Source organism: Streptomyces sp. NPDC056883 (assembly GCF_042788835.1).
In the GTDB taxonomy this organism is placed as follows: Bacteria; Actinomycetota; Actinomycetes; order Streptomycetales; family Streptomycetaceae; genus Streptomyces; species Streptomyces stoeckheimensis.
Genome location: NZ_JBHUBS010000017.1, coordinates 1 through 56740 on the forward strand (window position 1 = coordinate 1; position 56740 = coordinate 56740).

The following is a 56740-nucleotide window of genomic DNA, read 5'->3' on the forward strand; positions in this document are numbered from 1 at the left end:
CCCCGGGCTCCGCCCGGACCCGTACGTGCGCTGCGCGCCCGTGCCCTCAAACGCCGGGCGGGCTGGAGTTTGCCGCGCAGCGGCAAATCCAGCCCGCCCGGCGTTTGAGGCGCGGGGTCCGGGGCGGAGCCCCAGGGGGTCCGGGGCGCAGCCCCGGGGAACGGGCGAAGGGCGGGTAGGGGACATGCCCCGCGCAGCGGGTCGTGTCGGGGCAGCCCCCCGGCTGATCGGCGCGGCCCCCTGTCGAGCGGGGGTGGGGCGCGGGAGGATCGGGGGTATGGACCATGACTCCGATCCCTTCACGGCCGCCGACTACGCCGCCCGGATGGCCGCCGCCGCGCAGGCCGCCGCCGATGCGGGGCTGGCCGGCCTGCTGGTCGCCCCCGGGCCCGACCTGGCCCACCTCACCGGGTACCGGCCCGTGGACACCGAGCGGCTGACCCTGCTCGTGCTCGCCGCCGGGCAGGACCCCGTCCTCGTCGTCCCCTCCCTGGAAGCCCCGGATGCCGAGAAGGCCCCCGGAGCGGGCGCGCTGACCCTGCGGGACTGGGCCGACGGGAAGAACCCGTACGCCGTGGCCTCGCCGCTGCTGGACGTGACAGGCCGCTTCGGGGTCAGCGACAACACCTGGGCCCTGCACCTGCTGGGCCTGCAGCGGGAGTTGCCGAGCACCTCGTACGTCTCGCTGACCGATGCGCTGCCGATGCTGCGCGCGGTCAAGGACGAGCGCGAGCTGGCCCGGCTCGCGGCGGCCGGCGAGGCGGCCGACGCCGCGTACGCGCAGATCCTCCACGTCCCCTTCGCCGGGCGCCGGGAGAGCGACGTCGCCGCCGACCTGGACGCACTGCTGCGCGTGCACGGCCACTCCCAGGTGGACTTCACCGTCGTCGGCTCCGGCCCGAACGGTGCCAACCCGCACCACGAAGCAGGCGACCGGGTCATCCGGCACGGGGACATGGTGGTCCTCGACTTCGGCGGCCTCAAGCACGGGTACGGCTCCGACATCTCCCGCACCGTCCACGTCGGCGAGCCCACGGAGGAGGAGCAGCGCGTCCACGACATCGTCCGCGAGGCCCAGTTGGCGGGCGTGGCGGCGGCCCGGCCGGGGGCCGCCTGTCAGGACGTGGACCGGGCGGCCCGCGCGGTGATCACCGAGTTCGGCTACGGCGAGCAGTTCATCCACCGCACGGGCCACGGCATCGGAGTCACCACGCACGAGCCGCCGTACATGGTGGAAGGGGAGGAGCAGCCCCTCGTCCCCGGCATGTGCTTCTCCGTGGAGCCGGGGATCTACCTCCCGGGGCGGTTCGGGGTCCGGATCGAGGACATCATCACGGTCACCGAGAACGGCTGCCGCAGCTTCAACAACGCTTCCCGCGAGCTGGCGCTCGTGCAGTAGGCACGGCAGCGGAGGGTCGCCACCTCGCCGGGGCTCAGGACCCGGCGAGGACCAGGCGGTAGCCGTAGTCGACGCTCTCCCGCTCCAGCAGGTCGGCGTGGCGGCGCTGCCACGCCCCCGAGCGCAGGTCCTCGCGCAGCCGCGCGATCGCGGGCTCCACGACGGAGGCCGGCAGGCTCGCCAGGGTGGAGCTGGCGGCGCGTACGACCGGGTCGAGGTAGGACTCGGGCCGGCGCCAGAAGGCGGCCCGGAACCCGTCGGTGAAATCGTGCGGGACGGGGAAGGGCAGCACGGTGTGCGCGTCCAGCGCCCCCGTCACCACGGACAGCGGGGTGAAGGCGGAGCGGTCCCGCGCGCCGGCCTCCGGAAGGTACTCCTCGAAGAGCCACAGCTCCGTGCTGTGGTCCGGATCCCAGGTGAAGACGGCCTGGCGCCGGGAAACCCGCCGCAGTTCGGCGAGCCCGCGTGCCGCGTCCGGCCAGTGATGCACGGTCATCACGGCCATCGCCGCATCGAACGCCCCGTCAGGGAAAGGGAGTTGCTCCGCTCCGGCCTTGACCTTGCGGGTCCCCGGGTGCTGGTCGAGCATGACCCGGGACGGGTCCACGGCCGTCACCTCGCGGTCCTGCGGCTCGTACGAACCGGCGCCCGCGCCGACGTTGACCACGGTGCGGGCGTCCCCCAAAGCGCCCGCGATCAGCGAGGCCAGCCGCGGGTCGGGCCGCCGGATCTGCCGGTAACCCACCCCGATCCGGTCGTACTTGGCCGGATGCCCGCCGTCTGCGGAAGACGTGTCAGATTCGATCTCCATCGGCCGATCCCATCAGACGGCCCCGCACCCCCGCGACGGAGTTTCACGGGCCGGACAGGACCGCCGCCCCCTCCCGCCCTAAGGGCCCAGCACCACCGCCGACTCGGCCGGTACGTGGACCCGCCCGTCGGCGTCGGGATGCTCGACGGGCAGCCAGGCGGCCAGCACCCGGACCCCGTTGCGGCCGAGCGCGACGGTGACCGGCTCCCGGGAGAGGTTCACCACCACGCGGACGTCGCCCCGGCGGAACGTCAGCCAGCGGCGCTCCTCGTCATGGGCGATCCGCAGCGCCGCCAGATCGGGATCGCGCAGGTCGGAGTGGGTCCGGCGGAGCCTGATCAGGGAGCGGTGCCAGTCCAGCAGACGGGCGTGGGATTCCCGCCCCGGCTCGGCCCAGTCCAGGCAGGAGCGGTCCCGGGTCGCCCGATCCTGGGGATCCGGGATCTCCTCCGCCTTCCAGCCGTGCTCCGCGAACTCCCGCCGCCGGCCCGCCCGTACGGCCTCGGCGAGCTCCTCGTCGGGATGGTCGGTGAAGTACTGCCACGGCGTGCCGGCGCCCCACTCCTCGCCCATGAACAGCATCGGCACGAACGGCCCGGTCAGCACCACCGTCGCCGCGCACGCCAGCAGCCCGGGGGACAGGGAGGCCGCGAGCCGGTCGCCCAGCGCGCGGTTGCCGATCTGGTCGTGGGTCTGGGCGTAGCCGAGGAAGCGGTGCGCCGGGGTGCGGCCGCGGTCCACCGCGCGGCCGTGGTGGCGGCCCCGGAAGGAGGACCAGGTCCCGTCGTGGAAGAAGGCCCTGGTCATGGTCTTGGCGAGGGCCCCGATCGGGGCCTCGGCGAAGTCCGCGTAGTAGGCCTGGGACTCACCGGTCAGCGTGCAGTGCAGGGCGTGGTGGAAATCGTCGTTCCACTGCGCGTGCAGGCCCAGGCCCCCGGCGGCGCGCGGGTTCGTGGTGCGCGGATCGCAGCGGTCGGACTCCGCGATCAGGAACAGCGGCCGGCCGGTCTCGGCGGCCAGGTCGTCCACCGCCGCGGACAGCTCCTCCAGGAAGGTCAGCGCCCGCCCGTCGGCGAGCGCGTGCACCGCGTCCAGCCGCAGCCCGTCGATCCGGTAGTCGCGCAGCCAGGCCAGCGCGCTGCCCAGGAAGTACGCGCGCACCTCGTCGGAGCCGGGCGCGTCCAGGTTCACCGCCGCTCCCCAGGGGGTGTGGTGGCTCTCGGTGAAGTACGGGCCGAAGACGGGGAGGTGGTTGCCGGAGGGGCCCAGGTGGTTGTGGACCACGTCGAGCACCACGCCGAGCCCGGCGGTGTGCGCGGCCTCCACGAACCGGACCAGCCCGGCCGGGCCCCCGTACGGCTCGTGCACCGCCCAGGGCGCGACCCCGTCGTACCCCCAGCCGTGCCGGCCCGGGAACGGGCAGACCGGCATCAGCTCGACGTGGGTGACGCCGAGGGCCGTGAGGTGCCCCAGGCGGGCCGCCGCCGAGTCGAAGGTGCCCTCGGGGGTGAAGGTGCCGATGTGCAGCTCGTACAGGACGGCGTCCTGGAGCGGCACCCGGGGGGAAGGGGCCGGCTCGGCGGGGGTGAGGGAGGCGAAGTCGACCACGGCCGAGTGCCCGTCGGGGCCGTCCGGCAGGCGCCGCCCGCGCGGATCCGGCCGTACGGGGTGTTCGGAGACGGCCGGCCGGCCGGCGGCCGCGAGCTCCGCGAGGTCTGCGTGCTGCCCGAGGTGCCCGGGGTGGACCGGGTCGCGCGGATCGTCCTCGGGGTGTACCCGGTCACCCGGATCGTCCCCGGGCCCGGGAGGGGCGGGAGTCTCCGGGGCGCCGCCCAGCTGGAACCCGTACCGGGAGCCGTCGGCGGCCGGAGCCTCCACGACCCACCAGCCGGCGCGCTCCGGATCGGGCGCCATCGCGTACGCGGCCCCGTCGAGCCGCAGTGCGACCCGGTCTGTCAGCGGTGCCCACACCTCGAACTGCACGGACGGTCCCCTCGTCTGGCGGCGGTACCCCAACCTGCGTGTCCGGGCCATCATCCCCGGCTCGTCGCGGGAGTTCTGGACACTCTGCCCCCGACAGGCCGACAATCACCTGGTGACGTCGAGTTTCGAGTTCCCCGCCTTCCCCGCCCCGCGGCTCTCCGATGCCGAGCGCGACCGCGCCCTGGGCCAGCTCAGGGAGGGCGCCGCCGTCGGCAAGCTGTCGCACGACACCTTCCTGCGCCGCATGGAACTCGCCCTCGTCGCCCGCCGCTCCGAGGACCTCGCCGCGCTCACCGCGGACCTGGAGGGCCGGGAGGCCGGGGAGAGCCCGTGGACCCGCCGGCTGTTCGGCTGGGTGGGGCGGGTCTCGGCCGTGTCCGTGGGAGTACGGCGGGCCTGGGCCGCGGAGAAGCTGCCCGCGCTGCTCCTCCCGCACCCGGGCGCCGGACCGCTGCGCATCGGCCGCGACCCGGGCAACGGACTGCGCCTGAGCCACGAGACGGTCTCGCGGGCCCACGCGGAACTGAGCGTCCGGGACGGGGTCTGGGTGGTGCGGGACCTCGGCTCGACGAACGGGACCACGGTGAACGGGCGCCGGGTGACGGGCTCGGCGGTGGTGCGGGACGGGGACCAGATCGGCTTCGGCCGGATGACCTTCAGGCTCTCGGGCGGCTGAGTCCGGGACCCGGCCGACGGGTGGATGCGGGCCGCGCGGAGGATGGCACCCATGGAACACACGTCTGCCGCCCCCGTCGTACGGCCCGCGCGCCCCGAGGACCTGCCCCGGCTGGTCGAGCTCATGCGCGAGCACATGGTCTACGAGAGGTCCGCGCCCCGCACGGACGGTCTCGCCGGCCGGCTCGGCGCGCAGCTGTTCGCCGACGGGGCCCGGCTGTGGGTGCTGCTGGCCGAGACCCCGCGGGGCGAGGTCGCCGGGTACGCCGCCTGCTCGGCCGAGTTCTCCTTCTGGGAGGCCCGCGACTACCTCCACATGGACTGCCTCTACCTGGCCGAGGAGGCCCGGGGGCACGGCCTCGGGGCCGCCCTGATGGACGGGGTGGCCGCGCTGGCCCGCACGCTGGGCCTCGGCCACGTCGAGTGGCAGACGCCCGAGTGGAACGAGGGCGCGATCCGCTTCTACGACCGGCTCGGAGCCACCGGCAAGCCGAAGCTCCGGTACGCCCTGCCGGTGGAGTAGGCCGGAGGCCGCGCTCGGTCCCCCCGGCCCTACCGGCCCGCCGCCACGAGCCGGTCGTAGGCGGCCAGGACCACCCGGGACTGGTGCTCCACCTGGGTGGCCACCGGGACCCAGCGTGCCTGGAAGCGGTCCGCGAACTCCTCGCACCACCCCGTGACGAGCCGGTCCAGGGCCGGCGCCGTCGGCTGCCCCTGGGCGCGCAGCACCCGGAGCAGCATCGCCGCGGCGCGCAGCGAGAGCCGTCGGCCGAAGGCGTCGATGCTCCCGATGTACGCGGCGGTCGCCTCGGCGGGAGCTCCGGGGCCCGTCCACTCGGCGGTGATCCGGGGGATCAGCGCGAGCGTCCAGTCCACCGCGCGCAGCAGGGCCGCGGCGCCCGGATCCGTAGCGCCCGGATCCGTAGCGCCCGGCTCCGCGGCGCCGCCCGCGCCCTCCCGCAGGGCCGCCACCCGCGCGGCGTCGGCGGTGAGCCGGCCGGCCAGGCCGCGCAGGGCGGCCCGGGGGTCGGGGTGCGGGGCCGGGTCGTCCACCAGGTCCGAGGCCCACATGGGGACTTCGACGATCGCGGTGGTGCCGGCGTGGCGGTGGGCGTGGTACCAGGTGCTGAGCCGGGTGTCCTCGGGATGGAACGGCCCGTCGTCCGTGGTCCCGGGCTCGGGCATCACGAAGATCCCCGCCCCCGGCGAGGGCCAGCCCGAGGCGTCGGAGGCGCTGGTCTCGACGGGAATGTGCAGCTCGGCGGCCGATTTGCCGAACGGTTCGGCGAGCCCGGGTATGTCGCGGGTCAGCTGCACCCAGGAGCCGCCGAGATCGGTGCCGTGCAGGGAGACCTGGAGGGCGGGCCGGAGCTCGTCGATGAGCCGGGTCAGGGCGAGGGTCTCGGGCGGCAGACGGTCCGGGGGCAGTAAAGACGGCGCCCACTCCGGCTGTTCGGGTCCGGGCGGCCGGAAGAAGTTCCGGTGGTAGTCGAGCAGGGAGTACGGGCGCGGCGTGCGGTGCAGGGCCGCGCCGTCGGGGTCGGCACAGAGGAGGAAGTGCCAGGCCGTTCCGGCGGCGGGTACGCGGATCAGGTGCCGGGCGAGCGCGAGGGCGGTCGCACCGCCCACGGGCTCGTTGGCATGGGCCCCGGCGACGACGAGCACGTTCGCCGCGCCCGGGGCGGCGGCCCCGGCCGTCGCCGTGGAGCCCACGGAGAGCAGCCAGAGGGGCTCCCCGGCCCGGGACGCTCCGATCTGGCGGAGCCGGGCCAGGGCGGGGTGTTCATCTGCCAGGGCCCGCGCGGCCAGAGCGAGTTCGTGCGGGGTGGGGTAGCACATGTCACGGATCAGGGTCACAGACGGTCCCATTCCCGCCCTGCGCCCGCCCTAGTGCTGTGACCGGGAAGTTTGCCGATCGGCGCGGGGTCGGCCCGTGACCTCGACGCGGCCCAGCGAGGGGTCGGGAGGGTCATGCCGGGTCCGCGGCCTCCCTGAGCAGGACCGCGACCGGCCAGGCGCCGCCGAGGAGCGCGGCCAGAGGCGCCTCGCCCTCGTACGGGGCTGCGTGCCCGCCCTCCGCGGGCTCCAGGAGCGGCAGCCGCCGCCAGCGCCCGGGCGGCAGGGGCAGGGTCGTGTCGCGCCAGCCGCCGGACCCGGCCAGCCGGTGCGACAGGCGGGTGGCCACCGCGACCAGGCCGGCCGAGCGGGCGAAGGCCACGCAGTGCTCCGCCGCCAGGCCCCGGGCGGGCAGTGGTGCGTAGCCGTCGAACAGCCCGGGGCGGTCGCGCCGCAGCCGCAGCAGGGCGGCGGTGAGGGCGAGCTTCTCCTCGGCCGTGCCGGACGGCGCGGCGCCCGCGTCCAGGCGGGCCAGGGCCTCCCGGGGGAAGACGGCGGGCCGCCGGTTGTCCGGGTCGACCAGGGCCCGGTACTCCGTCTCCGCGCCCTGGTAGACCTCCGGGACCCCGGGCATGGCCAGGTGCAGCAGCGCCGCGCCGAGCAGGTTGGCGCGGGCCGCCGCCGCCAGGGGGCCGGACGGCTCGACCGCGGCCGCCGGGAGGTACCCCGGGAGCGTGGCCTCGTACGCGGTGTCCTGCTCCGTCCACGTGGTGTGCAGGGCGGCTTCGCGGACGGCCTTCAGCAGGGCCTGCCCGAGGCGGTCGCGGCGCACCACGGGGTTGTCGCCGCCGCCGAGGCCGAACGCCGTCTGCCAGGCCACCCAGGCGAGTTGGGGATCAGCCCCGGCCGGCGCCGGCACGGACTCCGGGTCCTGCGAGAGCACCGAGATCCGCGCCCGGACGTCCGCGCTGCGCTTCGTGTCGTGCGTGGTCAGCACGGTCCCGGAGCGGGGCCACAGCCTCGCCTGCTCGGCGCAGTACGCGTGGAACTCCGCCACCGTGACCGCCGGAGCCCCCGGATCCCCGCCCACCTCCGTGGCCGACAGCAGCGGGGCGTACCGGTAGAAGGCCCTGTCCTCCAGGGACTTGGCGCGCAGCGCGGCCGAGGTCTGGGCGAAGCGGGCCGCGAAGGCCGGGTCCCGCAGCAGGAGTGCGCGTACGCCCGCCACCGGGGCCGGTCCGGCCTCGGCTGCGGCCCGCTCCAGGGCCCCGGGCGCGAGGTCCGGATCGCCGGGGTAGGGCCGGTAGACGGGGTAGGCGATCAGCAACTCGCGTACGGCCGAGGCCAGTTCCGGTCCGGCCAGCCGTTCCAGTGCGGCCAGCTCGGCGGCCAGGTCCCCGGTCAGGACCTCCCGGGCGCCCGCCGCGGCGGTTCGCTCCCACCGGGGCTGTCCGGTCGCCTCGCGGAACCGGGCGTCGAGCCGCGCGGCCCCGGCCGGGTCGGTCAGCACCCCGTCCACCCGGTACAGCGCGTCGTACCCGGTGGTCCCGGCCACCGGCCAGGCGGGAGCCAGCCGTTCCTCGCGGGCCAGGATCTTCTCGACCACCACCCAGCAGTGCCCGCCGACGGCGTCCCGCAGCCGGCGCAGGTATCCCGCGGGGTCGGCCAGGCCGTCCACGTGGTCGATCCGCAGCCCCTCGGCGACCCCGTCCCGGACCAGCTCCAGCACCTTGGCGTGCGTGACGGCGAAGACCTCCGGGTCCTCGACGCGCACCCCGATCAGCTCCGAAATGGTGAAGAAGCGCCGGTAGTTGAGGCCGGTCCTGGCCTCCCGCCAGCATGCGGGCCGGTACCACTGGGCGGCGAGCAGGGCCGCCGGCTCCAGCCCGGCCGTGCCCTCCCGGAGCGGGAACTCCAGCTCCCCGATCCGCAGGACGGCCCGATCCCCCCGACCGCCGGCCCCGCCGGAGACCTTTACGGCTCCCGGATCCAGCGGCTCCGCGAGCACGGGCAGCAGCAGCTGCCCCCCGCCCGCCTCCCAGTCGATGTCGAACCAGCGCGCGTACGGCGACCCGGGACCCTCCCTGGCCACCTCCCACAGGGGCCGGTTGAGGCGGAGCGGCGCGGGCAGCGCCATGTGGTTCGGCACGATGTCGAGCACCAGTGCGAGCCCGTGCGCACGGGCCTCGGCGGCCAGGGCCCGCAGTCCGTCCTCCCCGCCCAGCTCCACCCGGACCCGGGTGTGGTCGGTGACGTCGTACCCGTGCGAGGAACCGGGCACGGCCTCCAGTACGGGGGACAGGTGCAGGTGCGACACCCCGAGCGAGGCGAGGTACGGTACGACGGCCCGCGCGTGCCCGAAGGTGAACTCGGGGCGCAGCTGGAGGCGGTAGGTCGACGCCGGGGTGACGGCCGGTGGTCCATCGGGTTCCGGCCGGTTGAACTCGGGACTCGGGCGACCGGTGCGCGGGGGCAGGCTCATGAGAACGTACGTACCCAGGATGCGGGATTCCGTGCCATTACCCAATGCATCCGGGTGACTGCACCGGGTTAACGTTGCTCAAGTGTTTGGAACCGTCAACACCTATCGAAGAGTCATCGCCCTGACCGGGCCCCTACTTCCGCTCATCTCCTTCCTCGCCCGACTGCCCGTCGCGATGTCGCAGTTCGGCAGCGTCCTGCTGGTCGCCGAGACCAGCGGATCCCTCGCCACCGCGGGCATAGTCGGCGGCACCCTCTCCGCCGGACAGGTGGTCTTCGGGCCGGTCCTGGGCCGGCTCGCCGACCGTCACGGGCAGCGTTCCGTCGTCCTGACCGCCGCCGTGGTCAACGCGGTGGCGACCGCCGCCCTGGTGACCGGGGCGCTCGCCGACCTCGCCACCGTCCCGCTCGCCGCGATCGGCTTCGTCACCGGGGCCTCCGTCCCGTTGATCGGGCCGCTCGCCCGTACCCGCTCCGTGGCCCTGGCGCACCGTGCCAAGTCCGACGAGAGCGTCGTGGGCGCCATCCACTCCCTCGAGGGCACCCTGGACGAGGTCTCCTTCGTCTTCGGCCCCGCCCTCGTGGGCCTGGCCACCCTCGCCCTGCACCCAGCCGTCGCCCTCGGCGGCGCGGCCGCCCTCGTCGCCGTCTTCGGCACCCTCTACGCACTGCACCCGACCGCCGCCGTCACGGCCGGGGTGCCCGCGGGAGTCCGCCGGGAGAAGGACCGCTCCCGGGTCCGCCCGCCGCGCGTGGTCTTCGCGGTACGCGGCTCCCTCGCCCTCCAGGGCGCCATGTTCGGCGCCTGCCAGGCCGGAATCGCCGCCCTCACCGCACAGTTGGGCGTCCCCGGCCAGGCCGGCATCGTGTACGCGGCCATGGGCGTCGTCAGCGCCGCCGTCGGGCTCTCGCTCGGCGCGCTGCCCGCCCGCTTCGGACTGCGGCTGCGCTGGCGCTGGGCCACGGCCGCCGCGCTCGTGCTCTCCGTACCGCTGCTCTTCACGGAGACCCTGTGGCCGCTGTACGTGGTCGTCACCGTGCTCGGAGCCGCCTACGCCCCGCACCTGATCACCGCCTTCGCCATCACCGAGCGGGCGGTGAGCCCGAGCCGGCTCGCCGAGTCGATGGCCTTCGCGGCCAGCTCCCTCGTCGCAGGCCAGGCCGCCTCGCTCGCCGTCTCCGGGCGGCTCGCGGAGGCGTACGGGCCCCCCGCCGCCTTCGCGGTGGCCGTGGGGGCGGCCGCCCTGTGCCTGGTCCTGGCCCTGGTCACCCGGGTGCCGTCGGCCCGGACGCACACCCCGGTGGTGGCCGGCGGGGGCGCCCGTCCGGACGCCCTCCTGGAAGGCGCCGCCTACGCCGGTCACTGAAGCGGCGCCTATGCCGGGCGCTGCAGCACCACCAGACACCGTCCTGTCAGTGTCACCCGGTCCCCGGCCGCGTACTGCGGCCCGGTACCGGGTGCCAGCACCTCCGGCCGCGCCGTGTCCACGACCAGGCGCCACTGCGCCCCGTGCCCGGCCGGGACCGTGAAGTCCTGCGCCTCGGCGCCCGCGTTGAACATCAGCAGGAACGAATCGTCGGTGATCCGCTCCCCGCGGGTGCCGGGCTCCGAGATGGCCTCCCCGTTCAGGAACACCGCCAGCGCCCGCGCGTGCTGCGCCTGCCAGTCGCGAGCCCTCATCTCCTCGCCGTGCGGGGTGAACCAGGCGATGTCCGAGAGCTCGTCGTGCGTCCCCTCCACCGGCCGGCCGTGGAAGAAGCGGCGCCGCCGGAACACCGGATGCTCCCGCCGCAGCCACACCATCCGCCGGGTGAACTCCAGCAGGGCGGGAGCCGGTTTGCCGGGCTCCGGCCAGTTCACCCACGACAGCTCGTTGTCCTGGCAGTAGGCGTTGTTGTTGCCGCCCTGGGTGCGGGCGAACTCGTCGCCGTGACTGATCATCGGCACGCCCTGCGACAGCATCAGCGTGGCGATGAAATTGCGCATCTGCCGCTCGCGCAGCTCCCCGATCTCCGGGTCCTCCGTCGGCCCCTCCACCCCGCAGTTCCAGGAGCGGTTGTGGGTCTCGCCGTCCCGATTGCCCTCGCGGTTGGCCTCGTTGTGCTTCTCGTTGTACGAGACCAGGTCGTTCAGGGTGAAACCGTCGTGGCAGGTGGTGAAGTTGATCGATGCCAGCGGCCGTCGGCCGTCGTCCTGGTAGAGGTCGGAGGAGCCCGTCAGCCGGCCCGCGAACTCCGCGAGCGTACGCGGCTGCCCGCGCCACAGGTCCCGTACGGTGTCCCGGTACTTGCCGTTCCATTCGGTCCACAGCGGCGGGAAGTTGCCCACCTGGTAGCCGCCTTCGCCCAGGTCCCACGGCTCCGCGATCAGCTTGACCTGGCTGACCACCGGGTCCTGCTGGACCAGGTCGAAGAACGAGGACAGCCGGTCCACCTCGTGGAACTGGCGGGCCAGCGTGGCCGCCAGGTCGAAGCGGAAGCCGTCCACGTGCATCTCGGTGACCCAGTAGCGCAGTGAGTCCATGATCAGCTGGAGCACGTGCGGGGAGCGCATCAGCAGCGAGTTCCCGGTGCCCGTGGTGTCCATGTAGTGCCGGGGATCGTCCGCGAGACGGTAGTACGAGGCGTTGTCCAGGCCCCGGAAGGACAGCGTCGGCCCCAGGTGGTTGCCCTCGGCGGTGTGGTTGTAGACCACGTCGAGGATCACCTCGATGCCGGCCTCGTGCAGGGCCCGAACGGCCGACTTGAACTCCAGCACCTGCTGGCCGCGGTCGCCCGAGGCGTAGCCGTTGTGCGGGGCGAAGAAGCCGATGGTGTTGTAGCCCCAGTAGTTGCTGAGCCCGTCGTCCACGAGGCGGTGGTCGTTGACGAACTGATGGACCGGCATCAACTCCAGTGCCGTCACCCCGAGCTTGGTCAGGTGCCCGATGACCGCGGGGTGCGCGAGGGCGCCGTAGGTGCCGCGCAGCTCCTCGGGGAGGTCGGGGTGGCGCATGGTCAGGCCCTTCACGTGGGCCTCGTAGAGCACGGTGTGGTGGTACTCGTGGCGCGGCGGCCGGTCGTTGGCCCAGTCGAAGTACGGGTTGACCACGACCGAACTCATGCTCTTGGGCGCGGAGTCCAGATCGTTGCGGGAGTCGGGACGGCCGAAGTGGTAGCCGTACACCTCCTCGCCCCAGTCGACGCTCCCCGCGACGGCCCGCGCGTACGGGTCCAGGAGCAGCTTCGCCGCGTTGCAGCGCCGGCCGCGCTCGGGCTCGTACGGCCCGTGCACCCGGAAGCCGTAGCGCTGACCGGGCATGATGCCCGGCAGGTAGGCGTGCCGGACGAACGCGTCGGTCTCGCGCAGTTCGATCGCGGTCTCCGAACCGTCGTCGTGCAGCAGGCACAGTTCGATGCGTCGGGCGGCCTCCGAATAGACCGCGAAATTGGTGCCGGCGCCGTCATACGTGGCACCGAGCGGATACGCCTGTCCCGGCCAGACCTGCATAGAAAACGACTCTTCCCCTCTGTGTCGGGCTGATCCGGCGTGGACCACGTCACTGCCAGATCTTCCCCGAAAGAGGGCTTCCACGCGGGGACTTGGGAGGGTCCTACCGGGTGACCCGGAGAGCTGATAAGAGGTTCGCCGGACCGTGGGAAGATCCGATCGTCGGCAGAGCGGATAATGGGCCAACGGACGGACCGGGTACGGACCGTGAGCCCGCGTCGGGCCGCAGGGGCGCGCATCGGGCTGCAGGGGGCCGCACGCGCGGAGTACCCTTCCGTGATCACTGGAGACGGGCGTCCAGACGCAGGAGGCGGTGCACGGGTGAGCTCGGGAGGTCTGGAGCTGCCCCCTGGTGACGGTGGTCACGAGGGCGGCCCGGCGGACGCCGCGGGCGGTGCGGCCGGCGGGATCCCCGCCGGAGCCGTGTCGCTGGCCCCGCCGGAAGCCGGCGGGACCGGGAAGGCGCAGGCGGGAGCCGGCGCCGAGCTGGACTGGGGCGCGGACGCCTGGAGCGAGGTCCGGACCCGGGCCCAGCGCGCCGGCCGTGCGTACATCTGGCTGAACCTGATCGAACAGCGGCTGCGCTCCGTGGTCGGAGCGGTGCTCCGGCCCGTCTACGAGCCCGTGCACGGCGGGGACGACTGGGTGGTGGCGGCCGCGGGTCCCGCCGGCCAGGAGTGGGTGCAGCGCGCGGTCGCCGTACGCGAGGTCAGCCGCCGCAAGGGCTACCTGCTGGACTCCGCCGACGACAACGTGCTCAGCTTCCTCACCCTGCCGCAGCTGCGCGAACTGATGGTCCAGCACTGGCCCTGCTTCGAGCCCTACTTCGACGACCGGCGCGAGATCGAACAGGCGCTGGACGAGCTGGAGGTCACGCGCAACGTCGTCTCGCGCAACCGGGCCCTGTCCCGGGCGGTCCTGGAACAGGCCGAGCGGGCGTCGGCGCGGCTGCTGGAGGTACTGGGCGGCGGCGCGGGCTCGCCGGCGGCGGACCGGCTGCCCATCGACGCCGTCGAGGACCTGGTCGGCGACCGGTACGCGGACGTCATCTCCGTCCACCCGGACCGGGTGCGGCTGCAGCGCCAGCTCCCGGCGGAGGACCTCTTCGGCGGCGCGCGGCGGCTCGACGCCATCGGCATCGGGCTCAACCTGCTGGTCCAGAACTTCTCGGGCCGAAGACTCGTACGCCTCGCGGAGGCCGGCTGCCGGGTGCGGCTGCTGTTCCTGAACCCGGCGAGCAGCGCGGTCAAGCGGCGCGAGCGGGAGCTCGGCCTGCGCAAGGGCGAGCTGAGCCGCTCGGTGGAGATGAACATCCTGCACGTGCGGCGGGTGCGGGCGGGCCTGCGCGACCCCTCGCGCTTCGAGATCCACGTCTTCGACGAGACCCCGCGCTTCACCGCGTACCTGGTGGAGGGCGAGTCCTCGGGCATCGCGGTGGTCCAGTCGTACCTGCGCCGGGCCCGGGGCATGGAGGCACCGGTCCTGGTCCTGCGTGGGGGCGGGCGGGCTTCGCAGGTGCGGCCCGATCAGGAGCACGGGCTGTTCCCGACCTACCGGGAGGAATTCGAGACGATCTGGCAGGACTCCCGCCCGGTGTCGTGAGCGGGGGCGGCCCCGGCTCCGGGGTTGTCAGTGGCCCGTGTCAGGCTGAAAGCCGTTGACGTAGCGGTACGGGTACGGGGGGCACGTGATGGGGGACAGGGCGGGGGACCGGATGGGGGACTGGCACGGCGGGCCGATGGTGGCCTTCGATCTGGAGACCACGGGCACCGACACGGAGTCCGACCGGATCGTGACGGCGGCCGTCGTGACGGTCGGGCCGGACGGGCAGGTGGCGCGGGAGCGGACGTGGCTGGTCGACCCGGGCGTGCCCATCCCGGAGCAGGCCTCGGCCATCCACGGCATCTCCACGGACCACGCCCGCTCGCAGGGGATGGCGGCGGCCCCGGCGATCGAGGAGATCACCCGGACGCTGGTGGAGGCGCTGAGCTCGGGAACCCCGCTGGTGGTGATGAACGCGCGGTACGACCTGACCCTGCTGGACCGGGAGTGCCGCCGCCACGGGATCCGTCCGCTGGGCGAGCGCTGGCCCGGGACGGCCGCGCCGCCCGTCATCGACCCCCTGGTCCTGGACAAGCACGCGGACCGGTACCGCAAGGGAAGGCGGACCCTCCAGGCGCTCTGCGAGCACTACGGGGTGAGCCTGGAAGCGGCGCACGACGCGGGCGCGGACGCGCTGGCGGCGGCCCGCGCCGCGCGGCGGATGGGGGCCGTGCACGCGGCGATAGGGACGGTCGCCCTGGCGGACCTGCACGAGCTGCAGATCCGCGCGGCGGCCGAGCAGGCGGCCTCGCTGCAGAGCTACCTGCGGCGGACCTCGGACCCCGAGGCGATAGTCGAGCGGGCCTGGCCCGTCGTGCCGTACCGGGTCTGAGGCCCGGCGCCGCTCACCGCAGCAGCCAGTCCCGGGTCAGTTCCATGACCTCGGCCCGGCTGCGGGGGCCGTGGTCGGCCGCGAGGAAGTAGTTGCCGATCCGCATGGAGTAGAACACCGTGCAGCGCACCTCGACGTCGTCCTCGTCGGTGCAGAACGCGCCGAACAGCGAACGCAGGTAGTCCATGCGGCGGTTGTCGACGCGCCGCAGCCGCTCCGCGACGGATGCGTCGCGCCGGGCCCAGTCGCGGATCGCGAGTTCGGCCGTCACGCCCTTCGCCGGGCCGTCGGCGGCCGCGGCGATCGCGAACAGCCGCTTCAGCTTGGTCCTGGGGTCCCCGCCGGTGCTCTCGACCTGCTCGATGACCGCCTCGGCGCCCTCGCGCTCCCAGGTGTCGAGCATCTCGCCGAGCAGCGCGTCCCGGTTGCCGAAGTACCCGTAGAACCCGCCCTTGCTGACGCCGAGCGTCTGCGCGAGGGACTCGATCCGGACGGCGTCCGGGCCTCCGGTGGCGAGGGCGCGCAGCCCCTCCTCGATCCAGCTGCCGCGTGGCGTGCGGGTCGCGCCCATGATGTGTCTCCCCTCACACGGACTCGATCTATACGGTGCCGTATAGATCGGTGCTAGCCTTCTTCTATACGGCATCGTATAGATAGGGGCTTGGCTCATGAGACTCCCCAGAACCGCGCACACCGACCGTCCCTGGCGGATCCACGCGATCGCCGGCGACTTCCGTGTCGAGGACGTGTGGGACCTTCCGACCCCGGGCGGACCGGACGACCTCGCACTGCTCGTGGAGCAGTTCGAGAAGGGCTGGGGGCAGCACGACACCTCCCCGGTGGTGCGCGCGCTCTTCGCGGTCCGCTGGAAGCTGGGGGCACTGCTCGGCTGGGACAAGCCCGCCGACGGCCTCGGCGGCCGGGTGCCGAGCCTGCGGGACCGGCTGCCCGAGGACCTCCGGGGCAGCGCGCGGGGGCCGGGAACCGGCGCGTCCTCGTTCAGCACCGTCTACCGGACGCACGACGAATGGGTCCTGGAGACCGCCAACCGGACCGTGCACGGGATCCTGCACCTCGGCTGGGTCCCGGACGAGGACGGAGCGGGCGGCTATCACGGCCGGATGGCCGTCCTGGTCAAGCCGAACGGGCTCCTCGGCGCCGTCTACATGGTGGGCATCAAGCCCTTCCGGTACCTCGGGGTGTACCCGGCGATGCTGCGCGCCATCGGGCGCGCATGGGAGGCCCGCCGCGCGGGCTCCGGTGCGGTCTGATCCGCGCGACGGCCCCTCAGGGTTCCGGCCACCGGTCGCGGTAGACGATGTGGAGCCCGGCGCCCGTGCTGAAGAGGTTGTCGTAGGCGCCCAGGGTCGTGCAGTAGTGCCGATGGCCGGGGTGGGCGAAGACGTAGCCGGAGCCCTGGTGGGCGACGTCGGCGAAGAACCACGCCGTGTCGGCGAACAGTTTGGCGCTGCCCGTCATGAACAGCGTCCCGGCGTGGACGTGCTGGTGGAACCGGTCCCGGTTCTCCCGGTAGTGCCGCTGCGGCCACTGGTCGGGCGCGGGGTCGGTGGAGGCCGGTCCGGGAAGGTCCGCGGTCCGCGGCCGCCCCGGGCCCAGCCGGGCCCGCAGCTCCTTCCAGCGCGAGGGGGCGAACTGGAGCGAGTGGTGCAGGAGGACGAGGTCGAGGCCCGGTCCCCCCGTTTCGGGATCGGTGCGCCGCAGCGGTACGTGGACCAGTGAGCGCGGGGACGTGGCGGCGAGCGACCACAGTCCGGCGAGGAGTTGTGCCGCCTGCTGGTCGACCTGGGCGTCCAGGTACCAGTAGCCGGCCGACAGCGCCGCGCGCGCCGGCGGCCGGGCCGGGCGGATCACCTTGAACTCCGCAGGGCCGAGCCGGGCCCGGTGGATGGTGAGGGGCAGTTTCATATGCGGGAATTGATACGCCGGTCTTAGAACGGGTGCCAGCGGATTTCCTGGTCGCCCTCGCGCAGGGAGGCCACCCGGCGGCGGAACTCCGCCAGGGCCTTGGGGTTGGCCGGGGCGTGCTGGGAGACCCAGGCGCAGCTGGCCGTTTCGCGGGCGCCGAGCAGGACCGCGCAGCCCTCCCAGTCGCGCACGTCCCAGCCGTACGCCGCCGTGAACTCCTCGTACGCCGCGCCGGGCAGGCCGTACCGGTCCCGGGAGAGGGCCATCACCACCAGGTCGTGTTCGCGCAGGTCGGCGGAGACCGTCTCCAGGTCGACGAGGACCGGCCCGGCCGGGCCCACGTGGACGTTGCGGGGCAGTGCGTCGCCGTGGATCGGGCCCGGCGCGAGGTGCGGGGTGAGGGCGGCGACCTGGGCGGCGTACCCGTCGCGGCGGGCCCGCAGGTACGCCGCGTCCGCCGGATCGATCGCCCCGCCCGCCAGCCGGAGCCAGCGCTCCACCCCGCCCAGCAGGTCGCGCGGGGGCAGGGTGAAGGGGGGCGCCGGCAGGGCGTGGATCTGCCGCAGCAGTGCCGCGAGATCCTCCGGGCCGGCCGGGCGGACCGCGTCGGGGAGCCGGTGCCACAGGGTCACCGGGTGCCCGTCCACCAGCCGCGGCTGCGGTTCGGCCGCGCGGACCGCGGGAACCCCGGACTCCGCGAGCCAGCCCGCCACCTCGAGCTCCAGCTCGGCGCGCGGCAGCAGCGCCGCCTCCCGGCCGACCTTGGCGACCAGGCCGCTGCCGTCGAGCGCGAAGACGGCGTTCTCGCCGAGGGCCAGCAGCCGGGGAGCGGGCGACCCCGCCCGTGCCAGGCCCGCCGCCGTCAGGGCCTCGCGGGCCCGTGCCTCGTCCATGCCGTCTCCGCAGTCCGTTCGTTTCCCGGGGTGCCCCGGGCGCCACCGGGCCGTACCCGGCTGCTCATGACCGGACAAGTTTCGCATCCGGCCCGTCCGCCCCGGATCTTCCCTCCGGCTCTTCGCTCCGGCCGGTGGAGTTTCCCGTACAGGTTGCACGAGACGTCTCGTCTCGTTATCTTCTCCTCATGACCACGACCGCGAAGCCCGCCCACATCGCCATGTTCTCCATCGCCGCCGCCGGCCACGTGAACCCGAGCATCGAAGTGATCCGCGAACTGGTCGCCCGGGGCCACCGCGTCAGCTACGCCGTCCCGGCCTCGTACGTGGACAAGATCGCCGAGACCGGCGCCACCCCGGTGATCTGGAACTCCACGCTGCCCACCGACGAGGACCCCGACGCGTGGGGCACCGAGCTCATCGACAACATCGAGCCCTTCCTCGCCGACGCCGTCCAGGCCCTCCCGCAGCTCGCGGCCGCCTTCGAGGGCGACGAGCCCGCCCTCGTCCTCCACGACATCACCGCGTATCCCGCGATCGTCCTCGCCCACCGCTGGGGCGTCCCCGCGGTCTCGCTCTCCCCGACCCTGGTCGCCTGGACCGGTTACGAGGAGGAGGTCGCCGAGCCGATGTCCGCCGAACTGCGCGCCTCCGAGCGCGGAAAGGCGTACTACGCCCGGTTCCGCGCCTGGCTCGACGAGAACGGCATCGACGAGGACAGCGACCGGTTCGTCGGCCGACCCCGGCGCAGCGTCGTCCTCATGCCGCGCGCCCTCCAGCCCCACGCCGACCGGGTCGACGAAGCCGTGTACACCTTCGTCGGCGCCTGCCAGGGCGACCGCAGCGCCACCCAGGGCACCTGGACGCGCCCCGCGGGCGCCGAGGGGAAGAAGGTCCTCCTGGTCTCCTTCGGGTCCACCTTCACCAAGCAGCCGGCCTTCTACCGGGCCTGCGTGGAGGCCTTCGGGGACCTGCCCGACTGGCACGTGGTGCTCCAGATCGGCAAGTTCACCGACGAGGCCGAGATCGGCGAGATCCCCGCCAACGTCGAAGTCCACCGCTGGGTTCCCCAACTGGACATCCTGACCCGGGCCGATGCCTTCATCACCCACGCGGGCACCGGCGGCTGCCAGGAGGGCCTGGCCACCGGAACCCCGATGGTCGCGGTCCCGCAGGCCGTGGACCAGTTCGGCAACGCCGACATGCTGGCCGCCCTGGGTGTCGCCCGGCACGTCCCGATGGCCGAGGCCGACGCCGCGACCCTCCGCGAGGCCGTCCTCGCCCTGGTCGCCGACCCGGAGGTGGCCGCCCGCGCGGACCGGATCCGCAAGGAGATGGCGACGGAGGGCGGCACGCGACAGGCGGCGGACCTGATCGAGGCCGAACTGCCCGGCCGGCGGTGACGGGCCCGCGTCGTACGCGGTGGCACAGTGGGGTCCCGACCGAGCGCGCCGGGGCTTGAGTCTCCAGCGGGGGGAGACCTGAAGGTGGGGGACATGAACGGCCACACGCTCCACTCGATCGGCGAACTGGCCCGGCGAACCGGTACCACGGTCAAGACCGTCCGGTTCTACTCCGACTGCGGGCTCATACCGCCCACCCGTCGGAGCCCGGCCGGCTACCGCCTCTACGACGACGGCGCCGTCGCACGCATGGACCTCGTCCGGACCCTGCGCGACCTGGGACTGGACCTCGCCGACATCCGGAAGGTCATGGACCGGGAACGCACGCTGCCGGAAGTCGCCGCGGCCCAGGCGGAGGCGTTGGACGTGCAGATACGGATCCTGCGGCTGCGGCGCGCCGTGCTGACCGCTGTGGCGCAACGTGGAGCCGACCCCGAGGAGACGCATCTGATGCACAAGCTCGCGAAGCTTTCCGAAGCGGAACGCCAACGGCTGGTCGGGGACTTCCTCGACACCGCCTTCGGCGGCGTGGGAACCGACTCCGCGTTCGCGGGGGTCAGGTGCTCCATGACTCCGCACCTGCCGGACGACCCCACTGCGGAACAGATCCACGCGTGGGTGGAACTGGCCGGACTGGCCGAGGACCCGGAGTTCCGCGCCCATCTGCGCCACCTGGTCGAGGACCAGGCCGCCGGGCACCTCCCGGACGGTCCACCCCGCGCGCGCGACGACCTGGCCGCGATCGTCCGCGACCAGGTCGCCCCGGCCGTGGCGGCCGGCATCGATCCGGCCTCACCCCAGGCCGATCCGATCGTTTCGGCCCTGCTCACCCGCTCCGCACATCTCCTCGACGGCCGGGACCCCGCCGCATCCCCGGGGCAGCTCCTGGCCCGGCTGGAACGCATCAACGACCCGCGCAGAGAGCGGTACTCCTCCCTGCTCGCGGTGATCAACGACTGGCCCCGTCCGGAGACCCTTCAGCCGGTCCTCGACTGGTCCGTCCACGCACTCCGCGCGCGAACCGGCCCACGCCCGTCCGGACTCAACCCGCCGCTGCCTACGATCCGTTCATGAACACCCCCGTCACCCTCCGGGCGGCCGCGACGCCGACCGCTCCCGCTCTCACCCTCCGCCCCTGGTGCGCGCAGGACGTCGCCGCGTTGGTCGAGGCGTACCGGGACCCCGACCTGCGGCGCTGGGCGAGCCCTCCCGTGGAGAGCGAGGACGAGGGGCTGCGGTGGGTGCGGGACCGAGAGCGGGACTGGGCATCGGGCACCCGGTTCGGCTTCGCCGTCCTGGAGGAGGCCCCTGATGCGGCGCCGCGGCAACTGGCGGGCCACGTGGTCCTGAAGGGAGTCGGACAGGGTCCGGGCAAGGCTTCCGCCGAGGTCGGCTACTGGACGGCAGCACGGGCCCGTGGGCGGGGCGTGGCCCCACGCGCCCTGGAAACCCTCACCGCCTGGGCCTTCCGCTCCTTCCGGGCCGAGGGGCTGGAATGCCTCGAACTCCTTCACCAGGTGGACAACGCGGCATCCTGCCGGGTCGCCGAGAAGAGCGGCTACATGCTGGGCAGGATCCTGCCGTCGGCGCCGCCGACCTACCCGCTCGACGGCCATCTGCACCTGCGCCGCGCAGCCGTCTGACCCATGCGCTGTCAGGGGTGAGCCCTATCGTGCAGACATGACCAAGACGACCAAGACGGCCGAGACCGCCAAGACCACGTACGCGGCGCTGCTCCGGGGCATCAACGTCGGCGGGAACAGGAAGGTCCCGATGGCCGAGCTGCGGCAGGTTCTGGGCGGCCTGGGGCACGAGGGCGTACAGACGTACCTGCAGAGCGGCAACGCCGTCTTCACCTCCGCGAGCGGGAAGGCGCCGGATGCCCTCGCCCGCGAGCTGGAGGCCGCCATCGAAGCCCACTTCGGCTTCCGCGTCCCCTGCCTGGTGGTCGACGGCGCCTACCTGCGCGCCGTGGCCGACGCCTGCCCCTTCCCGGCCGCTGAGCTGGAGGGCAAGCAGCTCCACGCCACCTTCTGCTCCGAGCAGCCCGCAGAGTCCCGCTTCGCCTCGATCGACGCCCCCGTGCACCTTCCGGAGGAGTACCGCGTGGGCGACCGCGTCATCTACCTCTACGCCCCGAACGGCCTGGGCCGCTCCAAGCTGGCCGAGGCCCTCGCGAAGCCGGCCGTGGTCAAGGGCCTGGACGTGACCACCCGCAACTGGAACACGGTCGTGAAGCTCGTCGAACTCACGCAGGACTGACCACTTCGGTCAACCCGTTTAACCCGTTGCAGAGGATCCGACGGGACGGTTGGGTTCTCCCAGCCGTCCAGGGTGATCCGGACCGGCTCCGTCGACGAGGAGGTGTGGAGCACATGCGCAGGAGTGACCGGCAGTCGAGCCCGCGTACTGACTTTTGCCGCCACCTCACGACGGAGACACCTTGTCGTTCCGCATCACCCCACTGACCGACCCTGCTCACGGCGCGCACAGCCGACGCCTCGCCTGGCTGGCTTCCGACGCCGATGCCAACCCCGTCGGGACGGCCTTTCTGCGCCTGTTCGACGGCGGACAGGCCCACCTGGCCGAACTGACGCTCCAGGTCCACCCCGTGGAGCGCCACAAGGGCGTCGGTTCCCTCCTCCTCGACACGGCCGTGGCCGCCGCCCGGGACAACGCCCGGCGCTGCGTCACCGTGCAGGCCGAGGCCGGATCGCCCGGCGATCACTTCCTGCCGGCCCACGGCTTCCGCAAGGTGCTCACCTTGAGGTACGCCCGTCTGCCGCTGGCCGACGTGGACACCACCGCCCTCGCCGAGGCCATCGCGCGTCCGCATCCCGGCTACCGGCTGGCGTCCTGGCAGGGAATCGTCCCCGACGCCCTCGCCCAGACGTTCGCCGCCTCACGCCGGGCCATGGACGACATGCCCATGGAGGACACCGACCACGGCATCACGATCTGGGACGTGGACCGGGTTCGCGCTGCGGCGAAGGCCGTGGAAGACCGCGGCGACCTGTTGCACACGGTCGTCGCCATCGACACCCGCGACGACTCGATCGCCGGATTCACCGAACTCGTCGTCCCCGGCAACGGCACGGGTGACGGCCAGCACTACGGCACCGGCGTGCTGCCCGAGCACCGCGGACACGGACTCGGCCGATGGATGAAGGCCGAGTCGATCCGGCACGCCCACGGGCGCCACCGGGACCTCGGCGGCCTCCTGACCGACACGGCCGACAGCAACACGCACATGAGACGCATCAGCGACAGCCTCGGCTACGTGCCCACGCACACGACGGTCCAGTACCAGCTCGACCTGTAGGGGCGAGCCGACGGGCCGGACCAGGGCATCACCGCGCCCCGTCCGGCCCGTCGGCTCGGCACCCGTCACAACAGGCCTAGTCCGCGAGCCCGTTCAGCAGGGAGACCTCCTGCGGGGTCAGCTGGACCGTTGCCGCGTCCAGGTTCTCCGCCAGGTGGTCCGGGGAGCCCGTGCCCGGGGTGGGGCAGAGGACCGGGGAGTGCCGCAGGAGCCAGGCCAGGGCGATCTGGCCGGTGGACGCACCGTGTTCGGCGGCGACCGCCGTCAGTGCGGCGGCGCTCTCCCGGGTCAGGGCCCCGCTGCCCAGCGGGTAGTACGGCAGGAAGGCGATGCCGCGTTCCTCGCACAGGGCGAGGAGCTCCGCCGAGGAGCGGTCCAGGAGGTTGTACGGGTTCTGGACCGAGGCCACCGGAACCAGGGACAGGGCCTCCCGGAGCTGGTCCGCCGTCACCGTGTTCAGCCCGATGTGGCGGATCTTGCCCTCCGCCCGGAGCTCGGCCAGCGTGCCCAGCTGTTCCGCCGACGGGACGGCCGGGTCGAAGCGGTGCAGCTGGTAGAGGTCGATCCGGTCCAGGCGGAGCCTGCGCAGGCTCGCCTCGCACATGGCCCGGAGGTCCTCCGGGCGGCCCGCCGCGTGCCACTCGTCGGGGCCGGTGCGCACCACCCCGCCCTTGGTGGAGACCACCAGGTCCTCCCCGTACGGGTGGAGGGCTTCGGCGACCAGTTCCTCGGCCAGGTGGGGGCCGTAGTTGTCGGCGGTGTCGATCAGGGTGACCCCGCGTGCGACGGCGGTGCGCAGCAGGGCGACCGATGCGGGGCGTTCCGCGCGCGGGCCCCAGTAGCCGGCGCCGACCAGGCCGCCGGTGCCGAGTCCGAGGCGGCGTACGGGCAGGTCCCCGCCGAGGGCGAACGTCTCATCCACGTCAACAGACATGGGCCGACGGTAACTCAGGCCCGCGGATGTGCCAGGCTCGAGGTCATGCGTTACATCATCATCGGCGCCGGAGCGATCGGCGCGACCATCGGCGGACGGCTCGCGGAATCCGGCAGCGAGGTCGTCCTCGTCGCGCGCGGCCCCCACGCGGAGGCCCTGCGGACGAACGGGCTGCGGCTCACCACGGCGGACGGGGAGCGGGTGCACCGGCTGCCCGCCGTCACGGGGCCGGCGGAGCTGGGTGAACTGCGCCCCGACGACGTGCTCGTGCTGACCGTGAAGACCCAGGACGCGCTGGCCGCGCTCGACGCGTGGGGTGACGCGGAGGTCGCCGGCGGCGGTACGGCCGCCCAGCGGCTGCCGGTGCTGTGCGCGCAGAACGGCGTGGAGAGCGAACGCCTCGCCCTACGGCGCTTCGCGCGCGTGTACGGGGTCTGCGTGTGGCTGCCGGCGACCTTCCTGGAGCCGGGCGTGGTCTCCGCGCTGTGCACTCCGCTGACCGGGATCCTGCACCTCGGCAAGGCCGCCGGGGGCGCCGACGGGACCGCCCGGCGGATCGCGGCCGACCTGGAGAAGGCGGGGTTCGGGGCGCCGGTCGTCGAGGACGTGATGCGGTGGAAGTACGCGAAGCTGCTGGGCAACCTGGGCAACGCGGTCCAGGCGACGACCGGCCCCGAGCCGGAGCCCGCGAAGGCGGCGCTGCTGCTGCGGGCCGTGCGTGAGGCGAAGGCCGCCTTCGCTGCCGCGGGCATCACCTGTGCCTCGGACGCCGAGCAGGCGGAGGCCCGCGACGGCAAGGTGGAGGCACCGGCGGGTGTGGTGCGGGGCGGGTCGTCCTGGCAGAGCCTGGCGCGGGGGACGGGGTCGGTGGAGGCGGACTATCTCAACGGGGAGATCGTGCTGCTGGGGCGGCTGCACGGGGTGGCCACGCCGGTCAACGACACGCTGCGCGTCGCGGCGAACATCTTTGCGCGGGAGGGTCTGCCGCCGGGCGCGATGTCCATCGAGGACCTGACGGCCCTGGCCGACGAGGCCGCGGCGCGGGCGTAGGCAGGCCCTGCGGGGCGAAGTCCCCTACCCGCCCTTCCACCGTTCCCCGGGGCTCCGCCCCAGACCCCGCGCCTCAAACGCCGGCGAGGCTGAGATGTGCCGCGCAGCGGCACATTCCAGCCCGTCCGGCGTTTAGGGGACCCGGCCCCGCGCAGCGGCTACGCCGCCAGGGCCGGGATGCGGGACGGGGCTGCCGCGTCGAACCTGCGGAGCAGCAGGCGGGCCAGTTCCGGGGAGGGGCCCAGGACGGCCGCGATCACGTCGGCCCCCGCGGCTTCGGCGCCCGCCGTGATGCGGTCGGGGAGCCGGCCGGGGGCGATGACGTAGGGGGCCACCGCGATCCGGCGGACGCCCTCCGCGCGCAGCGCCCGTACGGCGTCCTCGGTCCGGGGGAGAACAGCGGAGGCGAACGCAGGCCGCACGGCGCACCAACCGGTGTGCCGCCACTCCCGCGCGATTTCAGCGATCACTGCGATCGCCTCCGGGTCGGAGGAACCGGCGGACGCGAGCACCACACCGGTGGTGGCGCGGTCCGCCGGGGTGAGGCCGGCTTCCCACAGCCGGCGCTCCAGGGTCGCCAGCAGCAGCGGCGACGGGCCGAGCACATCCGCGATCCGGACCGAGAGGTCCGGCAGGTGGGACGTGGCTCCGGCGAGCACCGCCGGGATGTCGGACTTCGCGTGGAACGCCCGCGTCAGGAGCAGCGGGAGCGCCACGATGTCGCGTACGCCCGACAGGTAGAGCGAGGCCACCGCCTGGTCGACGGTCGGGGTGTCGAAGTCCAGGAAGGCGGTTTCCACGCGCAGCCCCGGCCGCAGCGCCCGTACCCGCCGGGTGAGGGCGTGTACGGTCGCCGCGTGCCGCGGGTCGCGGCTGCCGTGGGCGATGACCAGCAGGGCGGGGGCCTGCGTGGAGTGCGTGACGTGCGCGGACACGTGATCAGCTCTTGACCAGCAGGCCGCGGGTGCGCAGCACCCACCGCTCGACCGGGCTGAAGATCAGCAGGTCGATCGCGATGCCGACGACCAGGATCAGGATGATCGCGAGGAACACGCCGGGCAGGTCGATGTTGTTGCGGCCGTTCTCGAGGAGCTGGCCCAGGCCCAGGCCCAGGTCGGGGGAGCTGGCGATGATCTCGGCGGCCATCAGGGAGCGCCAGGAGAAGGCCCAGCCCTGCTTGAGACCGGCCAGGTAGCCGGGCAGCGCGGCCGGCATGACCACGTGCCAGGCGCCGCGCAGCCCGGTGGCGCCGAGGGTGCGACCGGCCCGCAGGAACAGCGGCGGGATCTGGTCGATGCCGGAGACGAGGCCGTTGGCGATCGACGGGACGGCGCCGAGCAGGATGACGGTGTACATCATCGCGTCGTTGAGCCCGAACCAGAGCACCGCCGGGGGCACCCAGGCGACGGAGGGCAGCGACTGCAGGCCCTGCAGGATCGGGCCGATCGCGGCGCGGACGAACTTCACCCGGGCGACGAGCAGACCGAGCGGGGTGCCGATGGCCAGGGCGAGCAGGAAGCCGAGCAGACCGCGCGAGACGCTGGTCCAGATGACCTCAAGCAGGGTGCCCTTCACCCACATGTCGGACAGGCTGTCCCAGACGGAGGACAGGGCGGGGAGCTTGGTCTCCTCGGTGACGTGCGCCGCGACCAGGATCTGCCAGACGAGGAGGACCAGGCCGACGGCGAGGACCGGCGGCAGGACCTTCTTGACCAGGACTTCGCGGATCGGGGTGCGGTGGGTCTGGACGGCGTCGAGCGCGTCGAGGCCCGCCTCCAGTCCGGCGAGGTCGTCGGCCTTGGCCTTGGACGGGGCCTCGGGAGTGGTGTCAGTGCTGGCCATGGCGGCGGATCTCCCCACGCAGGTGTTCAGTGATCTCAAGGGACAGCTCCGCGACGTCCGCGTCCTCGATGCGGCGCGGCTGCGGAATGCCCACGGTCCACTCCTTGGCGACCCGGCCGGGGCGCGAGGACAGCAGGACCACACGCTGCGCGAGCCGTACGGCCTCGCGGACGTTGTGCGTGACGAACAGGACGGAGAGGTTCGTCTCTTCCCAGATGCGGGTGAGCTCGCCGTGCAGCACGTCACGGGTGATGGCGTCGAGCGCCGCGAACGGCTCGTCCATCAGCAGCAGCTGGCTGTCCTGGGCGAGCGCCCGGGCCAGGGCCACGCGCTGGCGCATGCCGCCGGACAGTTCGTGGACCCGCTTGCCGTACGAGCCGCCGAGCCGGACCAGCTCCAGCAGCCGCTCGGCCTCCGGCTTGCGGTCGGCCTTGGCCACCCCGCGCAGGCGCAGGGCGAGTTCGATGTTCTTGCCCGCGGTGAGCCACGGGAAGAGGGCGTGCTCCTGGAACATCAGGGCCGGACGGCCGCCGGGGGTCTCGATCGACCCCGCGGACGGCTTGTCCAGTCCGGCGACCAGGTTGAGCAGGGTGGACTTTCCACACCCCGAGGCGCCCAAGATGGTGACGAACTCTCCGGGAGCGACATCGAGGCTGATGTCGTCCAGGACGAGCTGCGATCCGGCCGGGCCGGAGAAGGACTTCGAGACGTGCTCGATGCGGGCGGCGTGCGTCAGCTCCGCTACGGAGCCCTCGGCAGCCTTGGCAAGCATGGTGGCCATGGTCGTCACCTCCTGGGGTTGCTGGTCTACGGGGTTACTTGGTGGCGCCGAGGCCGGCGTCGGAGACTTCGGGCTTGCCCGCGGCCTTGAGGACCTTGTTCAGAAGCGTCAGGTCGTAGATGCCGTTGAGGTCGGGCTGCTCGATGAGCTTGGCCTTGACCGCCCACTCCGACTGCGTCTTCAGCGTTGCGGCGAGGGGGTCGTCGGTGATGAGGATGCTGGGCCAGGCCGGGTCGATGACCTTGGCGTCGAGGGGCTTGCCGCCTTCGGCGGCGAGCTTCGCGTTCGCGGAGGCCTTGGCCTTGTCCGGGTTGGCGTTGATCCACTCGTTGGTCTTGACGGTGCCCTTGAGCACGGCCTCGACGACGTCCGCGTGCTCCTTGAGGAACTTCTGCGACACGATGATGTTCGTGATCACGAACTTCTTGTCGGGCCACAGGGCGGTCTCGTCGAGGAGGACGGAGCCGCCGTCGGCGACGAGCTTGGAGGCGGTGGGCTCGGGGACCCAGGCGCCGTCGATGGAGCCCGACTTGAAGGCGTCCGGGGTGACCTTGTTGTCGGTGCGGACGACGGAGACGTCACCCTTGCCGGACTCCGGGTCGACCTTCCAGCCCTTCTCCGAGATCCAGTTGAGGAACGCGACGTCCTGCGTGTTCCCCTTCTGCGGGGTGGCGATGTTCTTGCCCTTGAGGTCGTCCAGGGTCTTGATCTTCGCCGGGTTCACGACCAGCTTCACGCCGCCGGAGGCGGAGCCGGAGATGATCCGCAGGTTGGAGCCCTTGGACTTGACGTAGGCGTTGATGGACGGCGAGGGGCCGATGAAGCCGATGTCGAGAGAGCCGCCGTTGAGGGCTTCGATCTCGGAGGGGCCGGCGTTGAAGGACTGCGGCTTGATGGTGGTGGCGCCGAGTTCCTTGGCGATCAGGCCTTCCTGGAGGCCGACCAGCGCGGTGGCGTGCGTCAGGTTCGGGAAGTAGCCGATCCGGACCTCGGAGGCCGACAGCTTCTTGCCGGAGTCGTCAGCGACGTTCGCCTTCGGGGCGTCGTCCTTCTCGGCCTCGGAGCCGTAGCCGCACGAGGCGAGCCCGCCGATCAGGAGCGGGAGGGCGGCAGCGGCGACGATGCTGCGGCGAAGGCCAATACGGGAATGCGGAGAACGGGTGGCAGGCACGGGAGGACTTCCTCTCGAAGCGCCGTGAGGTTACGACGCAGGTCTTCGTCTGTGGTGCAAGGGCAGGTACGGCTCGTGGGGGGTGTGGGCGCGCATGCGGTGCGCGTACGTCATCACGCACATCGCCCCACACCTCCCGTGCCGCTGCCGAGGGAGCCGCTGCCTACACGGCCGCCCTCCTTCGCGAAGGTGGAGTAGATATCGGCAAGCATGATCAGAAGTCCCACCCTTCCTCATCAGCTTGAACGGTGGTCTCGGCGGTCGAGGCGAAGGATTCGCCGACCATGCCGGCCGCCAGGGTGGTGCCGTCCGCCGGGTCGATCAGCAGGAAGGAACCGGTGCGGCGCGAGTCGGCGTACGTGTCGAGCGCGAGCGGCTCGGCGGTACGGACGACGACGCGGCCGATGTCGTTGGCCACCAGCTGCCCGGGGTTCGGGTGCTGGGACAGGTCGTCCAGGGTCAGCCGCGAGGGGATCTCCTTGACGATCGCCTTCACCGTGCGCGTGGTGTGCTTGATCAGCACCCGGGCGCCCACGGCGAGGGGCTGGTCCGCCACGTGGCAGACCGTCGCCACGACGTCCTGCGTGGTGGCCGGGGCGCTCGACGACGGCGCGATCAGGTCGCCGCGCGAGATGTCGATGTCGTCCTTCAGACGCAGGGTCACCGACTGCGGGGCCCACGCGATGTCGACGCTCTCGCCGAGCGCGTCGATGCCCTCGATGACCGAGGTGCGGCCCGACGGCAGGACGGTGACGGCCTCGCCGACGCGCAGCACGCCGGAGGCGATCTGACCCGCGTAGCCCCGGTAGTCCGGGTGCTCGGCGGTCTGCGGACGGATCACGTACTGCACCGGGAAACGCGCCGGGCAGGCGGTGAGGTCGTGGCTGACCGGGACGGTCTCCAGGTGCTCCAGCACCGTGGGGCCGCCGTACCAGTCCATGTTCGCGGAGGGCTCCACCACGTTGTCGCCGGCCAGGGCGGAGATCGGGATCGCGGTGATCTCCGGGACGCCGAGACCCGTGGCGTACGCGGTGAACTCCTCGGCGATCTTCGCGAAGACGGCTTCCTCGTAGCCCGCGAGGTCCATCTTGTTGACGGCCAGGACCACGTGGGGAACCCGGAGGAGGGCCGCGACGGCGGCGTGCCTGCGGGTCTGCTCGATCACGCCGTTGCGGGCGTCGACGAGCACCACGGCGAGGTCGGCCGTGGAGGCGCCGGTGACCATGTTCCGGGTGTACTGCACGTGCCCGGGGGTGTCGGCCAGGATGAACCGGCGCCGGGCGGTCGCGAAGTAGCGGTAGGCCACGTCGATGGTGATGCCCTGCTCCCGCTCGGCCCGCAGGCCGTCGGTGAGCAGCGCCAGGTCGGGGGTGTCCTGACCGCGGCTGGCCGAGACCCGCTCCACGGCTTCCAGCTGGTCGGTGAGGACCGACTTGGAGTCGTGCAGGAGGCGGCCGACCAGGGTGGACTTGCCGTCGTCGACGGAGCCCGCGGTCGCGAAGCGCAGCAGCGTGGTCGCCGAGAGATCGGCGAACTGCTCGGTGGTGGAGGTCATTTCTAGAAGTACCCTTCGCGCTTGCGGTCTTCCATCGCGGCCTCGGACAGCTTGTCGTCGGCGCGGGTCGCGCCCCGCTCGGTGAGGCGGGAGGCGGCGATTTCGGTGATCACGGCGTCCAGCGTGGTGGCGTCGGAGTCGACGGCACCGGTGCAGGACATGTCACCGACGGTGCGGTAGCGGATCAGGCGGGTCTCGGTGGTCTCGCCTTCCTTGGCGCCGCCCCACTCGCCGGCCGTCAGCCACATGCCGTTGCGCTGGAAGACCTCGCGCTCGTGGGCGAAGTAGATCTCCGGCAGTTCGATCTTCTCGCGGGCGATGTACTGCCACACGTCCAGCTCGGTCCAGTTGGACAGCGGGAAGACGCGCACGTGCTCGCCCGGTGCGTGGCGGCCGTTGTAGAGCTGCCACAGCTCGGGGCGCTGGCGGCGCGGGTCCCACTGGGAGAACTCGTCGCGCAGGGAGAAGACGCGCTCCTTGGCGCGGGCCTTCTCCTCGTCGCGGCGGCCGCCGCCGAAGACGGCGTCGAACTTCAGCTGCTGGATCGCCTCCGTGAGGGGGACGGTCTGCAGCGGGTTGCGGACGCCGTCGGGACGCTCGCGCAGCTTGCCGGCGTCGATGTACTCCTGGACGGAGGCCACGTGCAGGCGCAGACCGTGCTTGGCGACCGCGCGGTCGCGGTAGTCCAGGACCTCGGGGAAGTTGTGGCCCGTGTCCACGTGGAGCAGGGTGAACGGCACCGGCGCGGGCGCGAACGCCTTCAGCGCCAGGTGCAGCATGACGATGGAGTCCTTGCCGCCCGAGAAGAGGATCACCGGCTTCTCGAACTCGCCCGCCACCTCGCGGAAGATGTGCACGGCCTCCGATTCGAGGGCGTCGAGGTGCGACAGCGCGTAGGGCGCGTCCGTCCCTTCGTGGACGTGTGCGACGGTGGCGGTCATGCCAGACCCCTCTCGGTGAGCAGTGCGTGCAGGGCCGAAGCCGACTCCTGTACGGACTGCGTGTGCGACTCGATACGGAGGTCCGGGGACTCCGGTGCCTCGTACGGGTCGTCGACCCCGGTCAGACCGGAGATCTCGCCCGCCGCCTGCTTGGCGTACAGGCCCTTCACATCACGCTCGGAGCACACCTCCACCGGAGTGGCCACGTGCACTTCGAGGTAGCTCGTGCCCTCGGCGGCGTGCCGCTTGCGGACGGCCTCGCGGCTGTCCGCGAACGGCGCGATCACCGGGACGAGCGCCTTGACGCCGTTGGACGCGAGGAGTTCGGCGACGAAGCCGATCCGCTGCACGTTGGTGTGCCGGTCCTCGCGGCTGAAGCCGAGGCCGGCGGAGAGGAACTCGCGGATCTCGTCGCCGTCGAGGACCTCCACGCGGTGGCCCTCGGCGCGCAGCCGCTCGGCCAGCGCGTAGGCGATGGTGGTCTTGCCCGCGCTCGGCAGCCCGGTCAGCCACACGGTGGCGCCCTGGTCGCTCACGCTCATCTGGTTCGTCTCCGTCGGTTCGGTACGTTCGTCGGTCGCGCTGGTGGCCGTGCTGGTGGTCGTCATCAGCCGTGCAGTCCGCACTCGGTCTTGCCGCGCCCGGCCCAGCGGCCGGCGCGGGCGTCCTCGCCCTCCGCCACCCGTCGGGTGCAGGGGGCGCAGCCGACGGAGGCGTAACCGTCCATCAGCAGCGGGTTGGTGAGTACGCCGTGCTCCAGGACGTACGCGTCCACGTCGTCCTGCGTCCAGCGGGCGATCGGCGAGACCTTGACCTTCTGCCGCTTCTCGTCCCAGCTGACCACCGGGGTGTTCGCCCGGGTCGGGGACTCGTCGCGGCGCAGGCCCGTCGCCCATGCGTCGTACGCCGTCAGGCCCTCTTCCAGGGGCTTGACCTTGCGCAGCGCGCAGCACAGGTCGGGGTCGCGGTCGTGCAGCTTGGGGCCGTACTCGGCGTCCTGCTCGGCGACGCTCTGGCGCGGGGTGAGGGTGATGACGTTGACGTTCATCACGGCCTCGACCGCGTCACGGGTGCCGATGGTCTCCTCGAAGTGGTAGCCGGTGTCGAGGAAGACCACGTCCACGCCGGGGAAGGCGCGGGAGGCGAGGTGGGCGACGACCGCGTCCTCCATGGAGGAGGTCACGGCGAACTTCTTGCCGAAGGTCTCGGCCGCCCAGGTGAGGATCTCCAGCGGGGTGGAGTCCTCGAGGTCACGGCCCGCCTGCTCGGCCAGCTCCTTGAGGCCGCCGTTCTGAGAACCGTCCGTGAGACCGGCGTCCTGAATCGTGGTCATATCTCGTCCCCTCCAGCGTCGTTGGACTGAACACCCCGGGCCAGCAGCCCGAGGTACTTCAGCTGGAAGGCTCGATTGCAGGCCCTGCATTCCCAGGCGCCGTGGCCTGTTTCGTTCGGGAACAGGTCCTCGTCGCCGCAGTACGGGCAGTAGAACGGTGCGGCGCGCTCGCTCACGACAGGTCCTCGTCCTTGGCACGGCCGACCCAGGCGGCGAAGCGCTCGCCGTCCTCGCGCTGGTTCTCGAAGCGCGAGACGACCCGCTCGACGTAGTCGGGCAGACCGGCCGAGGTGACCTTGAGCCCGCGGACCTTGCGGCCGAATCCGGCCTCCAGCCCGAGTGCGCCGCCCAGGTGGACCTGGTAGCCCTCGACCTGGTTGCCCTCGTCGTCCAGGACCAGCTGGCCCTTGAGACCGATGTCCGCCACCTGGATACGGGCGCAGGCGTTCGGGCAGCCGTTGATGTTGATGGTGAGCGGCTCGGCGAACTCCGGCAGGCGGCGCTCCAGTTCGTCGATCAGCGAGGCGCCGCGCGCCTTCGTCTCGACGATGGCCAGCTTGCAGAACTCGATGCCGGTGCAGGCCATCGTGCCGCGGCGGAACGGGGACGGGTTGACCCGCAGGTCGAGCGCCTCCAGGGCCGCGACGACCGAGTCGACCTGGCCCGCTTCGATGTCGAGCACGATCATCTTCTGCTCGGCGGTGGTGCGCAGCCGGGCGGAACCGTGCTGCTCGGCGACGGCGGCGATCTTCGTCAGGGTGGCGCCGTCGACACGGCCCACGCGGGGCGCGAAGCCGACGTAGAACTTGCCGTCCTGCTGCTGGTGCACGCCGACGTGGTCGCGCCACTGGCCGGTGGGCTGCTCGGGGGCGGGGCCGTCGGTCAGCTCGCGCTTGAGGTACTCGTCCTCCAGGACCTGGCGGAACTTGGCCGGGCCCCAGTCGGCGACGAGGAACTTCAGGCGGGCGCGGGTGCGCAGCCGGCGGTAGCCGTAGTCGCGGAAGATCGAGATGACGCCCTCGTAGACGTCCGGGACCTCGTCGAGCGAGACCCAGGTGCCCAGGCGCACACCCAGCTTCGGGTTGGTGGAGAGACCGCCGCCGACCCAGACGTCGAAGCCGGGGCCGTGCTCGGGGTGGTTCACGCCCACGAAGGCGATGTCGTTGATCTCGTGCGCCACGTCGAGCAGCGGCGAGCCGGAGATCGCGGACTTGAACTTGCGGGGCAGGTTCGAGAAGGCGGGGTTGCCCACGATGCGGGCGTAGATCTCGTCGATGGCGGGGGTGCCGTCGATGATCTCGTCCAGCGCGATGCCGGCGACGGGCGAGCCGAGGATCACGCGGGGGGTGTCACCGCAGGCCTCGGTGGTCGAGAGGCCGACGGCCTCCAGACGGCGCCAGATCTCCGGGACGTCCTCGATGCGGATCCAGTGGTACTGCACGTTCTGCCGGTCCGTGAGGTCGGCGGTGCCGCGGGCGAACTCCTCGGAGATCTCGCCGATGACGCGCAGCTGCTCGGTGGTGAGCCGGCCGCCGTCGATGCGGACGCGCAGCATGAAGTACTTGTCGTCCAGCTCCTCCGGCTCCAGGATCGCGGTCTTGCCGCCGTCGATCCCGGGCTTGCGCTGGGTGTAGAGGCCCCACCAGCGCATACGGCCGCGCAGGTCGTTGGGGTCGATCGAGTCGAAGCCCGCCTTGGAGTAGATGTTCTCGATGCGCGCGCGCACATTGAGACCGTCGTCGTCCTTCTTGAACTGCTCGTTGCCGTTGAGGGGCGTGTGGTGGCCGACGGCCCACTGGCCCTCACCGCGGTGACGGCCGGTCTTGCGGCGCGCGGCGGCGGCGGGTGCGGCGGCTGCGGTCGTATCGGGGGTGGCGGCCATGGCGGTACGTCCTTCTTCGGCGGCTCGAGGCAGGGGCAGGGGGAGCGGCGGCGTGACCCCTGGCGCGCGTGGAGCGGATGTGGCTGTTTCGCCGCCTTTTTGGGGCGACGGACGGCCTACAGGGGACTGCTGTGGTGGCTGACGGCGGGCGGTGTGTTCGCTTCCGCGGCGACGTCGGTGCGGGGCGCTGTCGCGGCGGTGCTGTGCGTCAGCGCGCCGGACAGATGGCGCTGGACATGCGGCCGAGGTCGACGTGCCGCCGACTCACCAAGGCAATTCCAGCTCCGTTCATGGGGGGAAGCGTGGCATGGGGCGATTGGAGGAGTCCACTACTGTCCACTATCCGGACGAACTCGTCTCGCATCGCAAGATCCCGGTGACGGGGGTCACCCCGAGAGCCCCTCTGGCCCCGCCGGCCCCACCGCTGCGCGGGGCTCGTCCCCTACCCGCCCTTCCACCGTTCCCTGGGGCTCCGCCCCAGACCCCGCGCCTCAAACGCCGGCGGGGCTACTCATAGCCCCGCCGGCGTTTGAGGCGAATCTTTGACGGGTCCGGGCAGCGCCCGGGGAACGGGCGAAGGGCGGGTAGGGGACTGCCCCGCAGGGCCGCCACCCGCCCGCCCCGCCGGGTTACGCGCCGGGCCAGGGGCCGGGGGTCGGAGCGGACTCCTTCTCCTCCGTCTCCTCCTTGAAGACCTTGAAGCCGCGCCGGAGGTAGTTCGCCATGGCGGTCGGGCCGTCGTCGCTGCACGTGTGCAGCCAGACGCGCCGCGTCGGGGCCAGCTCCGGCCAGCGCTCGGCCAGGGACCAGGCCCGCTCGATGCCCACGGTCAGCAGGTGGCCGCCGATGCGCCGCCCCCGGAAATCGGGGAGGAGGCCGAAGTACATGATCTCCACCACACCGTCGGGCTGCGGGTCGAGTTCCACGTACCCCGCCGGGGTGCCCCGGTCGTACGCCACCCACGTCTCCACGCCGGGACGGTCGAGCTGCTCCACCCACTGCGCACGGGTCAGCGACAGCCGGTCCGTCCAGTGGATGTCGCCGCCCACCGAGGCGTAGAGGAACCGGCTGAACTCGGGGGAGGGGACCTCCGACCGGACGATCCGGATCTCCGGGCCCGGGACGGCCGCCGCGACGAGGTCGGACGGTGCGGTCATTTCCAGGGACCAGGTGGTCAGTGTGCTCGTGCTCATGGACGTCAGGGAATCACGTCGGTCCCCGTACGGCCCAGCCGGGCGCCGATCACCGCCGGCGCCGTGGAGTGCGGCAGCAGGGCGGCCGGGTTCTCCGGGCGGATCAGCTCCACCTCCACGTCGTGCGCGAAGCGGTACGGGCGGTGGGCCAGCACGCCGCCGAGGTTGCGGCGGATCCGGGAGATCTCCGCGCGGACCGTCACCGTGCGGGTCGGATCCCCGAACAGCTCCTGCGCGAGCTCCGCCGCCGACCGCCCCCGGGGGGACTCCGCCAGCAGGAACAGCAGCTCCGCGTGGCGCGGGCTCAGCTCCTGCGACCAGCTCCCCGCAGCCCCGTAGACGGTGGCCCGCCACGCCCCCGGCCGACTGAGGTCGAGGACGACGCGGGCCGCCGCCCCGGCGCCGGTACGGGCCTCCGTGACGGTCACCAGCCAGCCGCCCGGCAGCGGCTCCACCAGGCAGTCGCCGAGCTGCGGCACCCACACCCGGCCCGGTCCGAAGGTCTTGGGCAGCGGGATCCGCTCCGTCGGAGCGAGCCCCGTGACGGCCGCGGTCCACCCGTTGGCGTCCAGGGCCAGCGCCCGCCCCGGCATCCGGGCCAGCAGCGGGGCCGCCACCGCCCGCAGCCGTTCCAGCGACTCCAGGTGCCGCACCCGCAGCTCCCGCTCCGCGAGCCGGGCCACCGAGCTCACCCACGTCAGGGTCGCCGGGTGCATGGTGGCCAGCGGCCCGCTGACGTCGAGGACCCCCAGCAGCTGCCCGTCGCGGGGGTCCCGCACGGGGGCCCCGGCGCAGGTCCAGTCGTGGTGGCTGGAGACGAAGTGCTCCGCCGAGAACACCTGGACCGGTCTGCGGGCCACCAGGGCGGTGCCCACCCCGTTGGTGCCGACCACCGCCTCGTCCCAGTGGGCGCCCACGCCGAAGCCGAGCCGGTCCGCGTTGCGCAGGATCGAGGAGTGGCCTTCCCGCCACAGGAGCCGCCCGTCGGCGTCGGCGACGACCATGATGTGCAGGGCCTCGTCCAGCGCGGGCAGCAGCCCTTCGCGCAGGACGGGCAGCAGGTCCCGTAGCGGAGAGGTCTGGCGCCGCTCCTCGGTCTCGGCGGCCGACAGCATCCGCGAGCGGCTGTCGCGGTCCGGGTGGACCCCGCCCGCCATCATCCGGCGCCAGGACTCGGCGATCTCCGGGCGCGGCGCGGCCGGCGGCCGGTCCCCGGCGAGCGCGGCCGCCCGTACCCCCTTGAGCAGACGCGCGGCCTCGCGCGCGTCCATGGCCGAGATGCGTGCCGCATCGACCGCGCTGCCTGTGGTGTGGACCACCGGAACCTCCCCGTGCCGAACATGCGTACGACGGTTCCCGCCCGGCGGGGCCGTCCGGTGCTTGCCGCTTGCGGGCGCGGACCGGTACGCCCCCCAAAGGCGGTTCCAAGTCAAAGGTTGCAACGTCTTGCAACTCTCGCCAAGTCCCGGTCGCCCGATCGAAACTGTGCGCACGTCGCCGAGCGACGTAACAGCTCCTTCCTCGGGGCTTCTCGGATCAGGGGTGGTGCCGAGTCGGCGCGGCGCCATCCCTGTTCCTGGTCAACGGGCCCGGATCCCGCACCACAGTGCTTTTCGGAGGGTTGGGGCCCTCCGCATGAGCCTGCTTCCGGAGGGTTGGGGCCCTTCGTCAGCCCGCGATCCGGGCCCGTTCCACCACGGATCCCAGATCCAGACTGTGCGGCAGCGTGCCGAAGGCCGCGCCCCAGTCACCGCCCAGGCGCGAGGCGCAGAAGGCGTCGGCCACCTCCGGCGGGGCCCAGCGCACCAGCAGGGATCCCTGCAGCACCAAGGCCATCCGCTCCACGACCCGCCGGGCCCGTGCCTCGATGCCCTCCAGGTCCGCCAGCTCGGTCAGCAGGTTCTTGATGGCCGAATCCAACCGGTGATCGGCGCCCCGCGCCAGGCCGACCTCCTGGAGGAAGGCGTTCAACGCCTGCGGCTCGCGCTGGAGGGCGCGCAGCACGTCGAGGGCCTGGACGTTGCCCGATCCCTCCCAGATGGAGTTCAGCGGGGACTCGCGCAGCAGCCGGGGCATCCCGGACTCCTCGACGTAGCCGTTTCCGCCCAGGCATTCCAGGGCCTCCGCCACCATCGGCGTACAGCGCTTGGTCACCCAGTACTTCGCTGCGGGCACCGCGATGCGCAGGAAGGCCCGCTCCTGCTCGTTGCCCGAGCTCTGGACGGCGTCGTACGCGGCCGCGAGGCGGAGCGTCAGGGTGGTGGCGGCCTCCGACTCCAGGGCGAGATCGGCGAGCACGTTGCGCATCAGCGGCTGGTCGATGAGCGGTGCTCCGAAAGCAGAGCGGTGCTCCGTATGGTGAGCGGCCTGCGTCAGCGCCTGCCGCATCAGCGAGGCCGAACCGATCACGCAGTCCAGGCGGGTCGCCGCGACCATCTCGATGATGGTCCGCACCCCCCGGCCCTCCTCGCCCACCCGCCGCGCCCACGTCCCGTCGAACTCCACCTCGCTCGACGCGTTCGACCGGTTGCCCAGCTTGTCCTTCAGCCGCTGGATCGCGAAGACGTTCCGCGTCCCGTCCGGCAGCACCCGCGGCACCAGGAAGCAGGTCAACCCGCCCGGCGCCTGCGCCAGCACCAGGAACCCGTCGCACATCGGCGCCGAGCAGAACCACTTGTGCCCCGTCAGCAGGTACTCGCCCGAGGCGTCCAGCGGCACCGCCGCCGTCGTGTTCGCCCGGACGTCGCTGCCGCCCTGCTTCTCCGTCATGCCCATCCCGAAGAGCACCCCGGCCTTCTGCCCGGCCGGCCGCAGCCCTTCCTCGTACACGTGCGAGGTCAGCCGCGGCTCCCATTCGGCCGCCAGCTCCGGATCGGTCCGCAGCGCCGGTACCGCCGCGTGCGTCATCGAGACCGGGCACCCGTGCCCCGCCTCCGCCTGCGACCACACGAAGAACCCGGCCGCCCGCCGCAGATGACCCGCCGGCCGCCCCCACGCATCGGTGAGCCCGGCGCCCACGGCGTGCCCGAGCAGCCGGTGCCACGAGGGATGGAACTCCACCTCGTCGATCCGGTTTCCGTACCGGTCGTGCGTCCGCAGCTTCGGCGGGTTCTCGTTCGCCTGCGCCCCCCAGTCCTGCGCCTGCCGGGACCCGGCCGCACGCCCCAGATCCGTGAGCTCTTCCCTTACTTCCGCGGCGAGTTCGGGTGCGGCGTCCGCCAGGTGCCGCTCCACCCCCTCGCTCAGGACCCGGTCGCTGCCGTATACGTCGTGGCCCACGAGAGGCGGGGCCTGATTGCTGACTGTGTGGGTGGTGGCTGCCATGCCGATACCGTAAGGACGTGCAGCACGCGAAAGAAACACCCGAGCGGATTCCGGGACGCCTCCACCGGGCCCGCGCCCTCTACCGCAACGTCTCCAAGCGCAAGATGGCGTGGCTGCTGCTCAAAGACACCGTGAACTCGTGCATCGAGTACCGGATCCTCGGACTCGCCGCCGAAGCGGCCTTCTTCACCCTGCTCTCGCTGCCCCCGCTCTTCCTGGGCCTGCTGGGCCTCCTCGGGTACGTGGACGGCTGGTCGGGCGGTACGACCGTCGCCAGCATCGAGGAGAACATCCTGCGCGCGGTCGGCACGGTGCTCTCCGACCGGGGCGTCAACGACATCGCCAAACCGATGCTCGACGACGTCACCGGCCGGGGCCGCCCCGACCTCATCTCCCTCGGATTCGCCTTCGCCCTCTGGTCGGGCTCGCGCGCCGTGAACGTCTTCATCGACACCATCACCGTCATGTACGGCCTCGACGGCCAGCGCGGCATCGTCAAGACCCGGCTGCTCGCCTTCGTCCTCTACATCGCCGCCCTGCTGATCGGCGCCATCGTGCTGCCCCTCATGGTGGTCGGCCCGGACGCGGTGGTGCGGCTGGTGCCCTGGAGCACCGAGGTGATCGCGGTCCTGTACTGGCCCGTGGTCACGCTGCTCTCCATCGCCTTCCTGACCACGCTCTACCACGTCTCCGTCCCGGTCCGCTCGCCCTGGATCGAGGACGTGCCCGGCGCGCTGGTCGCCCTCGCCATGTGGGTGCTCGGCTCGTTCCTGCTGCGGATCTACCTCACCAACACGGTGGAGGGCCCGACCATCTACGGATCGCTGGCCGCCCCCGTGGCGATCCTGCTGTGGATCGGCATCTCGGCCTTCGCCGTCCTCGTCGGGGCCGCCGTCAACGCCGCGATCGACCGGGTCTGGCCCTCCGTGGCCACCGCGGCGGCGCGCGAGGCGAACGAGCGGGTCCGCGAGGCGGAGGCCGCCCAGCTCGTGGCCCGGGCGGCCGCCTGGCGGGCCCTGGCCGAGGGGGAGTCGGAGGACGACGAGGGCGACGAGGACGGGGGCATGCCCTCGGAGTTCCCGGAGCGCTGGTCGAAGTTCCTGCCGCCCGAGGACTACCACTCCCGCCTGCGCAAGCACTGACGGCCGCCGTAGCGTGGTGTCCGTGGTGGATCGCGCGGACCCGGTGCCCGGTCCGGGGTACGAGGAACGGCCGTCCCGGACGGTCGCCGGAGCGGTGCTCTGGCGGGCCGGCGGGGCCGCCGGGGCCGGCTCCGGCGTCGTGCTGCCCGACGGGTGCATGGACCTGCTCTGGGTGGACGGCCGGCTCCTGGTGGCCGGACCCGACACCACCCCGCACCCCGCCGGAGAAGTCCCCGGCTCAGGCTTCGCCGGGATCCGGCTGGCCCCCGGCACGGCGCCCGCGCTGCTCGGCGTACCGGCCCGCCTGCTGCGCGACCGGCGGGTCGAGCTGGCCGACCTGTGGCCCGGCGCCGAGGTACGGCGCCTCACCGAGCGCGTGGCCTCGTACGGGGATCCCCGCGCGGGACTGGAGGAGCTGGCCCGGCTCCGCACGGCCGACGGCGAGCCCCCGGACCCGCTCGTCCGGGAGGTCGCGGCCCGGCTGCGGGCCGGGCAGGGCGTGGCCGCCGTCGCGGGGGCGGTCGGCCTGGGGGAGCGGCAGCTGCACCGCCGCTCGCTCGACGCCTTCGGCTACGGGCCCCGGACCCTGGGCCGGATCCTGCGCCTCCAGCGGGCCCTCGCGCTGACCCGGCGCGGGCTGCCGCCGGCGGCGGTGGCGGCGGCCGCCGGATACGCCGACCAGGCCCACTACACCCGCGAGGTACGGGCCCTGGCCGGGACCACGCCGGGGGCCTACGCGGCCGGCTCGGCCGGCGCGAAGAGGGAGATCCCGGAGCCGTCCGGGTCCAGGACGACGGCGTAGCGCTGCCCCCAGAAGGCGTCCCAGGGCTTCAGGTGGCCCGTGTGCCCGGCCTCCGTGAGCTCCGCGTACAGCGAGTCCACCTCGGCGGGGGAGTCGCACAGGAACGCCAGCCCCACCCGGCCGTCGCTCGTGGGGCGGGTCCAGGACGGGTCGAAGGAGCGGATGACCTCCTCCGTGTCCCAGCCGATCCGCTGCCCGCCCGGCAGGACGGCTTCGACGTGCGGCTGGGAGTCGGCCCCGGCGGGCACGTCGATGCCGAGGCGGCGGTAGAAGGCGAGCGATGCGGCCATGTCGGAGACGATGATGCCGATCATGTCGAGTCGGGGAGTCATGAACTCACCCTAGGCACGCCCGGCCGGGCCGGTCTTGAACGAATCGGACACCGGCGGGGCGGGGCGGGGCGTGCGGCGCGCGGCCGCGTCCGGCCGGTCACTCGGTGTCCTCCTCCTGGGGGAGGTGCCGGTAGACCGTGGCCCGGGAGACGCCGAGGGCGGCGGCGATCGCGGTGGCCCCGCTGCCCGCCGCGTGCATCCGGCGGGCGGCTTCGATCATGGCCGGGCTCATGGCGGCGGGCCGCCCGCGCCGGCCCCCCGGCGCGGGCCGGGCCGGGCCGTCGGGCCCGGGCGGGCCGTCGAGCAGGCGGCGTACGCCCTCCAGGACGGCCTCGCGCAGGGCCGGGACGGGGGCGTCGGCGAAGAGCACCACCGGGTCGGAGAGCATGGCGACGGCCTGGGACGCCCGGACCCGTTCCGCGAACCCGGCATTCGGCCCCGCGACCAGGAAGTTGGCCCGGAGCATGGCGTCGCGCAGCTGGGCGAAGACCGGGCCGGTGGTGGCCAGGGCCATGTCCTGGAAGTTGAGGCGCAGCAGGTGCCGGTGTTCCAGCCAGACGTCGAGCACCCCCTCGATGGCGGCCCACCGTGCCCGGTCGGGCGTGCCGGATCCGTCGGGCGCGCCCGATGCCGCGGCGGCGCGTGCCAGGGCCTGCGCCAACTCGCGGAGCATCGGCTCCACGAGGGCGCCGAGGATGTCGGCCTTGCCGGGGAAGTGGTAGAGCACCGCCGGCTTGGAGACGCCCACCCGTTCGGCGATCTCCCGCAGCGAGGTCTCGTGGAAGCCGTGAACTCCGAACAGCTCCGTGGAGACCCGCAGGATCCGCCTCCGGGTATCGGAGGCCGTCTCGTAAATCGTCTCAGAATCTGCGGTTCCGCTGCTCTCCATGACGAACACCTTAGTGTCGGTAGCCGACTTGGCCGCTGATTTCCTCGGCCCGTCCTGACCGGCGGTCAGTTCGAGACCCGGTGTGCGGCAGCCCGTAAAAGAAGTGGCGCGGGCCCGAGGGTGCTTGTTACGGTGGGGACGTTCCCGCCGATCACCGGTCGCCGAGGAACGCCGTCAGTACGTATGCAGACCCGGAGGTGAGTTCATTGATGACTGTCATGGCGCAGGGCGTTGCCCGCACTCAGAAGATCATCGATGTCACTTCTGTGGTCTCCGGCTGACCTCACACCTCTCTTTCGCGCCCGGTAGCGGCGCGCACCGCCGGGGCCACCCTGTGAAGGGTTTCCCTTGTCTCTCTCCGCTTTCTCCGCTTCTCCTTCTTCTTCCTCCGCTTCCTCCGCTTCCTCCGCTTCCTCGGCTTCCTCCGCCCTGGCCCCCTTCGGCTGGGACGAAGCATGGGCGGCCGAGTTCGCCCCGTACGCGGACCAGGGCCTCCTGCCCGGCCGGGTCGTACGGGTCGACCGCGGGCAGTGCGATGTCATGACGGCGGACGGCATCGTCCGCGCCGACACCGCCTTCGTCACCCCGCACGACCCGCTCCGCGTCATCTGCACCGGCGACTGGGCGGTGCTGGAGGCGCACGGCAAGCCGCGCTACGTGAAGACGTACCTGCCGCGCCGGACCGCCTTCGTACGGTCCACCTCCTCCCAGCGGTCCGAGGGCCAGATCCTCGCCGCGAACGTCGACCACGCGATCATCGCGGTGTCACTGGCGGTCGAACTGGACCTCGGCCGCATCGAGCGGTTCCTCGCGCTCGCCTGGGAATCGGGGGCTCAGCCGCTCGTGGTCCTGACCAAGGCGGACCTCGTCCCCGACCCGGTCACCCTCGGCCACCTCGTCGAGGACGTGGAGACCACGGCCCCCGGCGTCCAGGTCCTCACCGTGTCCTCGATGACCGGGGAGGGCACGGACGTGCTCGCCGCGGTGGTCGGGGGCGGTACGAGCGTGCTCCTCGGGATCTCCGGCGCGGGCAAGTCCACGCTGGCCAACGCGCTGTTGGGGGAGGACGTGATGGAGGTCCAGTCGACGCGTGACGTCGACGGCAAGGGCCGCCACACCACCACGACGCGGAACCTGCTCGCGCTGCCGGGCGGCGGCGTGCTGATCGACACCCCCGGGCTGCGGGGCGTCGGGCTCTTCGACGCGGAGGCGGGCGTCGGGCAGGTCTTCTCGGAGATCGAGGAGTACGCCGAGCGGTGCCGTTTCCACGACTGCGCGCACGAGGCGGAGCCGGGGTGCGGGGTGCGGGCCGCGGTGGACTCCGGGGAGCTGGCCGAGCGGCGGCTGGAGAGCTACCGCAAGCTGCTGCGGGAGAACCAGCGGATCGTCGCGAAGACCGATGCGCGGCTCCGGGCGGAGATCCGGCGCGACTGGAGGCTCCGCTCCGCGGAGGGCCGCGCGAACTATTCCGCGAAGCGGACTGGCCGAGCCTGACGGGTCCCGCCCCGGGCGCTGCCCGGACCCGCCCTGGGGCTCCGCCCCAGACCCCGGTCCTCAAACGCCGGACGGCTGAAATTGCCCTGCGGGCAATCCAGCCTCGCCGGCGTTTGAGGCGCGGGGGTCCGGGGCGGAGCCCCGGGGAACGGGCGAAGGGTGGGTAGGGGACTTCGCCCGTGGCTTCAGGCGGTGAACACCGCGTTGCTGCGGAGCTGTTGCGCGCACCAGCGGAAGTGGCCGTCCTGCTCGTCCAGGCCGAAGAGGTCGTAGGTCGTGAGGGCGTACGCGGCCTGGTAGGTGGTGAGGGTCGCCGGCGGGTAGCCGAGTTCTCGGGCGAAGAGCCCGGTGAGTTCCGCGGCGTGCTCCTCGGCGTGCGGTCCGTACATGTCCCAGACGGCAGCGGTCACGGCGGCCTCGAAGGCCGGGTCTCCCGCGGTCGTGTAGAAGCCGAAGTCGAGCACCGCGACGGGCCGGCCGGCCTCGTCCACGTGGATGTTGGGCGGTACGAGGTCACCGTGGATCGCCGTCACCGGGGCGTCGGGGAGCGCGCGCAGGGCCTTTCGCGTGCGTTCCACTCCCGCCTCGAACTCCGGGACGTGAGCCGCGAGGGCGGCGCCGTGCCGCGCCGCGGCCCGGTCGACCAGGGCCGCGAGGGCGTCGCGGAAGCAGTCGTGATCCCGCCACAGCGGACGGTCGTCCCCCTGGACGGTCAACCCGAGCATGGCATCGGTGCCGGGAACGGAGGCCAGGCCGCGCAGAACGGAGAGCAGCGTGTCGGTGTGCCGGGCGGACAGCTCGCGCTCGTACGCCGCGTGCGCGGAGTCGACCCGCATCGGGCCGCCGGGCAGCTCGCGCTCGTACGTCACCAGGACGCCCTCGTGGTCCTCGACCTCGAAGATCTCCGGGGTGGAGAACGGCAGGCGGTGCCGCGCCATGTCCGCGTACACCCGGCGGGTGAGCGCGAGACCGGCCGGCGGCCGGCCGTTCCACACCTTCGCGACCCGGCCCCCGCCGAGTCCGTAGACGACTCCCTCGACACCGGCGCCGATCCGGCGGGCACCCGGGTGGCCGCGGTCGGCGAAGTGGGCGGGCCACGGGTCGGAGGGTGCGGCTTCCGTGATCGGTCGGTTCTCCATGCGGGCATGAGACCAGCAGTCGCACCGGATGCGCTCGGCATTTTCGTGCGGCGTGCGGTGCCTCGTCGCCCCGGGGGCGCGCCTCAGTCGGTCAGGCCCCACGTCAGGACGCGGTCCGGGTGGATGCGGATGACCTCCGGGCTGAAATGGGGGCCCAGGGAGTGCGGGCCCACCTCCAGCGTGGCGTGGCCGCGGATCTCGATGCCGCGCACCTTCCACGGGCGGGTGCTGACCAGGTCGTCCACGACCAGGGACAGCCGGGGGTTCTTGGTGAGGTTGCGCCACTTCTTCGTCGTGCCCATCGCCAGCCCGCCCACCAGGATCGTGCCGTCGTCCTGCGGGAAGAACCCCACCGGGTTCGCCTGGGGCTGCCCGGCCGCGTCCACCGTCGCGAGCCGGCCCAGGTGCTGCGTACGCAGGTAGGTCAGTTCGGCCTCGCTGAACCCCTTGAAACCCTTGAAACTCGACTCCGTCATGGGACAGACGATCCCAGCCGGGCCCGCGCGGCGCATCGGGCCGAGGGCCTAGTCGGGCCTACGCCGTAAGCCCCGGTCGGTGGACTAGGGCCAGGGCCAGGACCAGGGCCAGTGCCAAGGGCCAAGCCCAGAGCCGCCGTGGCTACGCCCACAGCACCATGCCCACCCAGGCCCCCACCACCAGCAGGCACGCGAACAGCTCCACCAGCACGCTGGTCCCCACCGCCCGCATCACCGCCCGTACCGACGCCCACGCCTCCCCGTGGGTGCCCAGGCGGCGCCGCTCGCAGAGGTAGATGCCGCCCACGAAGCCGGGGACCGTGCCGACGACCGGGAGCAGCACGAAGCCCAGTACCGCCCCCGCACCCGCGTACACGACCATCCGGCGGGTGACGCCGACCCCCCGGAGCCGTCGCGGGGGCAGCTGCCACTTCACCACCTGGACGACCAGCAGCAGTGCCGTCGCGCCCGCCAGCAGGCCCCAAGCCGCCGACGTCCGTTCGTGCAGCGCCCACCACAGGAGTCCGGCCCAGACGAGGAGGGTGCCGGGGGCGCCGGGGACCAGTACCGCGAGCAAGCCGAGCACCAGCACCAGCCCCACCAGCAGCAACTGGGGCAGCTGAGGCAGATCCATCTGCTCAGCCTGCCTGACCTGGGGCTACCGGGCCACCCAGCCCCGTTCGTACGCGTGCCAGCCGAGCTGGAGCCGGGTCGTGACCCCCGACAGCTCCATCAGGCCCTTGACCCGTCGCTGCACGGTCCGCAGCCCCAGCTCCAGGTGCTTCGCCACGCTCGCGTCCGTCATCCCCGCCAGCAGGAGGGTGAGGATCTCCAGGTCCGTGGCGTCGGGTCCGCCGTCGGATTCCTCCGGCGCCCCGGTGGAGCCCAGCCGCAGCGGGAGCGACTCCCGCCAGACCGCCTCGAAGAGGCCCATCAGGGACTCCAGCAGCCCCGACGCGTGCACGACCAGCGCCGCCGGCTCCGCGCCGCGGGCCGTCAGCGGGACCATCGCGAGCGACCGGTCCGCGATGACGAGTTTGGTCGGCACCGCGGCCGACACCCGGATGTGCTCGCCGCGGGCCAACGCGGTGGACGCCTCGCGGATCCCGCTCGGCAGGGTCAGCACCTCCCGTTCGATGACCACGCGGTACGCGACGCCCCGTACGGCCGCCCGGTCCTCCGCGTCGTTGTCCGTCCCCGTCACCACCTGCGGCCGGCCGCTGACCAGCGCGCACACCTCCTCCACCGCGCCGAGCTGGAGCTGGTGGAAGCGGTGGGCCACCGCGCTGGCGCCCGTCACCACCTCCACCAGGTCGTGCACGGCCGGCTCGGCGGCCTCCGCCCGGTACTCCTCCGCCAGCAGGGCCGCCGCCAGCTCGGCCTGCTCCAGTTCGTGCCGCTGCTGGGTGAGCAGGGCCCCCAGGGCGACCCCGGGCGGGGCCGCCACCCACCGGCCGGGGCGGGCGGAGGACTGGGCGGCCAGACCGTGCCGCTCCAGGTGGCGCAGGGTCCGTTCGGTCTGCTGCACCGGCAGCGTCAGCCGGTGCGCGAGGTCCGGTATCTCCGCCGCCCCCAGCGCGACCAGCGCGCGGTAAGCGGACTCCTGTCCTTCGTCGAGGCCTATCGCACCCAGCAACTCGTCCACCCAACCTCTCGGAGCCGTTCCTGGCGGGAAGCGGCCACGGCGCAAACCCGCCGCGGACATCATCGCCGCACCCGGCGCCCCTCTGCCAAGGTGGCGCCACCGCAGCACCAACATCCGCTGGCCAGAAGCCATTTACGCGGCCTTTTCGCCGTGCAATGCAGTAGTTGGCCGGAATTCATCTGGGGAGAGCGATGCGCCCGATATCGCGTACGGCACTGGGAGCGGCCATCGCGGCCGTCCTGGCCGTCACGGCCGTGGGCCCGTCCACGGCGCAGCCGAGCGATGGAGCCTCCGGAGCAGGATCCGGAACGGCAAAGAAGGCCCTCACCGGGAGCCAGGAGGCCGCGAAGCAGCCCACCGGTCCCGTGACGGTGACCCTGGTCACCGGTGACCGGATCCTGGTGTCCACCGACGCGCAGGGCCGTACGGCCGCCACCGCGATGCCCCGCGCGGACGGCTCGCAGCCGATCGTGCAGACCCGCCAGGCGGGCAAGGACCTCTACGTCTACCCCGAGAGCGCGATCAAGGCCCTCGCCGCGGGCAAGGCCGACGAGGAACTCTTCAACGTCACCGGCCTGATCCGGCAGGGCTACGACGACGCGCACGCCAAGAAGCTCCCGCTGATCGCCGTGTACGAGCGCTCCGCGAGCCTCGCCCGCAGCGCCCCGCCCGCCCCGCGCGGCGCCGAGCAGTCGCTGGTCCTCGGCTCCATCGGCGGTGTCGCGCTGGCCGCCGACAAGGAGAAGGCCGCCGACTTCTGGGCCGACGTCACCGGCGCGAACGTCAACCCGCACGCCCGGTCGGCCGCCTCCGCCCCGCTGAAGAAGCTGTGGCTGGACGGCAAGGTCCAGGCGAACCTGGAGCGTTCCACCAAGCAGGTGGGCGCCACCGCCGCGTGGGCCGCCGGATTCGACGGCACGGGCACCAAGGTCGCCGTCCTCGACACCGGCACCGACCTCGAACACCCCGACCTCAAGGGCCGGGTCGCCGAGGCCAAGAACTTCACCGACTCGGACACCGCCGAGGACCGTCAGGGCCACGGCACCCACACCATCTCCACCGTGGGCGGCTCCGGCGCGGCGAGCGCCGGCGCGAAGAAGGGCGTCGCCCCCGGCGCCCGGCTGCTCAGCGGCAAGGTCCTCAACGACTCCGGCTACGGCCTGGACTCCTGGATCATCGCGGGCATGCAGTGGGCCGTGGACAGCAAGGCCGACGTGGTCTCCATGAGCCTGGGCGACCCCTCCCAGCTCTCCTGTGACGACCCGATGGCCGCGGCCACCGAGGCGCTGGCGCAGAGCAGCAACACCCTCTTCGTCATCGCCGCCGGCAACTCCGGGCCCGGCAACAACACCGTCTCCTCGCCCGGTTGCGCGCCCAGCGTGCTGACCGTCGGCGCCGTCGACCGCGACGACAAGACGGCTTCCTTCTCCAGCCGCGGCCCGGCCGGTCTGAACCACACCCTCAAGCCCGAGATCGCCGCCCCCGGCGTCCAGATCTCCGCCGCCAACATGGGCGGCCGCGGGGTGTACGCGTACCAGTCCATGTCCGGCACCTCGATGGCCACCCCGCACGTCGCGGGCGCCGCCGCCATCGTCAAGCAGCGCCACCCCGACTGGACCCCGCAGCAGATCAAGGCCGCGCTCGTCGGCTCCGCGAACACCGCGGTCCCGGGCGACGTACGGGAGACCGGCGGTGGCCGGCTCGACGTCAAGGCCGCCATCGACACCACCGTCACCAGCGCCCCCGCGCTCCAGGGCGGCACCTTCAACTGGCCGCAGGACCGCAGCGACCGCACCGGCGTCGAGGTCCCGTACACCAACACGGGCAAGAAGCCCGTCACGCTGAACCTCTCCGTGGAGAAGGTCACCGGCAACGACGGCTCCGCCGTCCGCAGCCGGATCGCCCGGCTGGACCAGCGCACCGTGACCGTCCCGGCCGGCGCCACCGTCAAGGTGCCGCTCGCCCTGGACCCCGCCGCGAAGCTGGAGCGCTCCCAGTACGGGGACGTCACCGGCCGCGTCGTCGGCACGGCGAACGGCGTGCACGTCTCCACCCCCTTCTCCCTCTACGTGGAGCCGGAGACGGTGACGGTGCGCGTCAAGCTCCTCGACCGCGCGGGCAAGCCGGCCGCGGGCCCGTCCTCCCTGGACCTGATCGGCACCGACGACGCCACCGGCGAACGCCGCTTCAACGAGGGCGCCGCCGACCAGGTGTACCGGGTCCGCCCGGGCTCGTACTTCCTCTCCGCCTTCGTCGGCACCCCCGACGCCGGGGAGGGCGAGCGGATGTACGACTCGCTCACCTACCTCGGCCGTCCGCAGACGGAGATCAAGAAGGACACGGTGATCGTGCTGGACGCCCGCAAGGCGGCCAAGCTGAACATCGCCACCGACAAGCCCGCCGAGGGGCGCGCCACCACCCTCGCCTTCTCCCGCTCCTGGGGCGACGCCTGGCAGCACGCGGGCACCGCGGCGGGCGGCCGCACCATCCGCGGCTACTACGCCTCGGTCGACGGAAGGGCCGAGGAGGGCGACTTCGAGTTCGGCAGCTACTGGCGCGCGGCCGCACCGCTGCTCTCCGAGCTGAAGGCCTCCGGCGGCCCGGTGCTGCACCCGCTCACCGCCTCCACCGGCAGCGACAACCTCGACGGCACGGGCAGCGCCCCGCTCGTCAACGCGGGCTCGGGCACCCCGGAGGAGCTCGCCGCCGTCGCCGCCAAGGGTGCGATCGTCCTGGTCAAGGTGGCCGACGGCGCGCTGCACGGGATCGCCAACGACGCGAAGGCGGCCGGCGCCAAGGCCGTCCTCGCCTACCGCGACGCTCCCGGCCGCTGGCAGGGCTTCACCGGCTACGCGGGCGGCTCGCTCCCGGCCCTGTCCATCGAGGCGGGCGAGGGCCAGGCCCTGCTGGCCAAGCTCGGCAAGGGCCCGGTCACGCTGAGCTGGAAGGGCAGCGCGAAGAGCCCGTACGTCTACAACCTCGCCCAGATCGAGAAGGGCCGGGTCCAAGGGGACCGCACCTACCGGGTGCGCGACCGCGAGCTGGGCACCGTCGAATCGGCCTACCAGTCGATGGGCGTCGCCGCCGACTTCGTCGACGTGACCGGGGCCTACCGCCCGCTCGGCAACGCCGTGTACTTCGGCTCCATCGACACCGTCGCGGTACCGGGCAAGCGCACCGAGTACTACTCCACCGGGGACACCGCCTGGGACCACATGGTCTCCAGCAGCTTCCCCTGGGGCGAGTTCATGACCGACCAGCACCGTACGTACAAGGCGGGCTCCCGGCGCACGGAGAACTGGTACGACGGGGTCATCGGCCCGGTCGCGCCGCGCGACACCGCGGGCAAGGAGCAGCTCGCCGCCGAGCGGCAGGGCAACCTGATCGGCTTCGCCTCCGCCATGTGGGGCGACACCGGGCACTACGCGCAGCAGGGCGGCTTCGGCGACCTCGGCAACGTCTCGCTCAAGGTGAACGGCGAGTCGCTGGGCGACACCGGCTACCCCTTCGGGGCCTTCGAGGTCCCGGCCGAGGAGTCCACGTACGAACTGACCCAGCAGCTGGAGAAGTTCGGCCAGCCGGCCCGCACCTGGCAGCGCTCCTCCGGGATCCAGACCACCTGGACCTTCCGCTCGAAGCTGGACGAGACGCAGTACTCGCAGGCGCTGCCGGTCATCTTCCCGCGGATTTCGGCCCCGCTGGACGGCATGAAGACCCTGGCCGCGGCCAACGGCCAGAAGATCGGCCTCTCGGTCAGCGGGCACGCGGGTTACGCGCCCGGCGCGCTCGCCTCGGCCAAGCTGTCGTACTCGTACGACGAGGGCGGCACCTGGAGCGAGGCGAAGGTCGGCGAGCGCGGCGGGCAGTGGACCGCGACCGTGGACCACGCCGGAGCCGCGGGCAAGCAGGTCATGCTCAAGGTCGAGCTGACCGACAAGAACGGCGCCACCGTCACCCAGATGGTCGCGCGGGCGTACGACATTCGCTAAGTCGTACGACATAGAGCAGGGGGGTCCATCGGACGGCGGTCCGATGGGCCCCCCTTTTTCCCGCGTTCGCCGGATTTCGGCTGCGGCGGAGCCCGACAATGAGGGCCATGAGTCAGCGGGACGCGGGCGCGGATGACTGGTGGCAGAAGCTCTACGAGGACCCCGACGGGGGGCCGGAACCCGATCCCCGGGACACCCTGGAACACCGCTTCCGCTCGGCGGCGGTCCTGGTGGCCCCGACGCCGTCCGCGGTACCCGGGCCCCGGAGGGAGCCGGTTCCCCTGACGGGGGAGGAGGCGCTGGATCCGGAGCCGGGCGTGGGTGTTTCCGGGCCGGTGGCGGAGGCGGTGTCGGTGCCCGTCGCGGATGCGGAGCCGCCGGTGGCCGTTGGCGGGCCGAGGCCTGAGGTCGGGCCGACGCCTGAGGTGGGGGCAGAGCCGCCCGTGGTTGCTTCCGGGCCGGTGGCGGAGGCGGTGGCCGAGCCGCCCGTGGTTGTTCCCGGGCTGGTGGCGGAGGCGGTGGCCGAGCCGCCCGTGGTTGTTCCCGGGCCGGTACCGGCGCCCCGCACGGAAGCGGAGCCGCCCGTGGCTGTTGGTGGGCCGAGGCCTGAGGTGGGGGCGGAGCCGCCCGTGCCCGGCACCCGGCCGGAGGCCCCGGCGGAAGACGCGTACGGCGGCTCGGTGCTGCCGCCGCCGCGGGATCCCCGGGAGGGCGGCCAGACCTGGTACGCGCTCGGGAGCGTCGCCGTCCCGCCCGCGCTGCCCGCCGAGGACCCGGAGGAACCGACCGACTGGAGCTGGGGCCCGCGGGACGAGGCGTCGCCGGCGGCTGCGCCCCCGGGGCCGGACCCGTCAGGGGCCGGGAGCGGCCCGGACGGCACGTACGGCGGGGCCGGGCACCCGGCCCCGGCCGGCCCGGCGGGATCCGTCCCAGCACCCGGTGCGGGCGCCGACGGCGATCCGTGGACGGGCCCGGGCACCGGCTCGCCGCCGGGTGCCGTTTCCGGGGCAGGCTTGGGCCTCGGTCCCGCGCCAGGGTCCGGCGTCGTTCCTGTTCCGGCTCCAGGGGCCGGGGCCGCTTCCGGCCCCGCCTCAGATCCCAGGTCCGGCCCTGCAGCCGTGTCAGGGCCCGGCCTAGGCCCCGGGTCGGGTGCCATCCCTGGCCCCGGGTTCGGTCCCGGCCCTGGCACCGGGTCGGGTGCGTTGCCTAGCCCCGGGTCGGGTGCGATCCCCGGCGCCGGGTCCGGTCCCGGCCCTGACATCGGGTCGGGTGCGTTCCCTGGCCCCGGGTCGGGTGCAGTCCCCGGGCCCGGTCCCGGCCCCGACACCGAGCTTGTTCCTGGTCTCGCTTCCGGGTTCGGGCCCGGCCCTGACGCCGGTCTGGCTCCCGGTTCCGCTTCCGGGATCCAACCCGCCTCTGGCTCCGATCCGGCCTCCGGTCCCGGTTCCATGGACGTTCCGGCTTCCGCCTCTGGGGCTGGTCCGGGCTCCGGGTTCGGTCCCGGGCCTGGGCCCGGGCTTGGGGCGGATTCTGGTCCCGTTCCAGTGTCCGGCGCCGGTGTCGGCCCTGGCCTTGATTCAGATCCCGGACGCGGCAGCGCCACCGCCACCGGCTTCGCCCTGGGAGCGCATCCCGGTTCCGGGTCGGGCTGGGGTGCCGCTCCCGTCTCCGGGGGCGGTGCAGACGTCGGTCTCAACGTTTCGGGGGTGCCGCGGCCCGTGGTGGCGCACTTGGGTGACCGGCCGCCCACCTACGCCGCGGAGCCCATCGCGCTGCCCGCCGCCGACCCGGCCGGGCTCGCCGCGCTGACCCCCGACACCGTGCTCGAGGGGGCCCAGTACGGCGGCTACACGCTGCGCGCGGCCTCCGTGCGCGGGGACTCCGCACGGTTCCGGGGCGAGGCCCGGCGGGACTTCCTGCTCACCGCCCGCTTCGGCACCGGCCCCGACGCGCTGGTCCTGATCGTGCTCGCCGGAGGCGACCGCGCCGCGCCCGGGGCCGCCGAAGCCGCCGCCGAGGTATGCCGCTCCGTCGCCGCAGCCGTCGGGCGGAGCCAGGAGCGGCTGTCGCAGGACATCCGGGACGGCCGCCGCGAGGCCCTGCGCTCCGGGCTCCAGCGGCTCACCGACCGCGGTTACGGGCAGCTGCGCGCCCGCGCCGCCGAGCTCGGGCTCCCGGAGGACGGCTACACGGCCGGGCTGCGCGGCGTACTGCTTCCGGTCGACCCCGGCTGCCGGACCCGGGTCTGCTTCGGCGCGGGCGCGGGCGGGCTGTTCCGGCTCCGGGACGGACAGTGGCGGGACCTGGACGAGCCCACCCCCACCCCCGCCCCGGCGGCCCCGCCCGCCCCGCCCCCCGCCGGATTCCGCTTCCGCTTCCGGGCCTCCGTGGCCCGCCCCGGCGACACCCTGCTCCTGTGCTCCGGCGGCCTCGCCGACCCGATGCGGGAGGAGGAGCCGCTGTCCGCCGAGCTCGCCGCCCGCTGGGCCGACGCACCCCCGCCGGGCCTCGCCGCCTTCCTCGCGGACACCCAGCTGCGCCTCAAGGGGTACGCCGACGACCGGACGGCCGCCGCGGTCTGGGAGGCGTAACCCGGCGGATCATGCGTGGATGGGAGGCGCACCCGGCAGAGCCGGACCGGAAAAGGGAAGGGCGCCCCCTCCATGGCCAAGCAGAACGTGGCGGAGCAGTTCATCGACATCCTCGTGCGCGCCGGCGTGCGCCGGATGTACGGAGTCGTCGGGGACAGCCTCAACCCCGTCGTCGACGCCATCCGCCGCACCGGCGGCATCGAGTGGATCCAGGTGCGCCACGAGGAGACCGCCGCCTTCGCGGCGGGCGCCGAGGCCCAGATCACCGGCTCCCTCGCCGCCTGCGCCGGCTCCTGCGGCCCCGGCAACCTCCACCTGATCAACGGGCTCTACGACGCCCACCGCTCCATGGCCCCGGTCCTCGCGCTGGCCTCCCACATCCCCTCCTCCGAGATCGGCCTCGGCTACTTCCAGGAGACCCACCCCGACCGGCTGTTCACCGAGTGCAGCCACTACAGCGAGTTGATCTCCAACCCCCGGCAGATGCCCCGTGTGCTGCAGAGCGCCATCCAGCACGCCATCGGCCGCGGCGGCGTCGGCGTGGTGTCGCTGCCCGGGGACATCGCCTCCCTGCCCGCCCCGGAGCAGAGCATCGAGCAGGCCCTCGTGACCGCGCGGCCGACCGTACGGCCCGGCGACGGCGAGATCGACAAGCTGGTCCGGCTCGTCGACGAGGCCGACCGGGTCACCCTGTTCTGCGGCAGCGGCACCGCCGGCGCACACGCGGAGGTCATGGAGTTCGCCGGCCGGGTCAAGGCCCCCGTCGGGCACGCCCTGCGCGGCAAGGAATGGATCCAGTACGACAATCCGTACGACGTCGGCATGAGCGGGCTGCTCGGCTACGGCGCGGCCTACGAGGCCACCCACGAGTGCGATCTGCTGATCCTGCTCGGCACGGACTTCCCGTACAGCGCCTTCCTCCCCGACGACGTCAAGATCGTCCAGGTGGACATCCGGCCCGAACACCTCGGCCGCCGCTCCAAGCTGGACCTCGCGGTCTGGGGTGACGTACGGGAGACCCTGCGCGCGCTGAACACCCGGGTGAAGGCCAAGACGGACCGCCGGTTCCTCGACCGGATGCTGAAGAAGCACGCGGACGCCCTGGAGGGAGTGGTGAAGGCGTACACGCGCAAGGTCGAGAAGCGCACCCCCATCCACCCCGAGTACGTGGCCGCGGTGCTCGACGAACTCGCCGACGAAGACGCCGTGTTCACCGTGGATACAGGCATGTGCAACGTATGGGCCGCGCGCTATCTTTCCCCGAACGGAAAGCGCCGCATCATCGGCTCCTTCAGCCACGGCTCCATGGCCAACGCCCTTCCGCAGGCCATCGGCGCACAGTTCACCGATCGCGGACGTCAAGTGGTGTCGATGTCGGGCGACGGCGGTTTCTCCATGCTGATGGGAGATTTCCTCACCCTGGTGCAGTACGACCTCCCCGTCAAAGTGGTCCTCTTCAACAACTCATCCCTCGGTATGGTCGAGTTGGAGATGCTGGTTTCCGGCCTTCCTTCGTACGGAACGACGAACAAGAACCCCGACTTCGCGGCGATCGCCCGCGCGGCGGGCGCGTACGGGGTCAGGGTGGAGAAGCCCAAGCAGCTCACAGCCGCTTTGAGGGACGCTTTCAAGCACAAGGGACCTGCTCTGGTGGATGTGGTCACGGACCCCAACGCGCTGTCCATTCCGCCGAAGATCAGCGCCGAAATGGTGACCGGATTCGCACTTTCGGCCAGCAAGATCGTGCTGGACGGCGGGGTGGGCCGGATGATCCAGATGGCGCGATCCAACCTCCGTAACGTGCCGCGCCCTTGAGTCCGAATGCGTGCGGATTCCCCCGGGGGGCATGCATCCCGTAGGCCTGTTCGACAGGCGGGCCGTCGGGCAGCGGGCATACGGGAGGTACATCGCCGTGCGGGTGGGGGCGAAGACGGGGAAGCTGTGGCGGAGAGGGCGGCCGGTTCCGCGCGAACCGTCGGCCGAGGAGGGGACGGGCGTGCACGCGTCGGGGATCACCCGGAGCGTGCGGCGGGCCGACCTGAAAGCGGTGGGAGAAGTCCGCAGGGATTTACGGGAGTTGATGCGCCATCGGTGCAAGGCGGAGGCCGCCGAGGTGGCCGAGCTGTTGATCACCGAGCTCGTGACCAACGCCCTCGTCCACACCGATCAGGGCGCCGAGGTCTCCGCGACGCTCGCCGCCGACCGGCTGCGGGTGGAGGTCCGCGACTACGCCGCCCGCCGGCCCCGGCCGCACGTACCGTCCGCCGACGACGGTACGCACGGCAGGGGGCTGGTGCTGGTGCAGTCGCTCGCCGACGCCTGGGGCGTGGACGCGCTAGGGCTCGCGCTGGGCGGCGGCAAGGTGGTGTGGTTCGAGCTCGACGGAGCGAAGGAGGCGGGGCCCGCCTGAGTGACCGGGCGGACCCCGCTACGCCGATTCAGGAGGGGCCGGGACCCCGTCGCGTCGACGGCATCGGACGCATCAGCCGAACTGCTGCTCCAGGTCCTTCAGTTTGCGCTCCAGGGAGTCGAGCCGGGGGAGCGTCTGCGTATCGTCCTCGGCGGTGAGGTCCACCGTCCGGGGGCCGGTCGCCAGGTCGGCGATGTCAGCCGTGTGGAGGGACTCGGTTCCGCTCACGGCCTGTAGGGAGGGCCGGCGCCGTAGGGGCAGCTGTCCGGTTTCCGCTATGGCCGGCTCCGCGCCGACCGGCGCGGAGCCCGCTCCGGGGGCCAGCCCCGGCACCTCGACCTGACGGGCGCGGGCCACGCGCCCGAACGCCCGGTTCTGCCGGCCGAGCGCCTTGATGTGCGCCCGGTCCAGGCGGTGTTGCTCCCGCCGGCGGTGTCGGTCGTTCTCCTTCTCCTTCTTGTCCTCGCGCACCTCGTCCACGGCCTCGTCGAGCGTGCGGACCCCTTCCAGCAGCATCAGTGACCACGCGCCGAAGGTCTCCCGGGGGGCCCGCAGCCAGCGGACCATCCGGATCTGGGGCAACGGCCTCGGAATCAGGCCCTGTTCGCGCAGTGCGGCCCGGCGGGTCTGCTTCAGGGCGCGGTCGAAGAGCACGGCCGCCGAGAGCGACATGCCGGAGAAGAACTGCGGAGCGCCGTCGTGGCCGAGCCCGCGCGGGGCGTGCACCCAGTTGAACCAGGCGGCGGCTCCCGCGAACAGCCAGACCAGCATGCGCGAACCGAGGGCCGCGTCACCGTGGCTGGCCTCGCGGACGGCGAGCACCGAGCAGAACATGGCGGCGCCGTCGAGACCGAAGGGGACCAGGTACTCCCAGCCCCCGGAGAGGTTGAGGTTCTGCCGGCCGAAGCCGACCAGTCCGTGGAAGGAGAGCGCCGCGGCGACCGCGGCGCAGCAGAAGAGCAGGACGTAGGAGGCGGTCCCGTAGACGGCTTCCTTGCGCCGCCGCCGCTCCTCGCTGCGCTCCCAGCTGTCCTCGGCCACCCCCGCCTTCTCGCCTTCGCGCTTGCCCCGGGCCAGTACCGCCACTGCCGCAAGCACGCCCAGGATCAGCAGGCTGCCGGGCAGCAGCCAGTCCAGCGATATGTCGGTCAGTCTCATGCGGTTGTCCCTTG

Annotated in this window: 49 protein-coding genes and 1 pseudogene; 20 read left to right on the forward strand and 30 right to left on the reverse strand. The window is 72.9% G+C overall.

Annotated elements, in window-relative coordinates; translation table 11 throughout:
• Window positions 1–277: 277 nt before the first annotated feature.
• On the forward strand, window positions 278–1399 hold the full coding sequence (locus ACFRU2_RS32105; RefSeq protein WP_382978840.1) for a M24 family metallopeptidase: 1122 nt from the start codon (window positions 278–280) through the stop codon (window positions 1397–1399).
• A 34-nt stretch (window positions 1400–1433) separates the two neighbouring features.
• Here ACFRU2_RS32105 and ACFRU2_RS32110 read toward each other — a convergent pair whose 3' ends face one another.
• Both ACFRU2_RS32110 and treZ read right to left on the reverse strand, forming a co-directional pair.
• Entirely contained in the window at window positions 1434–2210 is a 777-nt protein-coding gene (locus ACFRU2_RS32110; RefSeq protein ID WP_382978843.1) for a class I SAM-dependent methyltransferase, read from the reverse strand.
• Window positions 2211–2288: 78 nt separating this feature from the next.
• Window positions 2289–4193, reverse strand: coding sequence for a malto-oligosyltrehalose trehalohydrolase (treZ, locus tag ACFRU2_RS32115; RefSeq protein WP_382978846.1), 1905 nt, complete (start codon window positions 4191–4193; stop codon window positions 2289–2291).
• A 112-nt stretch (window positions 4194–4305) separates the two neighbouring features.
• Here treZ and ACFRU2_RS32120 point away from each other — a divergent pair, with 112 nt between their 5' ends.
• Both ACFRU2_RS32120 and ACFRU2_RS32125 read left to right on the forward strand, forming a co-directional pair.
• Window positions 4306–4869 carry an FHA domain-containing protein gene (locus ACFRU2_RS32120; protein ID WP_382978848.1) on the forward strand — a complete coding sequence of 188 codons (564 nt, stop codon included), beginning with the start codon at window positions 4306–4308 and terminating at the stop codon, window positions 4867–4869.
• Window positions 4870–4920: 51 nt separating this feature from the next.
• Window positions 4921–5391, forward strand: coding sequence for a GNAT family N-acetyltransferase (locus ACFRU2_RS32125; RefSeq protein ID WP_382978850.1), 471 nt, complete (start codon window positions 4921–4923; stop codon window positions 5389–5391).
• 29 nt (window positions 5392–5420) lie between these two features.
• Here the strand turns inward: ACFRU2_RS32125 and ACFRU2_RS32130 are convergent, their stop codons facing one another.
• Window positions 5421–6725, reverse strand: a complete 1305-nt coding sequence (locus ACFRU2_RS32130; protein ID WP_382978852.1) for a M14 family zinc carboxypeptidase — start codon at window positions 6723–6725, stop codon at window positions 5421–5423.
• A gap of 112 nt (window positions 6726–6837) precedes the next feature.
• A complete protein-coding gene (treY, locus tag ACFRU2_RS32135) occupies window positions 6838–9186 on the reverse strand; it encodes a malto-oligosyltrehalose synthase (RefSeq protein WP_382978855.1) in 2349 nt (782 codons plus the stop codon).
• Between the two features lie 82 nt (window positions 9187–9268).
• Between treY and ACFRU2_RS32140 the strand changes: the two genes are divergently transcribed.
• Window positions 9269–10552, forward strand: coding sequence for an MFS transporter (locus ACFRU2_RS32140; protein ID WP_382978858.1), 1284 nt, complete (start codon window positions 9269–9271; stop codon window positions 10550–10552).
• An 8-nt stretch (window positions 10553–10560) separates the two neighbouring features.
• On the opposite strand, the gene glgX is transcribed toward ACFRU2_RS32140, so the two are convergent.
• Window positions 10561–12675, reverse strand: a complete 2115-nt coding sequence (gene glgX, locus ACFRU2_RS32145; RefSeq protein WP_250741994.1) for a glycogen debranching protein GlgX — start codon at window positions 12673–12675, stop codon at window positions 10561–10563.
• Window positions 12676–12996: 321 nt separating this feature from the next.
• On the opposite strand from glgX, the gene ACFRU2_RS32150 reads away from it, so the two are divergent.
• Window positions 12997–14277 carry an SAV2148 family HEPN domain-containing protein gene (locus ACFRU2_RS32150; protein WP_382978862.1) on the forward strand — a complete coding sequence of 427 codons (1281 nt, stop codon included), beginning with the start codon at window positions 12997–12999 and terminating at the stop codon, window positions 14275–14277.
• Between the two features lie 88 nt (window positions 14278–14365).
• Window positions 14366–15109 (forward strand): exonuclease domain-containing protein, encoded by a 744-nt coding sequence (locus tag ACFRU2_RS32155; RefSeq protein ID WP_382978865.1) that lies wholly within the window; start codon window positions 14366–14368, stop codon window positions 15107–15109.
• 13 nt (window positions 15110–15122) lie between these two features.
• Here the strand turns inward: ACFRU2_RS32155 and ACFRU2_RS32160 are convergent, their stop codons facing one another.
• Window positions 15123–15680: a TetR/AcrR family transcriptional regulator gene (locus tag ACFRU2_RS32160; protein WP_382978867.1), complete on the reverse strand. Its 558-nt coding sequence runs from the start codon at window positions 15678–15680 to the stop codon at window positions 15123–15125.
• 97 nt (window positions 15681–15777) lie between these two features.
• Between ACFRU2_RS32160 and ACFRU2_RS32165 the strand changes: the two genes are divergently transcribed.
• Entirely contained in the window at window positions 15778–16380 is a 603-nt protein-coding gene (locus ACFRU2_RS32165) for a DUF2867 domain-containing protein (RefSeq protein WP_382978869.1), read from the forward strand.
• A gap of 16 nt (window positions 16381–16396) precedes the next feature.
• Here the strand turns inward: ACFRU2_RS32165 and ACFRU2_RS32170 are convergent, their stop codons facing one another.
• Together ACFRU2_RS32170 and ACFRU2_RS32175 are read right to left on the reverse strand one after the other, a co-directional pair.
• On the reverse strand, window positions 16397–17035 hold the full coding sequence (locus tag ACFRU2_RS32170) for a hypothetical protein (RefSeq protein ID WP_382978871.1): 639 nt from the start codon (window positions 17033–17035) through the stop codon (window positions 16397–16399).
• A gap of 23 nt (window positions 17036–17058) precedes the next feature.
• Window positions 17059–17928, reverse strand: coding sequence for a phosphotransferase enzyme family protein (locus ACFRU2_RS32175; RefSeq protein WP_382978874.1), 870 nt, complete (start codon window positions 17926–17928; stop codon window positions 17059–17061).
• Between the two features lie 153 nt (window positions 17929–18081).
• Between ACFRU2_RS32175 and mgt the strand changes: the two are divergent.
• From mgt to ACFRU2_RS32200, 5 genes and pseudogenes are all read left to right on the forward strand, one after another.
• Window positions 18082–19331 (forward strand): annotated as a pseudogene (gene mgt, locus ACFRU2_RS32180) (macrolide-inactivating glycosyltransferase).
• Between the two features lie 93 nt (window positions 19332–19424).
• The gene (locus ACFRU2_RS32185; protein WP_382978876.1) at window positions 19425–20405 is read left to right on the forward strand and encodes a MerR family transcriptional regulator; all 981 of its coding nucleotides are present in this window, start codon (window positions 19425–19427) and stop codon (window positions 20403–20405) included.
• Window positions 20402–20974, forward strand: coding sequence for a GNAT family N-acetyltransferase (locus tag ACFRU2_RS32190; RefSeq protein ID WP_382978879.1), 573 nt, complete (start codon window positions 20402–20404; stop codon window positions 20972–20974). The genes ACFRU2_RS32185 and ACFRU2_RS32190 overlap by 4 nt, the downstream gene beginning before the upstream one ends.
• Before the next feature lie 37 nt (window positions 20975–21011).
• The gene (locus tag ACFRU2_RS32195; RefSeq protein ID WP_382978882.1) at window positions 21012–21593 is read left to right on the forward strand and encodes a DUF1697 domain-containing protein; all 582 of its coding nucleotides are present in this window, start codon (window positions 21012–21014) and stop codon (window positions 21591–21593) included.
• A 181-nt stretch (window positions 21594–21774) separates the two neighbouring features.
• Window positions 21775–22653, forward strand: a complete 879-nt coding sequence (locus ACFRU2_RS32200) for a GNAT family N-acetyltransferase (RefSeq protein WP_382978885.1) — start codon at window positions 21775–21777, stop codon at window positions 22651–22653.
• Window positions 22654–22729: 76 nt separating this feature from the next.
• Here ACFRU2_RS32200 and ACFRU2_RS32205 read toward each other — a convergent pair whose 3' ends face one another.
• The gene (locus tag ACFRU2_RS32205; protein WP_382978887.1) at window positions 22730–23587 is read right to left on the reverse strand and encodes an aldo/keto reductase; all 858 of its coding nucleotides are present in this window, start codon (window positions 23585–23587) and stop codon (window positions 22730–22732) included.
• Window positions 23588–23632: 45 nt separating this feature from the next.
• Here ACFRU2_RS32205 and ACFRU2_RS32210 point away from each other — a divergent pair, with 45 nt between their 5' ends.
• Window positions 23633–24637: a ketopantoate reductase family protein gene (locus ACFRU2_RS32210; protein WP_382978889.1), complete on the forward strand. Its 1005-nt coding sequence runs from the start codon at window positions 23633–23635 to the stop codon at window positions 24635–24637.
• 158 nt (window positions 24638–24795) lie between these two features.
• On the opposite strand, the gene ACFRU2_RS32215 is transcribed toward ACFRU2_RS32210, so the two are convergent.
• The 14 genes from ACFRU2_RS32215 to ACFRU2_RS32280 form a co-directional block, all read right to left on the reverse strand.
• Window positions 24796–25572 carry a sirohydrochlorin chelatase gene (locus ACFRU2_RS32215; protein WP_382978891.1) on the reverse strand — a complete coding sequence of 259 codons (777 nt, stop codon included), beginning with the start codon at window positions 25570–25572 and terminating at the stop codon, window positions 24796–24798.
• A gap of 4 nt (window positions 25573–25576) precedes the next feature.
• On the reverse strand, window positions 25577–26479 hold the full coding sequence (locus ACFRU2_RS32220; RefSeq protein WP_382978894.1) for an ABC transporter permease: 903 nt from the start codon (window positions 26477–26479) through the stop codon (window positions 25577–25579).
• Window positions 26466–27260, reverse strand: coding sequence for an ABC transporter ATP-binding protein (locus ACFRU2_RS32225; RefSeq protein ID WP_274550100.1), 795 nt, complete (start codon window positions 27258–27260; stop codon window positions 26466–26468). The genes ACFRU2_RS32220 and ACFRU2_RS32225 overlap by 14 nt, the downstream gene beginning before the upstream one ends.
• Window positions 27261–27294: 34 nt before the next feature.
• Window positions 27295–28431, reverse strand: a complete 1137-nt coding sequence (locus ACFRU2_RS32230) for an aliphatic sulfonate ABC transporter substrate-binding protein (protein ID WP_382978897.1) — start codon at window positions 28429–28431, stop codon at window positions 27295–27297.
• A gap of 214 nt (window positions 28432–28645) precedes the next feature.
• Window positions 28646–29986 carry a sulfate adenylyltransferase subunit 1 gene (locus tag ACFRU2_RS32235; RefSeq protein WP_382978900.1) on the reverse strand — a complete coding sequence of 447 codons (1341 nt, stop codon included), beginning with the start codon at window positions 29984–29986 and terminating at the stop codon, window positions 28646–28648.
• Between the two features lie 2 nt (window positions 29987–29988).
• Window positions 29989–30927, reverse strand: a complete 939-nt coding sequence (gene cysD / locus ACFRU2_RS32240) for a sulfate adenylyltransferase subunit CysD (RefSeq protein ID WP_250744141.1) — start codon at window positions 30925–30927, stop codon at window positions 29989–29991.
• Entirely contained in the window at window positions 30924–31535 is a 612-nt protein-coding gene (gene cysC / locus ACFRU2_RS32245; RefSeq protein WP_382978903.1) for an adenylyl-sulfate kinase, read from the reverse strand. The genes cysD and cysC overlap by 4 nt, the downstream gene beginning before the upstream one ends.
• Entirely contained in the window at window positions 31535–32260 is a 726-nt protein-coding gene (locus ACFRU2_RS32250) for a phosphoadenylyl-sulfate reductase (protein ID WP_382978906.1), read from the reverse strand. The genes cysC and ACFRU2_RS32250 overlap by 1 nt, the downstream gene beginning before the upstream one ends.
• A complete protein-coding gene (locus tag ACFRU2_RS32255) occupies window positions 32257–32436 on the reverse strand; it encodes a DpnI domain-containing protein (RefSeq protein WP_214956597.1) in 180 nt (59 codons plus the stop codon). The genes ACFRU2_RS32250 and ACFRU2_RS32255 overlap by 4 nt, the downstream gene beginning before the upstream one ends.
• Window positions 32433–34142: a nitrite/sulfite reductase gene (locus tag ACFRU2_RS32260; RefSeq protein WP_382978909.1), complete on the reverse strand. Its 1710-nt coding sequence runs from the start codon at window positions 34140–34142 to the stop codon at window positions 32433–32435. The genes ACFRU2_RS32255 and ACFRU2_RS32260 overlap by 4 nt, the downstream gene beginning before the upstream one ends.
• 208 nt (window positions 34143–34350) lie before the next feature.
• Window positions 34351–34506, reverse strand: a complete 156-nt coding sequence (locus ACFRU2_RS32265) for a putative leader peptide (RefSeq protein WP_351382296.1) — start codon at window positions 34504–34506, stop codon at window positions 34351–34353.
• A gap of 265 nt (window positions 34507–34771) precedes the next feature.
• Window positions 34772–35335, reverse strand: a complete 564-nt coding sequence (locus ACFRU2_RS32270; protein WP_382978913.1) for a GNAT family N-acetyltransferase — start codon at window positions 35333–35335, stop codon at window positions 34772–34774.
• 5 nt (window positions 35336–35340) lie between these two features.
• Window positions 35341–36606: a GAF domain-containing protein gene (locus ACFRU2_RS32275; RefSeq protein WP_382979185.1), complete on the reverse strand. Its 1266-nt coding sequence runs from the start codon at window positions 36604–36606 to the stop codon at window positions 35341–35343.
• A gap of 397 nt (window positions 36607–37003) precedes the next feature.
• Window positions 37004–38659: an acyl-CoA dehydrogenase family protein gene (locus ACFRU2_RS32280; protein WP_382978916.1), complete on the reverse strand. Its 1656-nt coding sequence runs from the start codon at window positions 38657–38659 to the stop codon at window positions 37004–37006.
• A gap of 17 nt (window positions 38660–38676) precedes the next feature.
• On the opposite strand from ACFRU2_RS32280, the gene ACFRU2_RS32285 reads away from it, so the two are divergent.
• Window positions 38677–39801 (forward strand): YihY/virulence factor BrkB family protein, encoded by a 1125-nt coding sequence (locus ACFRU2_RS32285; RefSeq protein WP_274550109.1) that lies wholly within the window; start codon window positions 38677–38679, stop codon window positions 39799–39801.
• A gap of 22 nt (window positions 39802–39823) precedes the next feature.
• Complete coding sequence (locus ACFRU2_RS32290) at window positions 39824–40603, forward strand: helix-turn-helix domain-containing protein (protein WP_382978919.1); 780 nt, start codon at window positions 39824–39826, stop codon at window positions 40601–40603.
• On the opposite strand, the gene ACFRU2_RS32295 is transcribed toward ACFRU2_RS32290, so the two are convergent.
• Together ACFRU2_RS32295 and ACFRU2_RS32300 are read right to left on the reverse strand one after the other, a co-directional pair.
• Window positions 40534–40935, reverse strand: coding sequence for a VOC family protein (locus tag ACFRU2_RS32295; RefSeq protein WP_382978922.1), 402 nt, complete (start codon window positions 40933–40935; stop codon window positions 40534–40536). The two genes, ACFRU2_RS32290 and ACFRU2_RS32295, sit on opposite strands and share 70 nt — an antisense overlap.
• A gap of 97 nt (window positions 40936–41032) precedes the next feature.
• Complete coding sequence (locus ACFRU2_RS32300) at window positions 41033–41824, reverse strand: TetR family transcriptional regulator (RefSeq protein WP_382978925.1); 792 nt, start codon at window positions 41822–41824, stop codon at window positions 41033–41035.
• Between the two features lie 348 nt (window positions 41825–42172).
• On the opposite strand from ACFRU2_RS32300, the gene rsgA reads away from it, so the two are divergent.
• Window positions 42173–43318 carry a ribosome small subunit-dependent GTPase A gene (rsgA, locus tag ACFRU2_RS32305; protein ID WP_382978928.1) on the forward strand — a complete coding sequence of 382 codons (1146 nt, stop codon included), beginning with the start codon at window positions 42173–42175 and terminating at the stop codon, window positions 43316–43318.
• 185 nt (window positions 43319–43503) lie between these two features.
• Here rsgA and ACFRU2_RS32310 read toward each other — a convergent pair whose 3' ends face one another.
• The 4 genes from ACFRU2_RS32310 to ACFRU2_RS32325 form a co-directional block, all read right to left on the reverse strand.
• The gene (locus ACFRU2_RS32310; protein ID WP_382978931.1) at window positions 43504–44457 is read right to left on the reverse strand and encodes a phosphotransferase family protein; all 954 of its coding nucleotides are present in this window, start codon (window positions 44455–44457) and stop codon (window positions 43504–43506) included.
• A gap of 83 nt (window positions 44458–44540) precedes the next feature.
• Window positions 44541–44933: a PPOX class F420-dependent oxidoreductase gene (locus ACFRU2_RS32315; protein ID WP_382978933.1), complete on the reverse strand. Its 393-nt coding sequence runs from the start codon at window positions 44931–44933 to the stop codon at window positions 44541–44543.
• A 142-nt stretch (window positions 44934–45075) separates the two neighbouring features.
• Entirely contained in the window at window positions 45076–45567 is a 492-nt protein-coding gene (locus tag ACFRU2_RS32320; protein WP_382978936.1) for a DUF456 domain-containing protein, read from the reverse strand.
• A gap of 24 nt (window positions 45568–45591) precedes the next feature.
• Window positions 45592–46569 (reverse strand): helix-turn-helix domain-containing protein, encoded by a 978-nt coding sequence (locus ACFRU2_RS32325; RefSeq protein ID WP_250744238.1) that lies wholly within the window; start codon window positions 46567–46569, stop codon window positions 45592–45594.
• A 200-nt stretch (window positions 46570–46769) separates the two neighbouring features.
• Between ACFRU2_RS32325 and ACFRU2_RS32330 the strand changes: the two genes are divergently transcribed.
• From ACFRU2_RS32330 to ACFRU2_RS32345, 4 genes are all read left to right on the forward strand, one after another.
• Complete coding sequence (locus ACFRU2_RS32330) at window positions 46770–50567, forward strand: S8 family serine peptidase (protein WP_382978938.1); 3798 nt, start codon at window positions 46770–46772, stop codon at window positions 50565–50567.
• 1706 nt (window positions 50568–52273) lie between these two features.
• On the forward strand, window positions 52274–53158 hold the full coding sequence (locus ACFRU2_RS32335) for a protein phosphatase 2C domain-containing protein (RefSeq protein WP_382978941.1): 885 nt from the start codon (window positions 52274–52276) through the stop codon (window positions 53156–53158).
• A 72-nt stretch (window positions 53159–53230) separates the two neighbouring features.
• On the forward strand, window positions 53231–54973 hold the full coding sequence (locus ACFRU2_RS32340) for a pyruvate dehydrogenase (protein WP_382978944.1): 1743 nt from the start codon (window positions 53231–53233) through the stop codon (window positions 54971–54973).
• Window positions 54974–55181: 208 nt separating this feature from the next.
• Complete coding sequence (locus ACFRU2_RS32345; protein ID WP_338056949.1) at window positions 55182–55568, forward strand: ATP-binding protein; 387 nt, start codon at window positions 55182–55184, stop codon at window positions 55566–55568.
• Between the two features lie 72 nt (window positions 55569–55640).
• Here ACFRU2_RS32345 and ACFRU2_RS32350 read toward each other — a convergent pair whose 3' ends face one another.
• Complete coding sequence (locus tag ACFRU2_RS32350; RefSeq protein WP_382978947.1) at window positions 55641–56726, reverse strand: DUF2637 domain-containing protein; 1086 nt, start codon at window positions 56724–56726, stop codon at window positions 55641–55643.
• Window positions 56727–56740 lie beyond the last annotated feature (14 nt).

Coding starts and splice junctions, on each gene's coding strand:
- ACFRU2_RS32105 (WP_382978840.1), top strand. CDS start 278: ATGGACCATGACTCCGATCCCTTCACGGCCGCCGACTACGCCGCCCGG.
- ACFRU2_RS32110 (WP_382978843.1), bottom strand. CDS start 2,210: ATGGAGATCGAATCTGACACGTCTTCCGCAGACGGCGGGCATCCGGCC.
- ACFRU2_RS32125 (WP_382978850.1), top strand. CDS start 4,921: ATGGAACACACGTCTGCCGCCCCCGTCGTACGGCCCGCGCGCCCCGAG.
- treY (WP_382978855.1), bottom strand. CDS start 9,186: ATGAGCCTGCCCCCGCGCACCGGTCGCCCGAGTCCCGAGTTCAACCGG.
- glgX (WP_250741994.1), bottom strand. CDS start 12,675: ATGCAGGTCTGGCCGGGACAGGCGTATCCGCTCGGTGCCACGTATGAC.
- ACFRU2_RS32155 (WP_382978865.1), top strand. CDS start 14,366: ATGGGGGACAGGGCGGGGGACCGGATGGGGGACTGGCACGGCGGGCCG.
- ACFRU2_RS32160 (WP_382978867.1), bottom strand. CDS start 15,680: ATGGGCGCGACCCGCACGCCACGCGGCAGCTGGATCGAGGAGGGGCTG.
- ACFRU2_RS32165 (WP_382978869.1), top strand. CDS start 15,778: ATGAGACTCCCCAGAACCGCGCACACCGACCGTCCCTGGCGGATCCAC.
- ACFRU2_RS32170 (WP_382978871.1), bottom strand. CDS start 17,035: ATGAAACTGCCCCTCACCATCCACCGGGCCCGGCTCGGCCCTGCGGAG.
- ACFRU2_RS32175 (WP_382978874.1), bottom strand. CDS start 17,928: ATGGACGAGGCACGGGCCCGCGAGGCCCTGACGGCGGCGGGCCTGGCA.
- ACFRU2_RS32185 (WP_382978876.1), top strand. CDS start 19,425: ATGAACGGCCACACGCTCCACTCGATCGGCGAACTGGCCCGGCGAACC.
- ACFRU2_RS32190 (WP_382978879.1), top strand. CDS start 20,402: ATGAACACCCCCGTCACCCTCCGGGCGGCCGCGACGCCGACCGCTCCC.
- ACFRU2_RS32195 (WP_382978882.1), top strand. CDS start 21,012: ATGACCAAGACGACCAAGACGGCCGAGACCGCCAAGACCACGTACGCG.
- ACFRU2_RS32205 (WP_382978887.1), bottom strand. CDS start 23,587: ATGTCTGTTGACGTGGATGAGACGTTCGCCCTCGGCGGGGACCTGCCC.
- ACFRU2_RS32210 (WP_382978889.1), top strand. CDS start 23,633: ATGCGTTACATCATCATCGGCGCCGGAGCGATCGGCGCGACCATCGGC.
- ACFRU2_RS32220 (WP_382978894.1), bottom strand. CDS start 26,479: ATGGCCAGCACTGACACCACTCCCGAGGCCCCGTCCAAGGCCAAGGCC.
- ACFRU2_RS32225 (WP_274550100.1), bottom strand. CDS start 27,260: ATGGCCACCATGCTTGCCAAGGCTGCCGAGGGCTCCGTAGCGGAGCTG.
- ACFRU2_RS32235 (WP_382978900.1), bottom strand. CDS start 29,986: ATGACCTCCACCACCGAGCAGTTCGCCGATCTCTCGGCGACCACGCTG.
- cysD (WP_250744141.1), bottom strand. CDS start 30,927: ATGACCGCCACCGTCGCACACGTCCACGAAGGGACGGACGCGCCCTAC.
- cysC (WP_382978903.1), bottom strand. CDS start 31,535: ATGACGACCACCAGCACGGCCACCAGCGCGACCGACGAACGTACCGAA.
- ACFRU2_RS32250 (WP_382978906.1), bottom strand. CDS start 32,260: ATGACCACGATTCAGGACGCCGGTCTCACGGACGGTTCTCAGAACGGC.
- ACFRU2_RS32260 (WP_382978909.1), bottom strand. CDS start 34,142: ATGGCCGCCACCCCCGATACGACCGCAGCCGCCGCACCCGCCGCCGCC.
- ACFRU2_RS32265 (WP_351382296.1), bottom strand. CDS start 34,506: ATGCGAGACGAGTTCGTCCGGATAGTGGACAGTAGTGGACTCCTCCAA.
- ACFRU2_RS32270 (WP_382978913.1), bottom strand. CDS start 35,335: ATGAGCACGAGCACACTGACCACCTGGTCCCTGGAAATGACCGCACCG.
- ACFRU2_RS32275 (WP_382979185.1), bottom strand. CDS start 36,606: ATGGACGCGCGCGAGGCCGCGCGTCTGCTCAAGGGGGTACGGGCGGCC.
- ACFRU2_RS32280 (WP_382978916.1), bottom strand. CDS start 38,659: ATGGCAGCCACCACCCACACAGTCAGCAATCAGGCCCCGCCTCTCGTG.
- ACFRU2_RS32295 (WP_382978922.1), bottom strand. CDS start 40,935: ATGACTCCCCGACTCGACATGATCGGCATCATCGTCTCCGACATGGCC.
- ACFRU2_RS32300 (WP_382978925.1), bottom strand. CDS start 41,824: ATGGAGAGCAGCGGAACCGCAGATTCTGAGACGATTTACGAGACGGCC.
- ACFRU2_RS32310 (WP_382978931.1), bottom strand. CDS start 44,457: ATGGAGAACCGACCGATCACGGAAGCCGCACCCTCCGACCCGTGGCCC.
- ACFRU2_RS32315 (WP_382978933.1), bottom strand. CDS start 44,933: ATGACGGAGTCGAGTTTCAAGGGTTTCAAGGGGTTCAGCGAGGCCGAA.
- ACFRU2_RS32320 (WP_382978936.1), bottom strand. CDS start 45,567: ATGGATCTGCCTCAGCTGCCCCAGTTGCTGCTGGTGGGGCTGGTGCTG.
- ACFRU2_RS32330 (WP_382978938.1), top strand. CDS start 46,770: ATGCGCCCGATATCGCGTACGGCACTGGGAGCGGCCATCGCGGCCGTC.
- ACFRU2_RS32340 (WP_382978944.1), top strand. CDS start 53,231: ATGGCCAAGCAGAACGTGGCGGAGCAGTTCATCGACATCCTCGTGCGC.
- ACFRU2_RS32350 (WP_382978947.1), bottom strand. CDS start 56,726: ATGAGACTGACCGACATATCGCTGGACTGGCTGCTGCCCGGCAGCCTG.